The sequence below is a fragment of the Streptomyces sp. NPDC002851 genome, assembly GCF_053591935.1.
Window position 1 is genome coordinate 1 of record NZ_JBSFUT010000003.1, and the last position, 57,671, is coordinate 57,671.

Sequence of the window (57,671 nt, forward strand, 5' to 3'; positions counted from 1 at the left end):
TGCCCGCTCCCCTCTGCCCGCGCGCCGCTTCCCTCTGCCCGCTGCCCGCTGCCCGCTGCCCGCTGCCCGCTGCCCGCTGCCCGCTGCCCGCTGCCCGCTGCCCGCTGCCCGATTCTAGTGTGGTGGGCGCATCAGAGGGGGTGTTTGCGCAGATCGGTGAGGGTGTGGGGTGGACATCGGGCAGCATGGGCGCGATCGTACCCGCCGAGCTGAGCCGAGCCAGGTGGCTCTGGAAGAATGGGACCATGACGGAGTGGGGGGTCGCGTTGATCGCGGCAGGGGCAGCGCTCGCGGGCAGTGTGGTGACCGGCTGGTTCGCGATGGGCGCGGGCGGTCGGCAGGCGGAGGCGGCCCGGCACGCGGGGGACCGGCAGGCGGACGCGGTCCTGGAGACGGTACGGGCCACTCTCCACGAACAGCGCACCACACGCGTCCTCGACCTGCGCCGGCAGACCTACGTGCGGTTCCTTGAGGCGGCCGCGAGCGCCGCGTCGACGCTGCGTACCGGGGTCGCGGACGGGCCGGACCAGCCGAGCCTGGAACGCTCGCTGCAGGCGGTGCTCCTGGAGGGTCCGGCGCACGTGGCCGAGGCCGCCCGCGAACTCGCCGACCGCCTGGAGCGAAGCCGGCCCCTGGACGACATCGAGGAAGCCGAGTCCGCGTTCCTGACCGCCGCACGGCAAGCCCTGGGCCTCGGTGTCGCGCCGCCCGAAGGGTAGGCGCAGGGCGCCATGCTTTCCCGGCACAACATCCTCAACAACGGCCACCGCGTGGGCCAGTTGATCGGCCACACCGAACAGGACCGGGTCTGCCTGCCGGTTCCCTTCTATTACTGCTCCGAGTGGTACTGGGTGCAGGTAAAATCGGCGCCATGACGCAACGTCAGGGGGCGGCCTCGTTCGGGCGAGCATCTACGTCCGCATTTCCAAGGACCTCACCGGCGAAGAGCTCGGTGTGGCGAGGCAAGAGGAGGGGTGCCGGGAGCTCTGTGCGCGTATCGGATTCGAGGTAGGAGAGGTGTTCTCGGACAGTTCCATCAGCGCCACGAAAGGGAAGGTCCGGCCGGGCTTCGAGGCGCTGTAGGCCAGCCAGCCGGAAGCGATCGTGTGCTGGCACACGGACCGGCTCGTCAGGGTGACGAAGGACCTTGAACGAGTGATCGCACTCGGTGTGAACGTGCACGCGGTGCGTGCCGGACACCTTGACCTATCGACTCCCGCCGGTCGAGCCGTCGCCCGAACGGTCACGGCGTGGGCGACGTACGAAGGCGAGCAGAAGGCCGAGCGCCAGGCACTCGCCAACCGGCAAGCGGCGAAGGCTGGCAAGCCCTACACGGCGGGCATCCGCCCCTTCGGGTACGCCGAGGATCACATAACGGTCGTTTCGGCCGAGGCCGAGGCCATCCGCGAAGCCGCCTCGATGATCCTGGCAGGTGAGTCCATTTCGGCCGTAGCCCGGAAGTGGACGGAGGCCGGTCTGCTCTCGCCTCGCTCGATCGCGGCCGGAGCGAAGGCGTGGACCCTGCGAGGGGTGAAGAAGGTACTCACCTCTCCGAGGTACATCGGTCAGCGCACCTACCGAGGTGAAGTCATGGGCGAGGCCGAGTGGCCCGCCACCTCGACGACGACGCCCACTACGCGGTGGTGGCCATCCTGTCGAGTCCCGACAGGTTCAGCGGAGGACCGAGAACTGGCAGGACAGCGACGACGCTCCTCTCCGGCATCGCCCTCTGCGGCGTGTGCGGCGAGACCGTGAGCGGCAGGGGCTACCGAGGGACGAAGGTCTACGGATGAACCGTCAGACCCACACGCGTACACCTCGGGATATTGCCGACGGGAGCGCCGAGAAGGCGACGCTCGCCCGCATGGTGTGGCCCGACTTCCTGCCGACCGTCCTAGCCGTGCGCACAGGGGACGGAGATGACGACTCGGCGCACCTCCATGCCGAGGTGAAGAGGCTGCGGGAACGCCTCGACAGCCTCGCCCTGGCCTACGGCGGAGGGGGCTATCAGCCTGTCGCAGATGACGGCCGGAAGTGAAGCACTGCGGGCCAAGCTGGAGGAGGCCGAGTCCAAACTCACTGGAGTCACCGGTCTGCCTCCTCTCGACCCGGTCACTGGCATCGCCGGACTCATCGAAGGACGGGCGGACGCCCCTCTCCCGGTGAAGCGGGCGTGGGTGCAGTTCTGCACCATCGTGACCCTCAAGCCGGCCAAGGGGAAGCACGCCCAGAACATGACTACGGACGACCACGTGTCGGTCGACTGGCACGACCTGGACAGGTCCGTGGAGGGCGGCGAGGAGAAGTAGTCCAGAGCCAAGGCTGGGCCCCTGGTCGCTGTACCCCCGGACGCGCAAACGCCGCGAGGGCGGTCCATCCCCCTCCAGGTGGACCGCCCTCGCGGATGTGTGTGAACGTACGCGCGTGAACGTACGGCTCAGGACTTGAGCGTCTTGATGGCCGTCGGCGCGTGCCACGGCTCCGTGGCGATCTCCTCGAACTCCGTCACATCGCTGATGTCGGCGGTCTTGCTCATCGCGATGTTGGTGATGCGCTCCAGGATCGCCTCGACGACGACCGGCACGCGGTGCTCGGCCGCGAGCTTCTTGGCCTGCTCGAAGGCGGCGCCCAGCTCGCTCGGGTCGGTGACGCGGATCGCCTTGCAGCCCAGGCCCTCGGCGACCTTGACGTGGTCGACGCCGTAGACGCCGAGCTCCGGGCTGTTCTGGTTCTCGAACTCCAGGTTGACCTGGAAGTTGATGTCCAGACCGATCTGCGCCTGCCGGATCAGACCGAGGTACGCGTTGTTCACCAGGACGTGGACGTACGGGATGCGGTGCTGCGCGCCGACCGCCAGCTCCTCGATCATGAACTGGAAGTCGTAGTCACCGGAGAGCGCCACGACCGGGTTCTCCGGGTCGGCCTTGGCGACACCGAGCGCGGCCGGGATGGTCCAGCCGAGCGGGCCCGCCTGGCCGCAGTTGATCCAGTGCCGCGGCTTGTAGACGTGCAGCATCTGCGCGCCCGCGATCTGCGAGAGGCCGATGGTGGTGACGTAGCGCGTCTCCGGCCCGAACGCCTTGTTCATCTCCTCGTACACGCGCTGCGGCTTCATCGGGACGTTGTCGAAGTGCGTGCGGCGCTGGAGGGTCGACTTGCGCTCCAGGTGCGAGTCGACCCACGCGGAGCGGTCCGGCAGCTTGCCCGCGGCCTTCAGCTCCTTGGCGACCTCGACGAACAGCTCCAGGGCCGACTTGGCGTCGGAGGTGATGCCGTAGTCCGGCGGGAAGATCTTGCCGATCTGGGTCGGCTCGATGTCGACGTGCACGAACTTGCGGCCCTCGCGGTACACGTCCAGCTTGTAGCCGGTGTGGCGGTTGGCCCAGCGGTTGCCGATGCCGAGGACGAAGTCCGACTCCAGGAACGTGGCGTTGCCGTAGCGGTGGCCGGTCTGCTGGCCGACCATGCCGGCGTTCAGCTCGTGGTCGTCCGGGATGGTGCCCCAGCCCATCAGGGTCGGCACGACCGGGGTGTTGGTGATCTCGGCGAACTCGACGAGCAGGTCGGAGGCGTCGGCGTTGATGATGCCGCCGCCCGCGATGATCAGCGGCCGCTCGGACTCCAGAAGGAACTTGATCGCCTTCTCGACCTGGGCGCGGGTCGCCTGCGGCTTGTAGACCGGCAGCGGCTCGTACGTCTCCGGGTCGAAGTCGATTTCGGTCATCTGGACGTCGATCGGCAGGTCGATCAGAACCGGGCCCGGACGGCCGGAGCGCATCAGGTGGAAGGCCTGCTGGAAGACGCCGGGGACCTGCGCGGCCTCCAGGACCGTGACGGCCATCTTGGCGACCGGCTTGGCGATCGAGGCGATGTCGACGGCCTGGAAGTCCTCCTTGGCCAGGAGGTGGCTGGGCGCCTGCCCGGTGATGCACAGGATCGGAATCGAGTCACCGATCGCGGAGTAGAGACCCGTGATCATGTCGGTGCCCGCGGGCCCCGACGTACCGATGGCGACACCGATGTTCCCCGGGTGGGTACGGGTGTAGCCCTCGGCCATGTGCGTGGCGCCCTCGACGTGGCGGGCCAGCGTGTGGTCGATGCCGCCGACCGTCTTGAGGGCCTTGTAGAAGGGGTTGATCGCGGCGCCCGGCACACCGAACGCGTTGGTCACGCCCTCGCGCTTGAGGATCTCCACTGCCGCCGCGGCGGCTGTCATTCGAGGCATCGAGTACTCCTGCGTGGATCTGTCGGGCACATGCGCGGCGTCTGCTCGCGGCCCGGGCGGCTCTTCCGGGCGACTTCCGCAGTGGGTTCCGAGGGCCTCCGAGGCGGCGGCTGCGAACTTTCCACAATGCGAAAGTTATGTTCTGCTATACGGAAGCAATCTAAGCGGAGGACCGCGGGTCGTCAAGGGTTTGCCGCACCCTGAACCGGGCCAACTCCCTCCCCAGGACGTCGTCGTTGCGGGACGATGGGAGGCGTTCGTCTGCGGAAGAAGGGGGTGCCGTATGTCGGAAGGCGTGCCGGTGCGCTGTCCGGTCTGCCGGCGCGAGCACGTGTACGCCCCCACGGCGCTGCCCTGCGCCTGCGGCGTCCCGGTCGTGCCGCCCGTCCTGCGGGGCGCCACGGCGTTCCCGGTCGCCCATCGGACCTGGGCGGACGAGTGGGTCACGGTGCGCTGCCCGGGGTGCGGACGGCACGACCAGTGGCCGCAGCCGGAGTTGGGCTGCGAGTGCGGCACGGCGCTCCGTATCCCGGTGAAGTCCGTGGCCGCGGGGCCGCAGCCGGGTGCGTCCGCGCCGCCGCCGCACATACCGCTGCCGCCTACGGGGCCCGCGCCCCGGCCCGCGTTCCACCCCGTGACGATTCGTACGGCGCATGACGCCGTGACGGCGGCGGCGCTGTATCTGAAGTGGCTCGGGTACCGGGAGGTGCGCCGGGGCCGCGAGAAGCCCTCCTCGGGCGTGAGCCTGCGTGCTCCGGGGCTTGTGGCCCAGGTGGAGCCGTCGACGCGTCCTGGCTCGCTGCGGGACGTGGAGTGCCTGTGGCTGACGGCCCTTGCGGAGTCGTCCCAGGCGGCCCACTTCTCCCTGGCCGGGTACACCCCGTCGGCCCGCGCCCGCGCGGACGCGCTGGGCCTGCCGCTGTTCGTCCTGGACCTGACGGGCACGCCGCAGCCGGTCAACAGCCCGGCGGACGAGCTGATCTCGGCGGGGGCATGAATCAGCCCGTCCGGCGTTTGCGGACGAGCGCTCCCCCAAGCTCTCGGCTTCGCTCGAGCAGGGAGGTACCCCCCTGCGCGATACGGGGTCCGGGGCGGAGCCCCGAAGCGCCGTCAGCCACGCGGCGTTAGCCGCATATCAATACCGTCGGGAAGGGGCGGGGCTGGGGACATGAAGAGAACGCCGAGCCACGGGACCGTCCGTAGTGCTCGGCGTTCTGCTCACCCCCCGGAGGGAGTTGTTGCCGTCCGACGGCGCAAGGCTGGCGCGACAGGACGTTCGCGCCGCCGGACGGGGTCAAAGGGTGCTGGGATCGCGGCGGGAGCGATGGAACCCGGTGTCCCTTCCCTCAGGTCAAGAAGGGCTCCGTAGAACCTTCACCACCGCACTGGCTCGCACACCGCCGCGACCCCGTGCCGGTCCGCCGGAGCGGACCGCCCACAGCACGCACCACCCCTCATCCGGGTCCGTGCCGCGGGCTGGGCGCCCAGGGGTCTGACCTCCCGTCAAACCCCGGACGCAGCCTGGGTGTTGCCAGAACCGGACGCTCAGTCCTCGCGCAGGGCGCGGACCGCCTCCTCCACGCGCTTGCCGTAGTCGGCGTCGGCGGCGTGGAAGTGGGCCAGGTTCTTCTCGATGACGTCCTCGCGGGAGACCTGCGAGAGGCCACCGGCGATGTTGTCCACCAGACGCTTCTTCTCGTCCTCGGACATCAGCCGGTACAGCTCACCGGCCTGGAAGAAGTGGTCGTCCTTGGTGTGCTGCGGCGCCGCGTGGGTACCCGTGTGGCCGTTGATCGCCAGCGGGGCGGAGAGCGCCTGGCCGGTCTCGGTCGGGCCGTCGTACGAGTTGGGCTCGTAGTTCTTGGCGCCGCGGCCCTGAGCGTTGGACGCCATGAAGCCGTCCCGGCCGTAGTTGTTGGCCTCGGTCGCCTTGGGGGCGTTCACCGGCAGTTGGGTGTGGTTGACGCCCAGGCGGTAGCGGTGCGCGTCCGCGTAGGCGAACAGGCGGCCCTGGAGCATCTTGTCCGGCGACGGACCGATGCCCGGAACGAAGTTGTTCGGCGAGAACGCGGCCTGCTCGACCTCGGCGAAGACGTTGTCGGGGTTGCGGTCGAGGACCAGGCGGCCGACGCGCTGGAGCGGGTAGTCCTTGTGCGGCCACACCTTGGTGAGGTCGAAGGGGTTGAAGCGGTACTCCGCGGCCTCGGCGGCCGGCATCACCTGGACGTACAGGGTCCACGAGGGGTTCACGCCGCGCTCGATGGCCTGGAGCAGGTCCGTCTGGTGCGAGTTGGGGTCCTTGCCCGCGAGCTCGGCGGCCTGGTCCGAGGACAGGCAGCGGATGCCCTGGTTCGTCTTGAAGTGGTACTTGACGAAGAAGGCCTCGCCCTCGGCGTTCGTCCACTGGTACGTGTGCGAGCCGTAGCCGTTCATGTGGCGGTACGAGGCCGGGATGCCGCGGTCACCCATCAGCCAGGTGATCTGGTGCGTGGCCTCGGGGGCGTGCGCCCAGAAGTCCCAGACGTTGTCCGGCTCCTGCTTGCCCGTGAACGGGTCGCGCTTCTGGGAGTGGATGAAGTCGGGGAACTTCAGCGGGTCCTGGATGAAGAAGACCGGGGTGTTGTTGCCGACGAGGTCGTAGTTGCCCTCTTCGGTGTAGAACTTCAGGGCGAAGCCGCGCGGGTCACGGACGGCGTCCGCGCCACCGAGGTTGTCGGCGACGGTCGAGAAGCGCAGGAACGTCTCGGTGCGCTTGCCGACCTCGGAGAGGAACTTGGCCGAGGTGAAGCCGGTGACGTCGTCGGTCACCTCGAAGTAGCCGTAGGCGCCGGAGCCGCGGGCGTGCACGACGCGCTCCGGGATGCGCTCCCGGTTGAAGCGGGCGAGCTTCTCGAGCAGGTGCTGGTCCTGGAGGAGGAGCGGGCCACCGACGCCGGCGGTGGCGGAGTTCTGGTTGTCGGCGACCGGGGCGCCGGACTCGGTCGTAAGCACGCGCTGCGGCATGTGTCGGATTGACCTTCCGTGCGGGATTCGCTAGAGCGGAGAGTTCCGCGAGAACTGCGGAAAGAGTCTTCCGCTGTGCGATGGAGCGTAAGTTCGGCTTCAACCGAACGTCAACAGTTTGTTGAAGAAGAATCTCAACAGTTTGTTGAAGCAAGGCGAGGTGCTCCGGGCAGCGCCCGCGCCTGGGCGCGACAGGACAGGTGTCAGCGCGGGCGCCGCCCGGAAACTCAGGGAACCCCCTGGTGAGAGGGAGGGGGCTCAGGCCGTACCGGCCGTCAGGCGACCTGCTCGCCGGAGAGCCGCTCGACGGCGCGGAGCAGCGCGGAGTGGTCGAGGCCGCCGTCGCCCTGGGCGCGCAGGGAGGCGACGAGCTGGGCCACCACGGCGCCGACCGGCAGGGACGCACCGACATTGCGGGCGGCGTCGGTGACGATGCCCATGTCCTTGTGGTGCAGGTCGATCCGGAAGCCCGGCTTGAAGTCGCGGTTCTTGAAGTTCTCCTTCTTGCGGGTGAGAACCGTGGAACCGGCCAGGCCGCCGTTGAGTACGTCGAGCGCGGCGTTCAGGTCCACGCCGGACTTCTCCAGGAAGACCACGGCCTCGGCGCAGGCCTGGATGTTGACCGCCACGATCAGCTGGTTGGCGGCCTTCACCGTCTGGCCGGAGCCGTGCGGGCCGCAGAGCACGATGGTCTTGCCGAGGGCGTCGAGGATCGGCTTGGCGGCGTCGAAGTCCGCCTGCTCGCCGCCGACCATGATGGACAGCACGGCCTCGATGGCACCGGCCTCACCACCGGAGACGGGCGCGTCGATGACGCGGATGCCCTTCTCCTTGGCGTTCTTTGCCAGGTCGACCGAGGTCTGCGGGGTGATCGACGACATGTCGATGAGCAGGGCGCCGGACTTGGCGTTCTCCAGGATGCCGTCGGGGCCGTACGCGATGGCCTCGACCTGCGGGGACGCGGGCACCATCGTGATCACGACATCGGCGTCCTTGACCGCCTCGGCGATCGACTTCGCCGCGGTGCCACCGGCGGCGGCGAGGCGGTCGAGCTTCTCCTGCTCCAGGGTGAAGCCGGTGACGTCGTAACCCGCCTTGATCAGGTTCTCGGACATGGGGGAGCCCATGATGCCGAGACCGACCCATGCGACCTTGGGGAGATTGCTCATGATGAGGGTGCCTTTCTGGGAATTGCTGTGCGCGAAAGCTTTGCTACGTCGGTGAGTTGCCGTCAGCGCGCGGCGCGGGCCTCGGCGGGCAGCCAGGCGAAGGACGCGGCGCTCGGCTGGTCGCCGGCCTTGTACTCCAGGCCCACGTAGCCGTCGTAACCGGCCTTCTTCAGCTGGTCGAGGAGGGACTCCAGGGGCAGCTCGCCGGTGCCCGGAGCGCCACGGCCCGGGTTGTCGGCGATCTGGACGTGACCGGTCTTGGCGGTGTACTTCTCGATGACCTCGGTCAGGTCCTCGCCGTTCATGGACAGGTGGTACAGGTCCATGAGGAACTTGGCGTTGCCGAGGCCGGTGGCGGCGTTCACCGCGTCCACGATCTCGATCGCCTTGGGGGCGCTCACGATCGGGCACTTCGGCGACTCGGGCGCGTTGAGCGCCTCGATCAGGAGGATCGCGCCGATCCGGTCCGCCTCGCGGGCCGCGAGCGTCAGGTTCTCGAGCGCCAGCTTGTCCTGCTCGGCCGGGTCCACGCCGTCGACGCGGTTGCCGTACAGGGCGTTGAGCGCCTTGCAGCCGAGGGACTGCGCGAAGTCGGCGGCCACCTTCAGGTTGGCGCGGAACTTCTCGGACTCCTCGCCCGGGATGGACAGGGCGCCGCGGTCCGGGCCCGGCAGCTGTCCGGCGTAGAAGTTGAGACCGGTGAGCTGGACGCCCGCGTCCTCAATGGCCTCCTTCAGGGCATCGAGCTCGGCCTGCTCGGGCGTGGGGGAGTCGACCCAGGGCCACCACAGCTCGACCGCGGTGAAGCCCGCCGCGGCGGCGGCCGCGGGGCGCTCCAGGAGCGGGAGTTCCGTGAAGAGGATCGACAGATTGACGTTGAAGCGCTGGTCCGTGAATCCCATGAGGGGTGGCGCTCCCTTCCGTAACTGGCATTCCGTATTGCGGAAAGTACTTTCTACTTGATGGAAGATTGCCTGCGGGGCGCACTGGCTGTCAAGTGGGGGCTCCCGGAAATCGTGGGCGGGCCAGTAGGTTGACCGCGTGCGATTGAAAGTGGAGTTCACGACCGAGCCCTTCGACCTGGAGGAGCCGCCCGCGCACGCGGTGGCGGCGCGCCGGATCGTCGAGAGCGTCGACCTCGACGCCGTCGACGTCGGCCCCTTCGGAAACACCGCCGAGGGCAGTGCCGACGTGGTGCTCGCCACGGTGGACCGGCTGCTGCGCCAGTCCCTCGAGGCCGGGGCCACCCGGGTGTCGCTCCAGGTGAGCGTGATCGAGGGGGACGGCTCATGACCGAGTCCCGCGACCAGCCCTTCGTCGCCGCGATCAAGCCGCTGGTCGACGCCATCGGCGCCGAGCTGCTCCCGCCGGACAAGGCGGGCGAGGACGACGTGGTGCTCGCCTGGGCGGGCGAGGACGTCGTCGCCGTACGCCTGCCGCAGCTCGGCGAGTCCCTGGAGCACATCCTCGCCGCCCTGGAGCGTAAGCACGGCCGACCCCTCGCCGAGCTCGACCGCAAGGCCAAGCAAGAGGTGGTCCGCCTCCTGGAGGCGCGCGGCGCGTTTGCCGTACGGCACGGCGTGGAGACGGTGGCCGGTGCGATAGGAGTCAGCCGGTTCACCGTGTACAACTACCTGAACAGGCAGAACGCCGCGAAGAACGAGTAGCCGAGGCTCCGTTCGTAGGAACGGTGGTCACGCAGAGTAGAGGAGCCGTCGCCCAGGACATCGGGCGGCGGTTTCTTTGTTCAAGAGATTTCAACAAAGTGTTGACGCGGTGTTGTAGAGGGTCTTAGCTAATCCCCAGCCCGTCCAGCACAAGGCCGATTCAGGCCACGGAGGCTTTTCCCGTGACTTCGAGTACGCAACCGGGCCTCACCCGGTTCAACACCCTGACGGAGACCGCGGCCGCCGCGGAGCTCCACGAGGTGTGTTCCAGCGAGGCATGGGGGAGCGCCCTGCTCGCCCAGCGCCCCTTCGCCACCCTCGACGCCCTCCTCGCCGCGAGCGACGCCGCCATGGCCCAACTCGCCACCGAGGACCTGGAGGCGGCGATGAAGGGGCACCCGCCGATCGGCCGTCCGAAGCCCGGTGACCCGACGTCCGCCCGCGAACAGCGGGGGATGGCGGGCGCCTCCGAGGAGCTCAAGGCCGAACTGCTCGAACTGAACCTGGCCTACCAGGAGAAGTTCGGTCACGTCTTCCTGATCTGCGCCACGGGCGCGACGGCCGAGTTCATGCTCGGTCAGCTCAAGACCCGTATCGACCACGACGCGGAGACGGAGCGCGAGATCGTCCGCACCGAACTGGGGAAGATCAACCGCATCCGGCTCACCCGCCTCGTAGAAGAAGAGCCCGCAGAGGAAGGCAGCAAGGCATGAGCACCGCCACCACCGCCTCCGTGTCCACGCACATCCTGGACACCAGCGTCGGCCGCCCCGCCGAGGGCGTCGCGATCCAGCTCTCCGCCCGCAGCGGCGGCGACGCCGAGTTCGTTCCCCTCGGTGGCTCCAAGACCGACGCGGACGGGCGCTGCAAGGACCTGCCGGCGCTGCCGGAGGGCACCACCCACGTACGTCTCGACTTCGAGACCGAGGCGTACTTCCTGAGCAAGAGCAACCAGCAAGCCGAGGCGCAGCAGGACGCCCCCGCGAATCGGGACAGCGGCGCGTTCTTCCCGGAGGTGGCGATCACGTTCGCCGTCAAGCCGGGCGAGCACTACCACGTGCCGCTGCTGCTCAACCCGTTCGGCTACTCCGTTTACCGAGGGAGCTAGCAGACATGCCCACGATTCTCGGCCAGAACCAGTACGGCAAAGCAGAGAACCGCGTCGTCAAGATCACGCGGGACGGCGACACCCACTACATCAAGGACCTGAACGTCTCGGTCGCGCTCTCCGGAGACCTGGACGACGTACACCTCTCCGGCTCGAACGCGCACTGCCTGCCGACCGACACCACCAAGAACACGGTGTACGCGTTCGCCAAGGAGTACGGCATCGAGTCCGCCGAGCAGTTCGGCATCCACCTCGCCCGTCACTTCGTGACGTCGCAGGAGCCGATCCACCGGGCGCGCATCCGGATCGAGGAGTACGCCTGGGAGCGGATCGAGACCTCGGACGCCAACTCGAAGTTCATAGGCGCCGACGAGGTCAAGCACTCCTTCGTCCGTAAGGGCCAGGAGACCCGCGTCTCCGAGATCACCTACGACGGCGAGAACTGGCAGGTCATCTCCGGCCTCAAGGACCTCATCGTCATGAACTCCACCAACTCGGAGTTCTGGGGCTACATCAAGGACAAGTACACGACGCTCAAGGAGGCGTACGACCGCATCCTTGCCACCCAGGTATCCGGCCGCTGGCGGTTCAACTGGACCGACGACGAGCAGCGGATGCCCAACTGGGAGCGCTCGTACGAGCAGGTCAAGAAGCACATGCTGCAGGCCTTCGCGGAGACCTACTCGCTGTCCCTGCAGCAGACCCTGTACCAAATGGGTTCGCGCATCATCAACAGCCGTTCGGAGATCGACGAGGTCCGCTTCTCGCTCCCGAACAAGCACCACTTCCTGGTGGACCTGGAGCCGTTCGGCCTCAAGAACGACAACGAGGTCTACTACGCGGCCGACCGCCCCTACGGCCTCATCGAGGCCACCATCCTGCGGGACGGCGTCGAGCCACAGATCCCGGTCGACATGACCAACCTCTGACGCGGGATGTCGCACGCCCCCGCCCGTCCGTAGCGGGCGGGGGCGCGCCACACCGGAGGGAACGACAGCCATGGCACAGCCTGCAAAAGGGCTAGCAGAAGGGCCAGTGGAAGGCCCAGCGGAAGGCCCGTGTTCCACCTCATCCGAGGCGAGCAGCCCGGCAACTTCCGGCTGCCACCCGGTGGATGAGAAGCTCCAACCGTCGCGGCTCGTCCCCGCCGCGCTCCAGCACATCGCCGCCATGTACGCCGGTGTCGTCACCCCTCCGCTCATCATCGGCCAGGCCGTCGGCCTGGACACGGCGTCGCAGACCCGGCTCATCGCCGCGAGCCTGCTGATCGCCGGGCTCGCCACGGTCCTCCAGACCCTCGGCGTCAAAGGCTTCGTCGGTAACCGGCTGCCGTTCGTGAACGCCGCCTCGTCCGCGGGCATCGCCCCGATCCTCGCGATCGCCGAGTCCAACGCCCGGGGCGAGCAACTCCCCGCCATCTACGGCGCGGTGATGGTCGCCGGTGTCTTCTGCCTCGCCGTCGGCCCGTTCTTCGGCCGCCTGCTCCGCTTCTTCCCGCCGCTGGTCACGGGTGTCGTCATCACCCTCATCGGCGTGACCCTGATGCCCGTGCCGGTCGCCTGGGCGCAGGGCGGCGACAAGACCGCCGCCGACTTCGGCGCCATGAAGTACCTGGCGCTCGCCGCCTTCACGCTCGTCGTGATCCTGCTCTTCCAGCGCTTCGGACGCGGCTTCGTCAAGCAAGTCGCCCTGCTCATGGGCCTGTTCATCGGCACGCTCGCCGCGATCCCGTTCGGCATGGCCGACTTCTCGGCGCTCAAGTCCGCGCCGGTCGCCGCGCTGCCCGCGCCCTTCGAGTTCGGCGCCCCGACCTTCCAGCCCGCCGCGATCCTCTCGCTGTGCATCGTGATGCTGGTCCTCATGACCGAGTCCTCGGCCGGGATGCTCGCCCTCGGCGAGATCTGCGAGCGCGACACGGACGGCCGCACCATCACCCGGGGCCTGCGCACCGACGGCATCGCCACGCTCCTCGGGCCGGTCTTCGGTTCCTTCCCGACCTCGGCGTTCGCGCAGAACGTCGGCGTCGTGTCGCTCACCAAGGTGCGCAGCCGGTACGTCGTCGCCGTGGCCGGTGGCGCGCTGATCGTGCTCGGCGCCTTCCCGGTGCTCGGCGCGGTCGTCTCCCTGGTGCCGATGCCGGTCCTCGGCGGCGCGGGCATCGTCCTGTTCGGCTCGATCGCGGTCAGCGGCATCCGTACGCTCTCGGAGGCCGGGCTCGACGACAGCTCGAACATCGTCCTGGTGGCCGTGTCGCTCGGGGCGGGCATCATCCCGCTCGCCGCGCCCACCTTCTACGCCGGTTTCCCGGCCTGGGCGCAGACCGTGCTCGGCTCCGGCATCAGCGCGGGCGCACTCGTCGCCGTATCGCTGAATCTGTTCTTCCACCATCTCGGCACCCGTGGTCGCGGCAGCGCGGCCGCGGCACTCAAATCCACCTAGGGTCCTGCCGTGCCCTCCCCGAAAGCCCGCAAAGCGTACGGGGATCCCCTCCACCGCCACTCATCCCAGAAGGAAGCAAGCACCATGGCACCTTCGGCAGCCCCTCAGCGCATCGTCATCGAGAACGCGGCCATCGCCACCGTCGACGCCAAGGACACCGAGTTCGCCTCGGGCCACCTGATCGTCGCCGACAACAAGATCGAGTCCATCGGCGCGGGACCGGCCCCCGAGGGCTTGGAAAACGTGGTCCGCCGGATCGACGCCACCGGCCATCTGATCACCCCCGGCCTGATCAACACGCACCACCACTTCTACCAGTGGATCACCCGGGGCCTGGCGACCGACCACAACCTGTTCAACTGGCTCGTCGCGCTGTACCCGACCTGGGCGCGCATCGACGAGTCGATGGCCCGTGCGGCCGCGCAGGGCTCGCTCGCGATGATGGCGCGCGGCGGTGTGACCACCGCGATGGACCACCACTACGTCTACCCGCAGGGCTCCGGCGACCTGTCCGGGGCCATCATCGGCGCCGCCCGCGACATGGGCGTCCGCTTCACCCTGGCCCGCGGCTCCATGGACCGCTCCGAGAAGGACGGCGGCCTGCCCCCGGACTTCGCCGTCGAGACCCTGGAGGGCGCGCTCGCCGCCACCGAGGAGACCGTCAAGCAGCACCATGACGCGTCCTTCGACGCCATGACGCAGGTCGCCGTCGCGCCCTGCTCGCCGTTCTCGGTCTCCACCGAACTCCTCAAGGAGGGCGCCGCGTTGGCCCGCCGCCTCGGCGTGCGGCTGCACACCCACGGCTCGGAGACCGTGGAGGAGGAGAAGTTCTGCCACGAGCTGTTCGGCATGGGCCCGACCGAGTACTTCGAGTCCACCGGCTGGCTGGGTGAGGACGTGTGGATGGCGCACTGCGTCCACATGAACGACTCCGACATCGAGGCCTTCGCCCGTACGAGGACCGGTGTCGCCCACTGCCCGTCGTCCAACGCCCGCCTGGCCGCCGGTATCGCGCGCGTCCCGGACATGCTCAAGGCCGGTGTCCCGGTCGGCCTGGGCGTCGACGGCACCGCCTCCAACGAGTCCGGCGAGCTGCACACCGAGCTGCGCAACGCGCTGCTCATCAACCGGCTCGGCGCCCACCGCGAGGCCGCGCTCAACGCCCGCCAGGCGCTGCGGCTCGGCACCTTCGGCGGCGCCAAGGTGCTCGGTCGCGCCGACCAGATCGGCTCCCTGGAGGAAGGCAAGCTCGCCGACTTCGTGCTGTGGAAGATCGACGGCCTCGGCCACGCGTCGATCGCCGACCCGGTCACCGCGATCGTCTTCGGTGCTGCCGCCCCGGTCACCGCGTCGTTCGTCAACGGCAAGCAGATCGTCGAGAACAACCGCCTCCTGACCGCCGACGAAGAGGCCATCGCCCGGGACACCCGGGCCGAGGCCCAGCGCCTGGCGCGGATCGTCGCGCAGGCCTGATGAAGCAGCCGGCCGAGGGGGACGGCCCTCGGCCGGTGGCCGTGGATCCGAGCGGGATCCACGGCGGCCGGACCGGTGGGCGGGGAGCATCGAGTTCCCCGCCCACCGGCCCCGGTGGAACACCCGGAGTACCGGGACATGACTGCATGTCGGCATGCCGGCATGTTCCCGAAGTCGCGCAACCCGCACAGCGCCACTCTTCGGCCCCTCGCACAACCGCATACCGATGAGCTTCTCCCAGCACGATCCAGCGCGACCCCAGTACGACCCGCAGCGCCGTGCAGCTCATCCAGCCGTTTGCACCATCTGTACGACCTCCTTGACACATCCGCGTCGCGTCGCTCGCGACGCGATAACCGACCGGAGGAACCGCCGTGGCAGCAACGCCCAGGGTTCGAAAAGCAGCCGCCGTGCCAGAGGACGAGAACGTCCACGACCAGATGCCTGAAAAGCATCCGGTCGACGAGACGTTGCCCCCTCTCAAAATGATGACCAGCGGCCTCCAGCACGTGGCCGCGATGTACGCGGGAGTGGTCGCCCCGCCGCTCATCGTCGGAGCAGCCGTGGGGCTCTCCGCGAAGGAGCTCACCTTTCTCACCGGTGCCAGCCTGTTCACCGCGGGCCTGGCCACCTTCCTGCAGACCCTCGGCATCTGGAAGATCGGTGCCCGCCTGCCGTTCGTCAACGGCGTGACCTTCGCGGGCGTCGCGCCGATGGTGGCGGTGGTGAAGCAGACCGAGGACAAGGCGGATGCGCTACCGATCATCTTCGGCGCGGTCATCGTCGCGGGCCTGCTCGGCTTCATAGCGGCCCCGTTCTTCTCCAAACTGGTCCGCTTCTTCCCGCCGGTCGTCACCGGCACGGTGATCACCCTGATCGGCGTCTCCCTGATGCCGGTGGCCTTCGGCTGGGCACAGGGCCCCGATCCGACAGCCAAGGACTACGGCTCGCTCAAGTACCTTGGCCTGGCGGCGATATCCCTGGTGATCGTGCTCCTGATCCGCCGTTTCACGCGCGGTTTCATCAAGCAGATCGCCGTCCTGCTCGGCCTCGCCGTCGGTACCGTCATCGCGATCCCGTTCGGCGTCGCCGACTTCAGCCCGCTCGGCGAGGCGGACCTCGTAGGCTTCCCGACCCCGTTCCACTTCGGGCCCCCGCAGTTCGCTCTCGCGGCCATCGTGTCGATGACCGTCGTCATGGTCGTCTCCATGACCGAGTCCACCGCCGACATGCTGGCGCTCGGTGAGATCGTGGACCGCCCGGCGGACGAGAAGACCATCGCGGCGGGCCTGCGCGCCGACACCCTGGGCTCGGCGCTCTCGCCGCTCTTCAACGGCTTCATGGCCAGCGCCTTCGCGCAGAACATCGGCCTGGTCGCGATGACCAAGATCCGCAGCCGCTTCGTGGTCGCGGTCGGCGGCGGCTTCCTCGTCCTGATGGGCCTGTGCCCCCTGGCGGCCTCGCTGATCGCGGTCGTGCCCCGCCCGGTCCTGGGCGGCGCGGGCGTGGTGCTGTTCGGCTCGGTGGCGGCGAGCGGCATCCAGACGCTGGCCAAGGCGGGCCTGGAAAAGGACAACAACGTCCTGATCGTGGCCGTCTCCATCGCCGTCGGCCTGATCCCGATCGCGGCCCCGGAGTTCTACCACGCGTTCCCCGACACCGCGATGATCATCCTGGACTCCGGCATCTCGACCGGCTGCGTCACCGCGGTCATCCTGAACCTGGTCTTCAACCACATCGGCAAGAGCAAGGACGCGTCCGACGTGACCCACCCGATGGAGGGCGGCCAGGACCTCTCCGACGCGGCACCGGCGGTCCCGACCCAGCGCGAGACCCCCACCTCGCACTGACCCCCCACACTCAGGGAGCTCATCCCCCCGACTCCCTGGGAACACCCGTGGCGCGTACGGCAGGCAGTCGATGCCGCCGTACGCGCCACGCGGCGTTTTCCGGACTCGGCGGTACGGCGGGCCGGGCTTGAGGTGGCCGTCAGACCTCCCCTGCGAGCGAGAGGCTGAGCCAGAGCAGCGCGCCCCCGACCCCGGCCCCGACGACGCCCACCAGCATGACCCCGGCCAGGACCTTGAATAGCGTCAACAGGCCGGAGTCGAGGTGCACTTCCTCCGGCAGCCCCAGACGCTTCGCGGCCCCGCGGGACACGCGGATGCGGCCGGACGGCGCCACCCGGACGGCCTGGGCGATGACCGTCTCGATGTACTCGCTGGCCCCCACGCGGGGCGCCGGCACGGCGAGCCGGACGCCGTGCTCATCGGTGAGCAGCAGCCAGTCCACCGAAGTGGGGTGGCTGGGTATCTCGAGGCGTCCGACCTTGGTCAGCCGGTCCAGGGCCACGGTGCGGCGGCCGAACAGGGTGCGGGCGGTCAGCAGTTGGCCCCGCATTTCGAGCTGCCGAGGGCTGGTGGCCAGCAGGTACATCGTGGCGGCGGCGATGTGCGCGAAGACGGCCGCAATGTACCCAGCGCCATCGTTGACCCCCGCCTGCGCCAGGAGCGGCGGCAGGACGACCAACGTCAGGAGGAGCAGAAACGTCGCAACCAGGGTGGACCGCCCGGCAGTTCGTCCCTGCCCGGGCTCGCATATGAAATCAGTCGTGGACACGGGCCAACACCGTACCTTTGACCGATGGGCGCCCGCCCCTCAGCCCACCTCGACCTCCGGCGCGTACAAGTCCAGCCACAGCGCCAGGTTAAGGGTCCGCTCAAGGCCATGCCGTGCCGCCTGGGTGCCGCCCAGGGACGCACTCGTGGCCAGGGCGCGCACCCGCTCGCGGTCGACCAGGTCGAAGACCGGGTGGTCGGGGCGGGCGAGCAGCTCCCTCGCGTGGTCCTGCAACGCGGCTGCGTACTTGGGGTCCTGGGTGGACGGATACGGGCTCTTGACCCGGTCGTACACGGAGCGGGGCAGCAGGTCGGCCGTTGCCTCGCGGAGGAGGCTCTTCTCGCGGCCGTCGAAGCTCTTCAGGGCCCACGGGGTGTTGTAGACGTACTCCACGAGCCGGTGGTCGCAGAACGGCACCCGGACCTCCAGGCCCACGGCCATGCTGGCGCGGTCCTTGCGGTCCAGGAGTATCCGTACGAACCGGGTCAGGTGCAGATGGCAGATCTGCCGCATCCGATACTCGAAGTCGCTCTCGCCGTCGAGCCGTTGGACCCCGGCAACGGCTTCGGCGTACCCGTCCTTGACGTAGGCGGGCAGGTCGAGGGCCGCGGCGACGTCGGGCCGCAGCACGGACGCGTCGTCGCCGAAGTGTTCGGCGAAGCGTACGAGCCAGGGGAAGGTGTCGGCCTGGCGCGCCCGCTCGTCGAAGAACTGGAGGTAGCCGCCGAAGACCTCGTCCGCGGATTCGCCGGAGAGCGCCACGGTGGAGTGCTCGCGGATCGCCTTGAACAGCAGATAGAGCGAGCTGTCCATGTCGCCGAAGCCGAGCGGCAGGTCGCGGGCGCGGATCATGCGGGTGCGCACTTCGGGGTCGGCCAGGGCGTGCGAGTCGAGGACGATGTCCTGGTGCACGGTGCCCGCCGCGCGCGCCACGTCGTGCACGTACGGGGTGTCCGGGGTGGAGCGCAGCTCGTCGGCGACGAAGTGGTCGGTCTGGCCGACGAAGTCGACGGCGAAGCTGCGCACCGACTCGCCGGTCGCGGCCAGGCGGCGGGCGGCGAGCGCGGTCATCGCCGAGGAGTCGAGGCCACCGGAGAGCAGGGTGCAGCGGGGCACGTCGGAGACCAGCTGGCGGCGCACGATGTCCTCGAGCAGCTCCCGCACGTGCGCGATCGAGGCGTCCCGGCCGTCGGTGTGCTCCCGGGTCTCGAGGCTCCAGTAGACGCGCCGCCGCAGGCCGCCGCGGTCCACGGTCACGACGGTGCCGGGCTCGACCTCGTGGAGCCCGTCCCAAATGGCGTGCCCGGGCGTCTTCACCATGGCGAACAGCTCGCGCAGCCCATCGGCGCGGACCCGGCGCGGTGCGAGCGGGTTGGCGAGGATCGCCTTGGGCTCGGAGCCGAAGAGGACTCCGTCCGGGGTCGGGCAGTAATAGAACGGCTTGATGCCCATCCGGTCGCGGATCATCACGAGCTTGCCGTCTCGGCCGTCGCCGTCCCGGCCGTCCCACACGGCGAAGGCGTACATCCCGTTGAGCCGCTCGGCGATGCCCTCGCCCCACTCCAGATAGCCCCGGAGCACCACCTCGGTGTCGGACGCGGTCTTGAACCGGTGCCCGCGTACGGCCAGTTCACGGCGGAGTTCCGGGTAGTTGTACGCCTCCCCGGAGTACACCAGGGCGACGGTGCCTCGCTCGGTGGCGGCCGTCATCGGCTGGCGCCCGCCGGGCAGGTCGATGATGGCGAGCCGCCGGTGCCCGAGCGCCGCGGGCCCCTCGGCCCAGGTGCCGCGGTCGTCCGGGCCCCGGCAGGCCATGGTCTCCGTCATCGCGTCCAGGGTCCCGGTCTCGCGGCTCAGATCACGGTCGTACGAGACCCAGCCGGTGATGCCGCACATGTGGTACCTCCTCGGTGCAACAGCAAACTACATGTACGTAGCAGCTATATGTGAGCCTGCGCCCGGGGATGGTGTGCGGTCAAGGCGCGGCGACATCGGAACGAAACATTCCGGCCACGGGTGGAGCGACGCCTGGACTCTGGACTACGGGTCCGGACAGGTCAGTTGTCGACGTCGCCGTACGTGGTGCCGACCTTGAGCCCGTCGATCCAGTTGATCGCGCGCTTGTCCTTCACCTCGGCGCCGTACGTCCCGAACCGGGTGTCGTTGCCGAGGTCGTCCCACGTACGCCCGGAGAACTCGGCGACCTTGGTGCCGTTGTAGAAGGCCGCGACCCAGCCGGACGAGGCGTCGGTGGAGGTGTGGATGCCGAGCACGATCCGCTTGTACGTGCTGGTGGCGATGGGTGTCGACCACTTCAGGGTCCACTCCTCGCCGACCTTGATGTGGAAGAGCTTGAGCTGCCCGCCCTCGACCTTCATGAGGACGGGGTAGTTCTGCTGGTGCTGGTCGCCGGTGCCGTACGACTTCCACTGGAAGATGGTGCCGGCGTCCGGGGTGTTGGTGGAGGTGTCCCAGCCGATCCAGTACGTCGAGTTGTTCCGGAACGCGTGACGCGCTGCATAGCGTGTTCTCGCACGGTAGGCAAACATGCAGGTGAACGGGGTCGGGCTCTTTCGGCGCTGACCCCGTTCACGCGCCCGTGCTGGATGGGCGCTGGATTTCCTGACGTGACGTCATCTGAGGTCATCCCTAGTCATACGCACCGTGCTGGGTTGGTGCTGGCATGCGGCTTCCCCGCGCTCAACAGCCGCTTGGTCGAGTCGATGGCGAAGGAGCGGGCCCATTCGCGTGCTGTCGCCTCGAAGTGAGGGTCGAGGATCTTCGAGTGGTTTGTCGGTCGGGACGGCTGCCCCTGCGCTCCGCGCCGCCGTTCCACCATGTCCACCATGGGCAGGGTGATCAGCTGGTTGAAGCGGATCACCGGATCCGCCACGCTGATGACCGGGTGCCTTGAGCAGGTCTTGTTCCTTGCGGACATAGCCGGTGGACTCGTGCACCTCTAGCTGGTCCGCCCCGACGGAGCGAGGAGCGGCTCACCCGCGCCCAGCACAGCCGCCTCTCCGGCGGCGAGTAGTCCGTCTCGCTGTACCTGCCGCTGTTCGCCGCCGTGTACGCCGTGCTCAACTCCCGCCACCCGCACGCCCCGCGGCTGCTCGCCCTGGACGAGGCGTTCGCCAGCGTCGACGACACTGGCCGCGGCGAACTGATGTCGCTGGCTGCCCAGTTCGACCTCGACCTGTTCATGACCGGCTACGACCTGTGGGCCGCACACGCCTGTGTCCCCGCCGCTGCCCACTACGACCTCGCGCACTCGGCGATCGACCACACCGTCTCCGCGCTGCCGCTCCTCTGGGACGGCGAGAAGCTGCTCTCCGACGACATCGGCGACCTCACCGCCGCCCTCGGCTCACCCGGCACCCGCCGCGGCCCCGGGACGAAGGAGGCCGCCGTTGCCGACTGAGCAGCACGGCTACGAGGAACTGCGCGGTGAGGGCTGGACACGGCTGCTGGCCGACGCCCGCAGCAAGCTGGAACGCACCTCGGGCGTGCTCAACGGCGAGATCGGCCTCACCGCCCCGAGCGAGGCTGTGCGCCGCACCGTCCTCGGCGTCACCGGCCGCTACCGTCCCGAGACAGCCAAACGCCTCGCCCTCCCTCTCACCGGCCTGGACGCTTACCTGTAAGACCGCTACGGCACCGGCCCGCTCCGGACCCTCGGCCGCCTGAACGGCCCCCTGCGCGACGACCCGCCGAACGCGCCGACGAGGACGCTCACCGCGAACAGGTCCTGGCCTCCGACCACTCCAGCCGCCTCACTGGCCAGGGCTGGTTCGCGGCCCGGCTGGACCGCCTCGCCGCCGACGGCACCCTCACCCGCCTTCTGCGCCGCGGCGACGCACCCTGATCGACGCGGCGGTACGCGTCCTGGAAAGACTCGAAAAACTCCCCAAGGGCCCCTCCGGCATCGTGCCGCTGCCGGTCCTCGCCGAATGGGCCACCGGCTACACCAATGCCCTCGTCCCCGGCGCCCCGCTCGAACAGCTCGTCCTGCGCGTTCTCGCCCAGCGAACGGGCGGCGACGTCCCGCGCGAGAGAGCCGGACGCCGCGCCCTTTGGGGCAGCGCGGGCGCCATCGCCGAGGACCTCGCCAGCCAGGTCCTCGTCCTGGGCATCCGCCTCAAGGGCGACAAGGTGGTCTGCGACTGGCTGCGCGACGCCGCCGACTTCGGTATCCCGTTCCGGCTCACCCTCCACCAGCTCGCATACGACCCCGTCGTCCCCGCCGCCGGTGACATCTTCGTGTGCGAGAACCCGGCCGTCCTGCGCGCGGCCGCCGCCGAACTTGAAGCCGACAGCGCGGCCCTGGTGGCACCGAGGACCTATCGTCCGCCGCCTGCCACAAGCTGCTCGCCGACGCGGTACGCGCAGGAGCGGCTGCACTGGCGGGCCGACTTCGACCGGGCCGGGCCTGCGCATCATCGCCGCCGCCGTGAAACGCCACGGGGCAATACCATGGCGCATGACTGCCGCCGACTACCGGAAGCCCTCGACCAGGGCCAGGACACACCACTCGGCGGCCCGCCCGCACCCAGCCCCTGGGGCCCCAAACTGGCACGGGCCATGGGGGAGTCGGGCCACGCCGTCATGGAGGAGCGCCTGCTGCCCGCGCTCCTGGCCGACCTCACCCGCACCTGACGCTGATGAACTGCCCGACCCGCTCGGATGATGCACCGGCACCTGAGAGGCGCCCCTCGGCCAGAGTTCTGACGTCCTCGAACGCCCGTGTCGCACGGCGCGTCACGAGGGCAAGCGGCTGAGAGGCCCGGCGCCAGCGACCTTCTGGATTCCGGGCCCGCCCGCCGGTTCCAGGCCAGCTCGGCGGTGACGTCAGCAGCTTCGGCGATCTGGCTGGACGAACTGCTTTCCACTGTCGGCGACATCGAATCCGAAGGGCACGCAATGGTCCGTTGGATCGACCCCTCCTCGTTGCACTGCGCTTTCGACAAGGGTGGAGTGCAGAGGACATCCTCAGCACTCGTCTCGCTGAGGTCCGCGAGCCGGGCACGGAGCTGTAACAGTGCACGTCAAGGACATCGCTCGCCGTCACATACGGCTGCGCACGGTGCGCCCGGCATGCTGCTCCGCTCAGAGGACACAGCACTCATGGCCGGGGTCGCCACAGTGCACGTCCTCGCGAAGTTGGGGCTGCAGTGCGTCGCACCCACGCTGCTGGTCTCCACCGCGCCGCCGAGGAGCCCCCGACGCCGCTGTGCACCGCCCGATACGCTCCGGCCCTGGACACCGAGAAGGGCGCCACCGTCGTACAAGGTTTCCCTCGGGACGGGCCCGGAGCATAGTCCCGAGCATGCGCGTTTGGAATGCCTGCCACTAACATGCCTTTCTTGTGACGCAGAAGGGCGTCCTAGTTACTCGGGGGTGTGGGAGTGGCGCTCGACGGGCCCAGCCTTGGCAAGATGCTGGACGATGTCGCGGCGGGGAGGATCCAGCTCCCCGATTTCCAGCGGCAGTGGAAGTGGGACGACGATCGGATCCGCGCTCTGTTGGCGACGGTGACGCTCGACTACCCGCTGGGTGTCGCCATGACGCTTGAGACCGGCGGCGAGGCTCAGTTCAAGGCCCGGCCGCTGCATGGCACCGAGGTGGGCCCGCGCGTCGTCCCGGAACAGCTGCTGCTCGACGGTCAGCAGCGGCTGACATCTCTGTTCCAGGCGCTCAAGTCGGACCGTCCGGTGGAGACGACCGGTGCCCGGAACAGGCCGCTCAGGTGCTGGTACTACATCGACATCGCCAAGGCGGTGGACGACAGGGCGGACCGGGACGAGGCAATCCTGTCTGTTCCGGAGGACCGAGTCGTGCGGGGTACGTTCGGCCGTGGCACGGCCTGGGACCTCACGACGCGGGAGAAGGAGTGTGCGAGCGGCCTATTCCCGTTGAATCTGCTCTTCGAGCCGGAGCAGACCGGGAAGTGGCAACGGGCCTACGTCAGCGGTGCTGACGATCGCTGGGACCTGTGGTCAGCGTTTCAGGCCTGGGTCATCGACACCGTCAAAGGGTTCAAGGTGCCGTTGATCCGGCTGCCGAAGGAAACCCGTAAGGAAGCGGTGTGCTCGGTCTTCGAGCGGGTGAACACCGGCGGCGTCGTCCTCAATGTCTTCGAACTGCTCACGGCGACCTACGCGGGTGACACGCAGTTCGCGAAGCGCAACGGGGGCGAGGACTTCAGCCTCATCGAGGACTGGCGGGCCACCAAGGGCAAACTGTGCTCCGATTACCCGGTGTTCGGGACCTTGGACAAGGACAGCGGTCAGGAAACCGGGCTCACGAGTCTTGACTTTCTCCAGACCATCGCGCTGGTGCGAACCTACCGACGTAAGCAGGAGTTCCTGACGGAGCACCCCCGGGCGACGAACGCGCCGGCTGTGAGCTGCAAGCGTCGCGATCTGCTGCACCTTCCGCTCGCCGACTACACGCAGATCGCCCCGAAGACGGCTGAAGCGCTGTCCTGGGTCGGCCGGTTCCTCGCTACACAGCACGTGTTCCGCGAACGCGACTTGCCGTACGGGTCCCAGGTAGTGCCCCTTGCAGCGATTGGCGTGATTCTCGGGGATGCGGTGGAAGAACCGGGCGCTCATGAAAGGCTTGCACGCTGGTACTGGTGCGGCGTGCTTGGTGAGCTCTACGGAGGGGTCACGGACACCCGGTTCGTTCGGGACGTGGAGCAGGTGGTCGGCTGGATCCGGGACGGTGGTCCGGAGCCCGACACCATCACGGAAGCGACCTTCCAAGAACAGCGCCTGCACCGGCTCACGTCTCGCAACAGCGCCGCGTACAAGGGAATCTACGCTCTGCTTCTCAAGGAGGGGGCAATCGACTGGTTCTTCCATGGAGAGCCGATCAGCGAGCAGTCCCTGATCGGGCAGTACGTGGACATCCGTCAGGTCTTCCCGAAGACCTGGTTCGAGCGCAACGGCGTGGACGGCTCCTGGATGAGCAGCATTGTGAATAAGACCCCGCTGTCCTACCGCGCGCAGCAGACCCTGGGGTCCAGCCTGCCTTCGGTCTACCTGCCCTCCTTCGAACGGCATACCGGAAGTCCGGGCGACTGGTTCGATGACATCGTCGGCACCCACCTCATCGACGCCAAGACATTGCGCGCTGACGACTTCGAGGCTTTCTACCGGGACAGGACAGCCAGGCTTCTGGGGCTTGTGGAGCGAGAGATGGGCAAAGCCGCGGTCCGCGAGGGGGCGAGCGATGGCTACGCCGGATGACGCGACCGTCAAGGGGCTGGGGGGCACTACCCTGCCGATCCGGGGCCTTCTGTCAGTGTGGGGCTTCCGGATCCGTGACCACGCGTCCGTCCCGCAGATTGGACTCGACCTGAAGAACGTCGGCCTGACCACGGTGCCCGACTTCGCGGTCGGTTCACTGGACGACGAGGTTGCCATCGTCCCGGTCGTCCGTGAGCGGGATACGGGTGCTGGCGCCGGGAATTTGAGCAGCGGTACCGAGCAGAAGTCGGCCGACGACCCCGGGGTCCTCGAGGACCTCGAGGAATCCGTCGGCATGTTCCCGCAGGCGGCGATGCGGATCCACGACCTGCCGTGCGCCCACAGGGTCACGTCGGTAGGGCCTGATGATCCTCTGCCCCCGGCGATGGGCAGGATGGTGGAGCACGGATACTCACAACTTCCTGTGATCGACGTGTCAGGGACTCTTCACGGGGTCATCACCTGGGCGTCGATCGCCCACATGCACGCGACCGGGCGCAAGCCGTGCCTGACCAGTGCGATCAGCAGCGAGTACGAGATCGTGAACGCCTCCGCTCACCTGCTGCCGGTGCTGCCGCTCATCCGCGCCCACGAGTTCGTCCTCGTCCGAGCCGCGGATGGGCGGGTGAGCGGCATCGTCACCTCCGCTGATCTTGCCGGCGAGTTTGGCACGGTCGCCCGGCCCTTCTTCACCCTGGGAGAGATCGAGCGGCGACTGCGGCGTTGTCTGGGTCGGGTATACGGCGAGGCCGACGTCCAGAAGGTGCACAAGAAGAGGAGATCTGTCGACGAGATGATGTTCGGCGAGTACATCCGGCTCCTGGACAACGAGGAGCGCTGGCGCAAGCTCGGCTGGCCCGGTGTTGACAGAGACCATTTCATCGGGCTGCTCAGCCGCGTGAAAGACGTCCGCAACACGGTCATGCACTTCAACGCACCGTCACTCAGGCCTGAACAACTCGACTTGCTCGACCGCTTCGTAGGCATGCTGCGGCTCTACGACCCGGACTATGGAGCGACCACCGCAGCCTGAGGACAACTCACTGTCGATGTCGAGCAGCGGTGCTCGCCGCCCTCGGCAAGGATGCGCGGCCGAGTGGATCTGCCTGGCGGCTCGTGACGTGCCCGCGCCTGAATTACCCGCAGCAGACGTTCGGGAGCACGTGCCCTGGGCGACGTGACCATACGCGGCGCACGCTGTGTGCCTAATCATCGCTATCGGGCTGGTGTCGGCCGGACAGTCGAGGCGACTGTCGCTATTGGAGGGTGGTGGTCGGCCCGCTCCGCGGCACTCCGGCTGGTGCGGCGCTGCTGATGCGTTTCCCTGCTAATTCCTGAGGTGCTGAGTGTGGACGACTTCGCGCTTCAGCGACGTCGCCAGGAGGAAGCGCAGCTCGTCTCGCCCAGGGCATCGAACTGCGCAGCGCCCTGCCTTCGGCAGCAAGGACGGGCTGCCCATCGCCCATGTAGGTGCGCTCAGGTCCCACTCCCGCCCAAGCATGGGAACCCGTGGCGTTGATCACTCCGTACGCGGTACCGCTGCGTCAAGGCGTCCGGCGGGCCGCGGCCAGCACGTGGCCCATGGGCCACGTGCTGGCCGCGGCGGGCGGGCCCGCGCAGAGCACCTGGCGCACGCCGTGGTCAGTTAGGAGGCCGACATCCTACTGGTGGGCGAGGAAGACCTCGAGGGGTGCCTCGCTGCCACCCTGGTCGAGGCCCAACTCCTAGGCCTGGTGGCGCTCGGCCGATCACCGAGAGCGACTGGGGCGCAGCGCCCGGATGGTGGCGGGCACGGTCTGGCAATGCGCAGCTCCGCCACCGCGCGTCGGGGCAGGGCGGGTCCGAAGGCCTTGGCCCAGCCGCTCCACGCCCTCGCCTGCCAGGTCGGCACCGGCTCCTGGGATCGCCAGGCATGGCTCTGCACGCGATGCTGCCCCCGAGCAGCACGGCCCGCGTCCAGGCCGACGCGAAACCGCTACGTCACCGGGGCGTCAGCCGCCGACCTGACCGAACTCCTCTACGCCGACGGCGACGTCGAATCCGAGGGGCGGGGGACCCCGAACATGGGAACAGGGGAAACGGCTGGTCGGCGGCGCGGGCAAGCTGGTGATCGAGGAAGTGGTGCGGCTACGGCGGTAGGACGTTGACCGCAGGTTCGAGTTCTGGGCAGGAGCCACAAAACATGGCTGGTCATGTGCACGGCGCTGAGCTGCGGATTTGTGCCACTGATGCGGAGTCGGCTGGTGCCGCTGCCACGGGGTGGGGATTCGTCGGCGGGCTGAGCCGCAAGCGTGGCGGGCAAGGGTACCGCTGGACGTCGTCGTGTTCGGAGGGTTCGGCCGATATGACTGGCGGGCTGGGGTGTTGCGGGATGTTGAGATGTATGCCGAGCAGCGAAGAGGTGGATTCGCAGTCTCCTGCCCCATCGGGTGGCGGCCGCTGAGGGCCACCGCCAACGGTGACCTACTGCTTCATCGAGGTCGATGGGCCGGCCGGCGAGGTGCTGGGAAGCGCCAGCTGGAGGCGATTCGTCATGCCCTGAAATTCCTTGCGGACCGGGAACGGGAGGCTGAGCTTGGCGATCACGTTGATGAGTAACTGTGCTGTGCGAGAGGCCGCTCATCTGCGTGGAGCAGGCATCGGTCTGCCAATGCGGTCATGAGAGGTCTACGTGAAGGAGTTGCGATGGAGGCGGGGGAGTTCTGGGCTCTCCGCGCTCGGGCGACAGGGCCTGTCTCCCGGGTGGAGGTGCTCCGTGTCGGGAGTAAGCGCCCTCCTCGTATCAAGGTTCGGTTCACTGCGGACGAGGAAGAGGGCCGGGAGGCGTGGGTGCCGCGCTCTCAGCTACGAGTGCTGTGGGAGCAGGTCGACGAGTGGCTTGCGAGGGAACGCTTTTGGAACGAGCTGGTTGAGGCTTCGCCTTCGCGCGATGCTCCTGAGCGGCGCGCCGCTGATGCCGTGTTCGATGCGTGTCCCTGGGTAGAGCTGGCAGACATCGGATACTCGAGGCGGGACGATGGGGTCTTGTATGTGCACGATGTGACGGCGTTTGCCGAGGCGCTGGAAGAGAGCACGGATTTCTTCACCCGCGATGAGCTGACGGTGGTGTACGACGACGGGAGTGCGGTGGCACCTTGGCCGGTGACGCTGGCCTGTGCCCGCAAGGGAGCCGTCCTGCACGCGGAACGCGTCATGCAGGACGTCGAACGTGAGGAGCAAAAAGCCCGACGGGAGGCGGTCTACGGCTCGTACACCCCGGGTCGGGGCAAGCGGGAGGGGCACCACTTCAGCCCCGAGGTCTGTGCCGCAGTCGACCGGGAATTCAAGCCCGCCCGTGATCTCGTCCGTGAGTGGTGCGGTGCGGAAGCCGCTGAGAAGTTTGCCGAACTACGCATCCTGCGCGCGGAAGTGGTCCGGCTCGGCGGGATCGTTGAGCAGGCCGTCGGTATGCTCCGCCAGGCTGGCCGAGACCGGGACGCGAGCAAGATCGAGGCTCAGTTCGAGATCCCCGTTGAGGTCTTCCGGAAGATGACACCGCCTGGCTGAAAGTCTCGCGCGCGACGTCAACGGGTCTCGTCCGCCAGGCCTTTAGCAGTGCGTACAAGGGGTGATGATGGCCAAAGCGCTCAACGAGAGGCAGATGCAAGTCCTTCGCTGGATCTCCCAGGGCTGCCCGGAAGGTGTTTGGGGCGACTTCACCTACAAGACGAGTGCCCAGGCCCTGCGGAATCGAGGCCTGGTGTCCATCGTCCGGCGCCGCGGTCACTGGACCGCCGAGGTCACGCAGGCGGGCCGGCACTATCTGGAGAGCGGGAGATACCCGCCGTCGTCGACAACGCAGTCAAGCACCGCCAAGAAGACCAGTTCCGGTAGCTCTTCCGTAAGCGGCGCCGACTCTGCACCCTCGACTGCCAATGCCTCGAATAAGGGTCCTGCCCAGGCGACCTCTGCCCCCGCAGTGCACAAGACGTCCAAGCCACGGAGAGCGACTCTGGGGGAGCAGCTGGTCGAGGACCTTCTTGCCGCGGGTGGATCCCTTGTGGTCACACAAGAGTATGGTGTCGGCGCCCCGAACTGGACGGCCCGGATCCGCTCGGCACAGCGTTGCGGGAAACTGCCCGAGGGAAAGGAGCTGGTCCACGGCTGGAAGGCGGGTGGCTATGAGATTTCGATCCAGGACATTCCCGCATGGAAGCTCGCGGTCCTCGCCCCGATCCCCGTCCCGGATGTGATCCGAAAGCCGCATGCTGTCGTCAGCGCGCTGAGGGACGGCAGCCCTGCGCTCAGATTGAGCAAGTCTGTCCAGCAGCGAGCGCTGCGCCTCGTGCAGGCCATCGTGACCGAAGCCGAGCGGCGGGGACACAAGGTCCAACTCCCCCGCGCGGAACATCGTCGATCCCGATCACGGGCCCTGGGTGGTGGCGACTTGTTCACGATCACGGCACGGGGGCAGCTGTGCGGGTTCTCTTTCGGGCAGGCTCAGGACCGGACCGAGCACGTTCCCACAGCCAAGGAACTCGCCGACGCCGAGCGGTACTCCTGGGTCAAGATTCCCGCGTACGACTACTCGCCCTCCAGCCGCCTGGCCATCGCACTCAATGGCGGTATCCAACACCGCCGATCGACTTGGACGGATGCGGCCGATCGGCCCCTGGAAGACCAACTCCCCGAGATCGTGCAGGAAGTAGATCTGCGCGGGCTGGCCGCGGAACGGAAGCGGGCAGAGGAAGAGGAGAAGGCCCGCAACAAGCTCAGCCGGTGGGAGGCCGCGATGCGGCAGGCCCGCCTCGAGTACGCCGAAGCGTTCCGCATCCGAGTGCTGCAGCAGCAGGAGCACGCATGGCGGCAGGCTGCACGCCTCGACGACTACCTCGCGGCAGCCCGCGACAGAATCACCGCCTTGCCCGACGGGGCCGAACGCAGCGCGGCCGAACAGTGGCTGACGTGGGCTTCGAAGTACGTACGTTCACTCGATCCTCTCAGCCGGCCGCTTCACCTGCCCGAGATCCCGGCGCCGCGGCACAGCGACCTGGAACCGTTCCTGCATGGCTGGAGTCCGTACGGCCCCTACAGCAGATGACCAGGAGAGCCGGAAGACCGCGTACGTCCACTCGATCGCATGTCTCTGCTGGTGCTCTGGAGGCGCTGCATGCGGCCGACCCGCGTGGAGCGGAGTCAAATAGCACTCGACTCAGTGTGCGTGTGGAGGCGGAGGCGGTCCCGGGCGATCTGCCGGCGTCCTGGCGTGCGGACACAGCAGCGGCCTACAGATCGTCGGCCAACAGCCGGAACGCCTCGTGGCGGGTGAGCGGCCGCATGGCGCGGAACACTGGCGGGGGACAAACCGGGTGGGCATGAGGCGGCCGTAGAGGCTTGAGAACCGCGGTCAGCTGTGGTCAGAGTGCTGGGTGGTACCTCCCCGCATTTCGCTTGCTGCCAGAGCTGATTGCCCTTCTCGGGTGAGCTGGTATGACCAGGGGCGGGCGTCTTGGATGTAGCGGAGTCCGCGGGGACCGAGTCGGCGTGCGGCGCTGCGGCTGATCTCGTATTTGGCCAGGCCGTCGGGTCCGGCCTGGGACACCTTGGTCAGGGCCTCTTGAAGCCATTCGGCCAGTGGGGGGCTGGTCGTGGGGGGTTGGGACGCGCGTACGGCGGCTCTGCCGGCGGTGGTGAGGCGGACTTGTAGCTGGACTGGGCGTTCGGGTAGTTCGTCGAGATAGGTTTCGCGGGTGAGGATGAGGCCTCGTCGGACCAGGGCGGCGAGAGTGGCACCCGCGCCGGAGTCGCGTAGGCCGTGATCGTCGAGGTGTTGTTGGCAGGGCGTGGCGGGAGCTTGCGGGTGCCGGGTGGCGTACGGGATCCAGCGCCACGTCCCAGCAGGTTCGCGTGTGTGCTGTTGGTGCCAGCGCTGCCGCTGTTCTTGTTCCGCTGCTTGGTCGAGTGCGAAGAAGACGGTGAGGTAGTGCTGTTGGCGTGGGTTGAGTGCCGCCCACTGGCGGTGGGCGGCACTGGGGGCCGTAGCACGTCGTGCTGGGCGTGTCATGGTTCTAGTCGTCGGGCTCGGTGATGGGCTCAAGGAGGTAGTCGGGGAGGATGTGCTTGCCGACGCTGTGGGCGAGATGAAGGACGGTGGGCAGGGCCAGAGGGTCCGAGAAGTGCGACGCCTCATAGCGTTGCTGATGGATGAGTGCGGCCCACGCTGCGGGGTCGTCACCGGGAGCGTGGCAGGCCACCAGGAGCTCCAGGAGCTGTGGATTCCAGACGTCCTGCAGCGTGTCGTGCTTCATGCCGTACTGCTTGTTCTTGTTCTCGTCCTTCCCGGTGCAGCCCCAGTGGGCCTCGATGCGTGAGCCCTTGGGGGACCCGTTGCCTGCGGCTGCTGGCTTCTTGGCGGTGCTGAAGAAGTGCCGTGGACGGGTGGGATGCACCCAGAAATGGGAGCCGACTCCGACGTCCCCTGAGCCCGAGTCGCCGGCGTAGCTGAAGTGCTGACTGGTCTCGTCCCGGACATTGGTGCGCAGGCGGATGTGCCGCAGGCCCTTGCGGTCCTCCAGGGCGATGGGTCGTTTGGGGTCGAGGGCCAGGGTGTCCGGCTTGAGAGGCCCGTTGGCGATACCGGGGCAGGTGGTGCGCAGGTTCTGCGCGAGGGTGAGGAGAGCGACGTCGGAGCCGTCGCAGATCTCGTCGACCACTCGGCTGAAGAAGCCTCTGACGTCTTCATCCTGAAGTCGGCGCTCAATGTCGAAGTCGGCGAGGGTGAGGAGCCCTTGGTGGAAAGGCAGCCAGGCTCCGGTGTGCGGCATGCGGATACGGGCGAAGGGCTCATCGGGCGCGTGGGACACCGCGAGGGGCAACAGGGCACCGTGTTCCTTGTTGCGGCGCACGACCCACAGGCCCACCGTGGTCACTTCGTTGAGGGGGCTGTCTTTGAGACCGGGTTTGGCGGGGTGGGCGAGGAGACCGGTCTGGCGTGCGAGCAGGTCCATGACCGCCTTGGACGCACGCTGGGTCCGGGTGGCGGCGGTCTCGGCGCCGGGGAGTTCACCGGCCGACTTGGGCGGGGTGATGTTCTGGACCAGAACGCCGAGGGATGCTGCTGCCGCCTTCACCGACTCCTTAGGGTCATGCTCGCTGCTCTCGTAGGCATTGGCGTTCGCCATTTCGATCAAGGCGAAGCGCGGTACGTCAGACAGTTTGGGAGCGTGAAGGCGTGCGGTGGCGAGTGCGCGGCGGGGTGCGGCCGCCTTGCGGGCCCGGTCCTTGCGGTTCTTGATCGCGCTGTCGACGCTGAGGGTGTCGGCGAGCTCGGCCACGGGCTGGGTGCGGATCACGACGTCCAGGCCGTCGCAGCGCAGGACGCGCTCGTGCGGGCCCGCCTCGCGGTGGACGGGATGCGGGCCAGGGGCAGGAAGGCCGAACGCCTTGTACAGGATTTCAAGGAGCAGATCGCGCATGACGGTGGTGTCGCACAGGACGTCGATCGCAATGCGAGGGCCGGTGACCTGGACGAGTGCCTCTTGGTCGAGGCGGAGCAGATCAGTGGCCGACGGCCTGTCGCGTACCGGGACCGGGAGGCGACGCAGTGGTTGTTCGGGGACGGCGATGTCCTTGAGGGCCGGGTGCAGTTGCCGGAAGACCTGCCATCGGTCGCGAGCCGATGCTCCGGTGCCGACGGAGTGGTGACAGTAGTCGCCGAGCCCGTCCCGGAAGAGGACCCCGGCCAAGGGAGGGCCGTCATCCGGTTGGAGGAACTGTTGTGGGTTCGCGGCCAGTTCGGGGGCGCTGGGGAGGAACTTTTTTGAGGTGAAGCGGGCCAGGGTGAGGGCGAGGACGTCGTCCCACACCATTTTGCCTTCCTTCTTGCCCTTGGGGCCGGGTTGCCAGCTCATGCTGGCTCGGGCGAACGGGCTGGTGGTGTTGGCCCAGGGGGAGGGGGTGAACAGGATGGTGCTGATGGCGCGTTTGCCATCCCAGACGCTGTTGCGGGCCCATCGTCGGGTGCCGAGGCGGACGTGGACGAGGGTGTCCTCCGCGGGGTCGAGGGCGTGGTTCTGGGTGGTGAATTTGAGGGTGTACGACCAGAGGTATTCGGTGTTGTTGCTGCTGGAGTACACGTGTGGTGGCCAGGAGACCATTTCGGAGCCCTCGGCGGTGGCGACGCGTCGCCAGTGCGAGACCCCGTAGATATGCGGTTCGCGTGGTCCGCCGTCGCGTGCTTGCTTCCACCCGGCGTGTTCCACGTGCCAGTTGTCGCTGACCAGGCGGGTGGTGATGAGGTTCGGGAGGATCTGGTAGTGCTCGCGTTGCAGCGGCTCGTCTGGCCGGATGCGCAGTTCGCGTAGTTCGCTGCGCAGGTCCGTGGCCTTGAGATCTTGGAGAACCGCCGCGAGCCCGGCCAGGTCGATCGGTTCGGGGCGGCCGCGGCGACGGGCCCTGTCATTGCGCTGGGTTGCCGCGACCATCAGGCCGCTGCGGACAAGCTCGACGAGCAGCTTCTTGTCGGGCTCGGGGGTGCCGTCCTGATGGTTCCACGCGAGCCAGACCCGGCCCGGCAGGCCCGTACCGTCGGTGACGAGCGCCTGAGGCAGGAGTGCAGCGGTGCCGTGGTTGAGGGCCCACAGGGGCAGCCTGTTCCAGCCTTCGGCCTCCTCTCCTCCCTCGCTGGTGTTGCGGTCCTTGCTGCGGTTGAAGATCGGGCGCAGGTCGCGGGCGAGAGACTGCGGGAACTCGAAGGTGTGGTAGGCGCCCAGCGGCTCCTCGCGGTCAGTACGCAGGACCAGGGTCGTTGGCTGAAGGCGGTTATAGGTCGCCACGGTGCTTCTCCAGAAGGTTGCGCAGGCCGTGCATCAGAGGGGTGTAGAGGGGCCGGGCGATCTCGGCGTCCGGGCCCGTCATCGCCTCCCTCAGGGCGCGGTACATGCCGAGAAGGATGCTGTCGTCGCTGTGCGGGGCGAAGGCGCCGTCGCAGAAGTAGATCCGGGCCCGCGCCGCACCGCGGAGCATGCGTCCGGCGATTTGGTTGAGCGGCGGGATGTTCGTCCAGTCCATGGCGCGCCGCTCTTGCGAGTCCGGCTCGGTGTGGGCGTAGCGCAGAGACTCCGCGAGGCGGTCGGTCCAGCGACGGTGGGCGATGCGCTGGAACATCATGGCCCGCTCGCCGAGGGGAGCGTCAGGAAGCCCGGCGGAAGGGAAGCCGGTGCGGATCTCCTCGACTCCCCACCGGTTCATGGACTCGATGTGATAGCTGAGGTCTTCGGGGTGCAGGTGCGGGCGGACGAGGTAGAGGGCGGCGCCCAGAGCAGCCACATGGTCGTCATTGAGGATGTTGTGCCCGCGCTCGATGGCGAGCATGGGGGTAATCATGATCCAGACGTCGCGGTGACGGGCGAGCGTGGAAATCCTGCTGCGGGCCAGCGCTCCGGCCTCCCAGTGATGGGTGCCCCGGCTGTCGTCGGGCACCATGTGCACGATCTGGCCGGCCCATTCGGGACGCAGCTCGATGAGTTTGTGGTGTACGAGTTTGGCCTCTTGATAGTTGCCGACGAGCAGCATCAGACGCCTGCGGCCCGGTTCGAGGTCGTCGCGGATGCTTTCGAGGGTGCTGGGCCGCGCACCCCGAGGGCTCGACTTGGCGCTGCACAGATCGGCGACAATGTCACACAGGGCTTCGGTCCGTTCGTCTCCCTGCTTGCCGGAGACGGTCCGGTCATAGGGTTTGCCGGACGGTGTGGTTGTGCGCGACGGCAGGTAGAAGCAACTGATGCGCTCCTCGACCGGTACCTCTTCGGCCCTCCGCGAGGTGAGGATGCCGGTCACCGGCGCCTGTACGTCGTAACGCGGCGATTCCCCCGCCCAGCTGGTCGCTGACAGGAGCAGGACGCCCGGCCCCGGTTGTGGGACGTCGCCGCGGTTGGGAAAGAGACGAGGCAGGTTGAGCAGCAGCGACCGCCCGATTCCGGAGCAGCGGAAGAAGCTGAGCGTGCCGATCCGGTCAGTGGGTGCGGTCTCGTCCTCCCGGTACTGGAAGCCGAGGAGGTTGCCCATGGGGCTTTCTGGAACAAGCGGCAAATACTCCGGCGGCGGCCGGTGCACCAGACTGGAAGACATCCCCTCCGCGCCGGTCTCGCTCTCTACCTCCCAGCAGTACCGCGTTAGATGCTCCAGGTGTTTGGCGAGCAGCGCGACCGTCATGGCGACCTGGAAGCGGATCGCGAGGCGCCGACGAGGCTCGCCACTGCTGACGATCACGTCGGGCATGCCCTGGAGCCAGTCGATCAACTGCTGCGTCACCCGCGTGGTGTCGTCGTAGCCGCGGGCGGAGATCGCGCGCAGGGACGCCACCCGCGCGTCGTCTCCGTCGTAGCGGCCGCCCGGGTCGGTGAGCCATTCACGCAGCACTGCCCACCAGCGGTCATACAGGTCTCTATCGATCCGCCAGCGCCGCTTCGTCGCCTCTCCACGGTCGTCGGCGGACTCTTGCTCTTTGCTCTTGTCCTTCTCACTGGGGCTCGGGCGCCTGGAGATCTCCGCGGCGAGCTGGGCGCCGAGCCGCCACTCGTTGAAGTACTCCTCGCGCAGCCAATCCCGTACGTGGTGATGCTCAGCGAGAAGCGCGCGAAGACGTGCCACCAGCATGCTCGCGGCACTGATGGCGATGGACCAGTCCCGGACGGTGGAGCTGGAGGCCAGATGGCGGCCATGCGTAGAGCGGTTGTGCTGCTCGAACAGCGGCCTCACCTCATCCAGGTAGGCGTCCTTGCCCGGCCCCGCCAGCGTCTGAGTCGGGCTGAACGCCTGGTCCAATTGGATCTGCACCCGATCCGCCTCGTCGAACGCGATGGCGTCGCTCCGTTCCCACGCAAGCTCCAGGTACCGCTTGGATTCCTCGGTCAGCTGGCCTGGAACCCGGCAGTGCAGCAGGCTCGGAGCGGTGGCCACCCAGATGGGAGCATCTACCAGGGCCCGTGCCGCCGCGTGCCGTCCGCACTTGTAGAACAGCGGGCAGGCGCGCACCTGACGTTCGGCTCGCTTCTCGTCCGCCGAGGCCGAGTCTTCCGCCACCTCTTCCAATCTGCCGTCGCACGGAGCGTCACTAAGGGCGAACGGCTTGCCCAGGTCGGGCAGAGAGCCTTGCAGAGTGCAAGCCGTGGATACCCAGGCCAGGCGGTCGTCCCGCAGTAGTTCCGCGCCCACCGTGGTGGGATCCGGCGGACGATGCAGCTGCCGCAGATGCTGACCGCGCGTCGAGGCACCCAGGATCGGTGCGGCCGCACCGGGCTGGTACCTGTTCAGATCGGCGACCATGTTCAGCACCGCGAGTACGTCGCCGAGCACGAGCGTCAACGTGTACTTGTGCTGGGCCGCCCACACGGCGAGCACCGTCAGCAAGGACGTCTTGCCGACGGCCGGCATCCCCACCAGCTGCACCAAGTCCTCGATGGTCAGCCGACGTGCCTTGCACAGGCCCCGCGCACCACGCAGGTGCAGCTCCAGATCGTGGATACGCCCGTACCAGTCGCAGTACCGGCCCTCCCTGGAATCCGCAGCATCCATCCGTTTCGCGGTCGCCAGCAGGGAGGACCAATTGACCCGCACACGTCGACGGCAGCGGCCGGACGCATGCCCGGCGATGGGTGACGGGATGAGCCAGTGAGGCAGCCGCACCCGATGGCGGACACCTCCCACCGTGAAGACGTACGGCTTGCCCGCCTCCGCCAGCCGTGTCGGTTCCCGCCGGTGCGGCGGTGGACCGGAGAGCGCTTCGGCATAGACCTCCACCCGCTCCCGCGCCGTGGACAGCTCACGCCGTACCGGTGGCACCTCCGGGGCCTTGATCGCGAACAGACGGAGGTGCTCAGGGAACTCCTCGTACGCAGCGAGCGCTTCGAACCAGTCCTGATCCTTCTTGAGCTCACCAATCAGCCACCGGACAGAGTCGTTGACCTCCGGCTTACGGCTCCCGTGTGGCCGGAAATCAAAGCCCTTCAGGATTGCCCACCCATCGATGGCGGCAGCTTCCGGCTCCCAGGCCGACAATGCGTACAGCCCGAACTCCACCATGACTGCACGGCGCAAAGCCGACTCTCCCACGCCTGCTTCTTGCGCGGGCTTCCGCAAGAGCTTCAGCACCCGGCGTCGCCAGGCCGAACGATCACGGGCCACAGGTCACCTCCCCTGGAACCCCGAGATCAGGGCACTGCTCGATCAACTCGTCGATGGTGAGAGCCCGGACATGCGGTTGCTCCTGCAAGGCCGCGCTGTGCTTGTACAGAATCTGCAGGTAGCTGCGCTTGCCGCCTGTCCGGTCCGAAGGCACGGCGATAAAGCCCTTGCTGTACGCGTAAGGGTGATCACCAGTCCAGCAGGGGAACTTCTTGATCCGACGGGCGAGGAGGTAGGGGACGCGCCAGTCCTTGACGTCCACGCCGATCGAGAACCCGGACGGCCACGTGGCCACGGCGTCCAGCGCGTCGAGCATCGGATACACGACGACGCGCGCTCCCCGGGCAGCCAATGCCTCCGCCAGCTGCACCTCAGGCCGCCCAGGCAGGGCGACGAAGGTCACCAACTCGCTGCGGAGCCGCCACGCCCCCTCCGCGAGCCTCAACTCCGGCGCGCTCACGAAGCGGCGGCGCGCACACCGCCAGCTCAGACACGTCCACGCTCGATCGTGCTGCGGAGCCATCCACTGCCCGCAGCCGCGACAAACGGCGATCCGTCCTTCAATCGTCCCCTCGGATGGAATCGGCTCGTACGACTCGTCCAGCCACGTCGCCCACGGAGGAGCGTCCAGGAACCGGTTCTTCTGCGCCAGCATCTCCGCGGCAGAGAGCACCGATCGCTCCGTGACGACCATGCGCCAATGCGCATACAACTCAGGACGCCCCAATGCCTTGGCGACGTCCTTGACTTGACCGACCAACGCGCTCTCGTGCACGTCGGCCACCACGTCCTGGGTGGCCCGCACCCATTCGCGGCAGAACTCGCTCGGTTCACCATCGATCAGCAGCAGTTCACCGTCGGCCTGTGCATCCGGATCGAACACCAGTGGCCAGTCACGCAGAGGGCGCTGGGCGCACCACTCCCACACCAGATCCGCGATGCCGACCGGTGCAGGCAGCCCGTCGCGGGCACAGGCCACCGTCAGCCGGTCCAAGCCAAGTTGCAGTTGGTCGTTATAGGGACGTCGTCGGTCCACCTCCCCTCTCCAGCTGCCGAGGCGCACCAGCCCGGAGGCAACCAGACTCAGCAGCACCTCGGATTCGCGCTCGGGGCTCCCACGCCCCGAATATCCAGGAAGCGTCTCCAAAATTGACACGGCGGCACGCTAAGAGCGATGACACAAGTCATGCGAATGCAGGAGCGATTCTGCTTCGCATATTCACTCAGCAGGGGCACGAGGTTTCGGCAACTTTACGCTGCGCAAGGGGCGGTGCGTGGGCCATCGCCCGGGGTGATCTGGGCACCCGTGGTGCTGGCAATGAGCCATTCGGACGGGCAGCTGTCCCACTTCGAATTCGCCAGGGCCAACGGAATCGGCGAGACGGAAGCAGCTCGCCAAGTACGCCTTGTCGCCTGGATGCTGCGGCCGGGCAGAGCGTGACCGCGAGCCGAATTTTCAGTTCTCGCCGCTGGCGATCGACTTGGCTAACGCATCGCCGCAATCGAGTCGCGGTCGATGACTTTGAGAAGTTTGAGGAGACGCTTCGTAGATGCCAAGGACTCGGAATCCACATCCGGTCCGTCTAGGTCCCAATGGGCAAGTGCGTTTCGGTAGTTCGCCACGGCTTCCAGGCGCCCGACCATGTCCTCTTTCTCGTAGGGCCAGCTGAGTTTCTCCCAGCAGGTCTCGTCTTCAACGATGAACTTGTAATTACCCAGCGTGAAGTTCTCTCCCCGTTGTCGCTTCCTCTGAGCTTGCCCGGGAAGGTCCTCCGATCTGAGGTGGCTGGTCGTGCGGCGCAGCCGACGCTCCACTTCCTCAAGAAGCGTGAAGGGCTCCACCCGCTGCTGGAGCTGACCAGCCAAGTCTGCCGCTGTGAGAATACCGAAGACGATGTTCTCTTCATCCACGATGATCAAGAAGTCATGGTCCTGGATGTCACCGATACGCGCGAAGAGTTCCTCGTGCCGTCGCGCGGTACGGGGATGAGCATCCAATGCATCGGAGACTTTCCCCTCGTGCCCACGTAGTTGAGCCTGAGCAATGCTCTCCCAGGTGATGACGCCATGCAACACCTTGTTGTGATTGACCACCGGAAGTTGAGAGAACCCGCCTTCCACCATACGGGCGATTGCCCGGCCGAGTGGTGCGTCGACTTCCACGGTCACCACTTCACGCACGCTCAGGAGGCTGCCGATACGCCAGCTCAAGTCGGTGTTGGCACCACGCTCAGCGGTCCGAGAGCCCGAGCCGCTCGGCTCGTGCACCGCGCCGTCAGCGCCAGCGGGTTGCTCGTCGTACTGTGTGGTGTCCACCGGAGACACGGTGACCAGACCGTCCAGAGGGACCTCGTCGAAGTGCGGCTCCACGCGCAGCCCGAGGTGCGCCAGCTCCTGATCAACTTGCTCTGACGCCGAACCTCGGCGTCGGTATCCCCATAGACCGATAAGATCGCGGGCAGTCAGTTGGCGTATGCCTTCTGCTTCGACATCGCTTTCCAGAGCTGTCACATTGGCCGGCGGTTCTATGGCGCCGTCATAACCGGGGTCGGTCCCGGTATCCGCCAGGACTTGGACACGGTGGGCTGCGTCGCGGCGGCTGAGTTCGCTGACGGTGGAGTATGCCCCCATACTGTCGCGGAGGTCACCCTTGATCGCGGCTCGTTCCACGTTGGTGCGCAGCCATGTGACAGCGCGCACATGGCGGAAGGCCGGGACGCTGTTGCTTCGGGCCTCGTAGTCGCCGGTCAGGCGGCCGATGGCTACTACGGGACGGTCTTTGCGCGGCATGACAACGAGATCTCCGGTCGCCATGGTGAGGAATCGCCGCAGCTGGTGCTTCCACCGGGCAATGGTGCCTGCCGACTCATCGGGATAGGACTTGGTGAGCAAATCACCGAGCTCATCGGGTGACTCATTGCCTTGGAGGTCCCCGATGCGATCCCACCCGACGATCGACAGTCCGTCGGTCAGGGCGTGGTCTTCGAATTCGCCGTCCCGGCCGCCTCGTACTATCCAGGCCCTGACCATGCTCGCTCCCGCCCCGTTCCTCGCCGCCAGCCGCCTTGTCGGCCGACGTTGCTCACCGCTACAGCGTACGGCGCTGTATGCGGAAATATGTTTGCTGTTCGGTCTCGAAAACGAGGCTCCGGCCGTATGCGTGACCACTCGGGTTGAGGATCACAGTGTCCTTACTCCTGCGGGCGGGGTGGCCGAGCTCAGCCAACGACGGTGGCGATCGCGAGGGCGATGCGTTCGATCCAGTCGATGGTGTCGTTGACGTCCGCATCGCTGATCGGGTTGCGTTGCTTCGAGCCGACCTCGACGAGGTCCGAGGAATGAGCGATCTTGTTGCGACGCTCGGTGATGGAGACGTACTGCTTCTTGAGGGTCTGAGCGGTGAACGAGGTCCGGCCGTGGTTCCAGGTGTTGAGCTGGACCGCGGCCTTGGCCCAGATGTCCTCTTCGGTTACCAGCTTCAACGCTTCGCTGATCTTGCGGGGGTTCTGCAGCGAGGCGTTGCCCCATTTCGCCGTCACGTGCTCGGTGACGGCGTCGGCGAGCGTGAGGGAGCCACGCTGTACCTCTTCGACCTTGGACAGTGGCAACTCGAATCGGGTCAGCTGGTGCGGCATGCCGGGGCTGTCTTCGGCGGTGAGTTCGGCGACGCGGCGGAAGAGTACCTCGTGGAACCAGTGGTCGATCGCGGCGACGGCCTGGACCCAGGCGGCGCGATAGAAGTCGTCGACGTCGACGCCCTGGGGGCGGAAGGTGGACAGTCCTTGGCCGGCCACGACCATCTTCCGTGCGTACTTCAGGTTGGTCTGGAACTGCTGGAACTCGCGTGTCTGCGGCTGCGGAATCGCCACCGGTACCCCCGTCTTGCCGAACTAGTGATGCTGGACACCAAGATTCGTGACAAGACGGGGGTACGGCAACTCCCTGCCGGATTACTCGGTTCCGGCTGGCTGGATTTCGTCGGCGTCAGCAGGGACCTCGCCGCCGAGGGCTTCGGCGATCGCCGCGAACTCGCTCAGCGCCGTCTGCAGGTCGTCGACGATCTCCTGGGCGATCACCTCGGGCGGCAGCAGGCTGTCCGCGTCGTCGAGGGCCGGGTCCTTCATCCACGTGATGTCGAGGTTCACCTTGTCGCGGGCGATGAGTTCCTCGTACGTGAATGACTTGAAACGACCGTCCTCGGTCTCCGTGCGCTTGGCGCGGTCCTCGCCCGGCATATACGCCGTGGCGAAGTCGTCCAAGTCCGCGCGGCGCAGCGGGCGCTGCTTCAGCGTGAAGTGCTTGCCGGTACGGAAGTCGTAGACCCAGGTCTTCGAGGTGTTCGGCTCGCCGCCGGAGCGTGGGGGCTTCTTCTCGAAGAACAGCACGTTGGCCTTGACCCCGCCGGCATAGAAGATGCCGGTGGGCAGACGCAGGATGGTGTGCAGGTCGAAATCGTCGAGGAGACGGCGGCGGATCTTCTCCCCCGCTCCTCCCTCGAACAGTACGTTGTCCGGCAGGACCACGGCCGCACGGCCGTTCATCTCCATCAGCGACATGATGTGCTGCAGGAAGTTGAGCTGCTTGTTGGTGGTCGTGGCGCGGAAGTCGGAGCGGTCGTAGGAGATGTCCTGCTTCTCGGCCTTGTTGTCGGAACCGATCACCGTGATCGCGGACTTCTTGCCGAACGGCGGGTTGGCCAAGACAAGTGAGGCGCGACGGGAGGGCGGGTCGGCGAGCGCGTCCCCCTCAGTGATCAGGGTGGGCCCGTCGGCGTCGCCGATGCCGTGCAGCAGCATGTTCATCGCGGCCATGCGCGCAGTCCCGGTGACCAGCTCGTTGCCCCAGATCTTCCCGGAGCTGAGCGCGAGCCGCTGCTCGCGTGGGATGCGCTGGTTGTGCTCGCGGATGTAGCTGTGCGCGGCGATGAGGAAGCCGCCGGTGCCGCAGGCCGGGTCGGTGATGGTATCGGACGGCGTCGGCTGCATCACGTCGACCATCGCGTCGATGAGCGGGCGCGGCGTGAAGTACTGGCCGGCACCGGTCTTGGTGTCCTCGGCGCCCTTGGCCAACAGGCCCTCGTACGCGTCGCCCTTAAGGTCGGCCCCGTCCACCGTCCAGTCCTGCTGACCGATCAGGTTGACGACCAGCTTCTCCAGCAGCGCTGGCTCGGTGATGCGGTTCTGCGCCTTCGCGAAGACCGTGCCGAGGGTGGTGCCCGGCTTTTTCGCCAGCTCGGTCAGGATCTCGCGGTAGTGGGCCTCGAGCTCAGCACCCTTCTTGGTGACCAGGGACTGCCAGTCGTAATCAGCGGGGACGGCCGGGCGAGCCTCTTCCTCGGAGAAGGGATCGCTCGCAATCTCGTCGGCCATCTTCAAGAAGAGCAGGTACGAGAGCTGCTCGACGTAGTCGATGGTCGACAGGCCGTTGTCACGCAGGACATTGCAGTAGTTCCACAGCTTGGCGACGAGAGTGTTGGTCTGCGCGGCCTGGGCGGACGTCGCCTTCTTGGAGTCGGGCTCGGGGGTGGCTTCGGTGGCGGTACTGCTGCTCACAGCTCGAACTCCTGCTGAACGGCCTGGCGGGGGATGAGGGTTGAGGTCGCGGGGGGTGGCGGAGGGACTTCGGAGGTATTGGGGGTGGTTGCTTTGCGAGGGCGGCGTGCGCGCTTGGGTTTGGGCTGGGCCGCGCGTTCGGCGCGGATGTGGTCGAGGAGCGTGGAGGCGGGTTCATCGACTTGGTCCTGGGAGACGAGACGGCCAGCGAAAGCTCTACTCAGCATGGAAGCCCTCAAATGCTCGGCGCGAGAAAGACTCTGCGCCAGCGAACGATCCATCGCCTCTGCATTCCCCAAGAGCTCGTCGCATCGTTGGACCAAGCGTTTCTGCTCCTCAAGAGGAGGGATCGGAAACTCCACAGCCTTCAGTCGCTTGGATGACAGATGCGCGATGTTCGTGGTAATCCGCACTTCGCGCATGAACCGGCGAGCGTGCAAATGACGCCGGAACACCATGAGCGCCCACTCCGGCATCACATCCCGGCCTGCCCGGAACCGGAGGAGGCTGTTCGTGTATGCGACGTTGGGGGGAGTTCCGCGGTACAGCGCAGGGCGTCCGACAAGATGGGGGCTTTGGCCCTCGTTGAGCAAGACGTCTCCGGGCTGCAGCCTGTACTTCTCGTACACGCCGGAGAAGTCCATCTCCATCACGTCCGACGTGTCGATTCTGTCCTCGAAGACATTGGCTACGCGCAGGTACGGGTGCATCTCGGGACCGTGATGCCAGTCCGGGTGACGTTGCCTGCCCAACTCGACGATGCCGGCGTCGCCGACCGTTGTCACTTCCCACTGGGCTGGAGCCTGCTCAGGAACAAGTGTCAACAAGACCGACTTGCGCAGGGCTCCGATCTTCTTGCGCGCCGTTTTCAGTGTGCGCACAGCCGTATTAAGGCGAGAGAGGTGACCCTCGATGGCCTCGACGATGCGTCGCTGTTCCTCTAGTGGAGGGATCGGAACTTCCTGTTCCAGAATGCTCTTCGCCTTCGCCCTCGTGTGACTTCCTGTAGCGCCGGAAACGGCACCCGTGATCCATGTTCGGAAACATGGAGAGGAAAGGTACAGGCGAAGGTAGGGAGCCAAACAGTCTCGAACCGACTCCGCTACGCGAAACACCATCCATTCCGGTGAGGCGATTTTCTGGTGTGCCCCTGAAGTTACTGCAGTCATCCAGACGCGGTTAATGCGGGGATTGATCTTGCAGATGAGGACATCTCCGGGCTGTGTAGCAAGCTTGGAGCTTCCAATTTCCGATCCATCCAATTGCTCGGGAGTTCCTGAGCGGAAGGATGGGACACTCCACAGCTCATACTCCTTCCCTGGCTGTGGATGCACCGGTTCACGGCACTCCGTTCCCAGGGAACCTAGGGGCGCCCAGGCCCACCCGGACGGAAGTTCCTTATTGCTCAAGCCAGTTCTCGATTCAGTTCATTGAGCAGGGCTCGTACGTCGCGTTCGGGGAAGGCTGCCCGGAAGCCGCGGCCGCCGCCCTTGGCTTTGAAGGGGTCGGCGTTGAACTCGGCGGGGCTGATGCCGACGTCGGTGGCGACGACGTCGCGGATGCGTTCCAGCCACCACGTCTGGGCCTCGGTGAACTCGGCGCCGGCCTGCTGCTGGCGCAGCAGCCAGCCCTGGAACCGTTCCTCGACCGTTTCCCGGTACGGCTTCAACTCGTCGTCGGCGCCCAGTTCGTACCGGATCAACGAGACCAGGTCGGGGACTCCTATCTCTACACCGGGCTGGACGGCTGCCTTGTCCAGGTTCTCGTAGAACGTCCACAGGGACTGCTCGGTCCACGCGTAATGGGGGCGGCGGATTTCTGCGGAGAGTTCCTTCAGTGCGGCGAATGCCTCGCGCGGGGGAACCGAGCGGGGGCTTTGGAGGGCGATCTGGATGGCGGCGATGGTGTCGCGCTTGTCCTTGAGGAACTGCTTCCAGTGGTCGAGCTCCTCCTGCGCCCGCTTCTCCGGTGGCACTTCCTCGATGTTCGTGACCGTGACCTGGGTGACTTCGTCAATGACGTAGTCCTTGTCGCGGCGGATCTCGATGATCTTCTGCCGCAAGTCCTGGTTGCCGGTCAAGGGAGCGACGGCGTCCTCGATCAGCTGGCGGGCCGCCGCGGCGCCCTGCTGGTCCAGGACCTCCTCCTGCCGGTCGGGGTCGGCGGCCTTCATGATGCCGCCCGCGATCTGCGAGAGCGTCTTGCCGCCGGCGGCCTCGGTGAGCTGGTCGCGCTCCGCGTTGTTCAGCTGTTGGTTCAGGCGTGCCAGTCGGCCAGCGAGGATTTCCGCCTCGCTGGCGGTGATGGACTTGGTGCCGGTCTTGTCGAGCAGCTTCGCGAGCGAGACCTGCCGCTCTCCTGCCGGGACGAGCGGCCGGGCGTCGACGAGCGGAGAGTCGGTCACGCCCACCGGGTCGATGAGGACGAAGCGGGACTTGCGGACGTTGTCGTCGGAGTCCGGGGTGACTTCGCGCAGTTCGGTGACGTCAATGGTGCGGGCTCCGCGGCCCTTCATCTGCTCGAAGAGCACGGCGCTGCGCACGCTGCGCAGAAAGATCACGCACTCCAGCGCCCTGATGTCGGTGCCTGTGGCGATCATGTCGACGGTGACCGCGACCCGCAGGCGCGAAGAGGTCCGCATGGCGCGGATGAGTTCGTTGGGGTCTTCGCCAGCCTGACGGCTCTTGTAGGTGATCTTCTTGGCGAAGTCGTCGCCGCGCCCGAACACCTCCTTCACCTGGGCAAGGACGTCCTCGGCGTGGTCCTCGCCGACCGCGAAGATCAGTGTCTTGGGCAGCTCGGTACGGCCGGGGAACCAGCGCTGCCAGTTGGCCTGATAGGCCAGGAGGACGGCACGGATCTCATCGACGGTGACGACCGAGCGCCCGATCTGCCGCGTGGTGTAGGTGAAGTCGTCGTCCAGCTGCCGCAGCCGCTGCTCCCGCGTCATGCGGTCCTTGACCTTGATAGTGGTGCCGGACTCGATGGTCGCGGCGCCTTTCTCCCGCAGGTCGGTGTTGAGCCTGGCCAGGTGGAAGTCCACGTTGACGCCGTCCGCGACGGCCTGGCGGTAGGTGTAGCGGGAGACCACGTTCTGCCCGAAGAAGCCTAGGGTCTGGAGGGTAGGCGTGGCGGTCAGGCCCAGCAGGTGGGCGTCGAAGTACTCCAGAACGCCGCGCCACAGGCCGTAGATCGACCGGTGGCACTCGTCCACGATGATCAGGTCGAACGACTCGATCGGCACGTCCGGGTTGTAGCCGACCTCGATGGGCTGGTCCGCCTCGTAGGTGTCCTCGTAGGCAGCGGAGTCGCTGGCCTCGTCCCTGGGGTCGTCGTCGACGAGGGTTTCGCCGCGCAGCAGCGAGTACATCTTCTGGATCGTGCAGATCACCACCGAAGAGGTGTCCTGCAGGCCAGCTGCCCCGAGCTTGTCGACGTTGTAGATGTCGGAGAAGCGTCGGCCGTCGTCCGGTGTCTGGTACTTGCGGAACTCGTCGTACGCCTGGGTGCCCAGGTTGTTGCGGTCCACCAGGAACAGCACCCGGCGGGCCTTGGCGTGCTTGAGGAGCCGGTAGGTCTGGGCGACCGCTGTGTACGTTTTGCCCGCACCGGTTGCCATCTCGATCAGTGCCCGCGGACGGTCCTGGCCCAGGGACTTCTCCAGGCCGCTGATTGCGTCGATCTGGGCCAGCCGCAGACCATCGGTGTCCAACGTCGGCAGCTGCCTCAGCCCGCTGCGCAACGTGGGCGCCTGGGGCTCCTCATCGGCTCGCCGCATCCAGCGGGAGATCGTCTCGGGGCGGTGGAAGGAAAACACCTCGCGGGAGCGGGGCTCCGGATCGAGGCGGTTCACGAAGTATGTCTCCGCACCGGTGCTGGCGTACCGGAACGCGAACGGCTGGTCCTCCCGCCACACTGCCAGGCGGTGCTCCTTGGTGACCCCGGCCGCGTACCGGTCGTTCTGCTCCGCCGCGCTGGAGAGGTGGTCGCCCTCCCGCTTCGCCTCGATCACACCGACGATCTTCCCGTCGACATACAGCACGTAGTCCGCCCGGCCCGTGGCCAGGGTGAACTCGCGCACTGCGACGCCCTGCTTCGCCAGAGGGTTGATCTTGCTGCGGTCCTGGACCGCCCAGCCCGCCGCGCGCAGCATCGCGTCGATCGTGTCGCGTGCCTGCACCTCGTTGAGCGGGGCGGGCCGCTGAGCCCGGTGAATGATCGCGTCGCGAGCGGCTGCGTCCACGGCACGTGGCTGCTGCCGGGCCGTCTCGTAGGCGCTTTGCTGGGCTTGGCGCAGCTCCGTAATCTGAGCCGTCAACTGCTCTATCTGCGCCCGAAGTTGCAGCTTGTTGTCGTTGGCGCTGGTGATGAGGCGCTCGGCCTCGACGCGGGCGCGGCGCTCGGCCTCGAGTTCGTTCACGGACTCGGTCAGGCGGGTGCGCGCCTGAGTGAGGGCCTTGCGGTGGCCCTCCAGGGCCTCACGGAGCTCGGTGAGCTCGGCGGGATCTGTGATCTGCGTCTCGTCGTCGGGCTCGGTCGGCGGGACGAACTCCGCGACGGTCCGGCGCCCGGTCAGGGCGTCGTGGAACCACAGGCCCAGCTTGTAGCACGTACGCACCGCTGCGAGAGCACGTGTTGTATCGAAGAGGTGACGGTGTGCAGCCCTGTTACGGTCGACACGCAGCTGGTCGAAATCCGCCCGGATCTCCGCGACCAGGGCCCCCGCGCGGGTCAGCGCGTTCAGCCGGTCGACCTGACGGTCCCCGTCGACGCGCATGCCAGTCTTGCTGATCAGCTCCTCGGCCAGGACCTCACCGAACTGCCCAGCCTGAACCAAGGATGCATTCGGGTTTGTGAAGACCGTGGCTTCTGCGAGCGCGCCGTACAGCGACAACAGCGACTGGTGCTGAAAGAGCACACCGAAGTTCGGCGAAGCCTTCGCAAGATCACGAAGCCGGTCGTCCACGCTGCTCGCTCCCCTTGTAGTCCTCAATGGTCAGAAGCCAAGCTTACGTAAGCGGGGCCCTGCCGAAGAACAGTTACGTCATGTCCATGAGGCGCTGGAGCGGATTCCCTTCGGGTGTCCTCGTGAGGTCGCCGTTCCGAGGAGGAGGCCAGAGCAGCCGCCGGGGCACTCGGCGGCGTGAGAGCTTCCTGGCGCGGCGCAGAACCTGCCTGGTGGATTCCCGCGGCGTATCCGATGTGCGGCTGGGGGCCGCGAGCTCTTGTTACGGCGCGTGAGAGGGCGCGGAGCCGTCAGGGGAGGTACGCATCGGGGGTACTGGGCCGCCGACGGGAGGCGCTGGCGGGCGGGGAGACTCCAGGACGACGGCGCCGAGCTCGCGGGCCAGGAGGCGGTGGGTGCCTTCCCAGTTTCGGGTCTGGTTTCTCTCGCGGCGTTGCTCCCAGCGTTCCTGAAGGCGCATGCCGCCGAATATGACGATGGCGCAGGCGAGGATGGTAGCTATGAGGAGGTAGATCGGCGCGTAGTGGTCGTCGAACATGGAGCGCTGCTCATCGACTTGTCGGGCGTTGATCCCGAAGAAGCCGAAGAGGAGGCCGAGCGTTCCGGAGACTGTGGTGACGAAGGTGACAGCGACGACGGTGCGAACGCGGCGGCGGTCGGCGGCGCGTTGTTCGATGCTTTCCACGGAGGTGAGCTCGGCGGAGATGGCGTTGCCGAGGCGCTGGAGCATCTGGCCGATGGTGGCTGAGCGTTCCGTGAGGCCCATCGCTGCGAAGATCGCCTGGTGGAAGCTTTCGACGCGTAGGGCGGGGACGAGCATGCCGATGTCGCCGCCGGCTTCGACGCTGAAGCTGAGTTCGAGTTCGAGCTGGCTCAGGCCGTCGGAGATCTCTTCCAGGGCGGAGCGGCGGGTGCGGATGCCGCCCTGGGCGGCGGTGCGGTGGCGGAAGCGGTTGACGTAGCCGTAGACCACTTCGCGGATCTCGCGCAGGCGGGCGGCGGAGCCGACGGCCTGGACGCCGGAGAGCAGGATGCAGTTCTCGATGTAGTCCTGGTGGCCGCAGATGAGGCTGACGTACGGGCCGAGGGCGCCGATGGTGGTGGGGCGGCGGTTGAGTTCCAGGGGGTAGCGGATGGCGCTGTGCTGGGGCCGGTAGGGCAGGTCGGTCCGGTAGATGACCCGTTGGACGGTGTCTTCGTTGGGGACCTGGTCGGGGATGTCCACGGTACGGAAGGCCAGCTGGTGGCGTTCGGGGAGGAAGCCCGGGATCTCGCCGTCCCCGTTCGGGGTGCAGCCGATGCGTTCCGCGGCGAGCCGTTCCAGGGGCTGGCCGGCGCATTCGATGTGGGCGTAGTAGTAGAGGTCCTCGAGGAGCGGAATGGCCTCGACGAGGGTGCTTGGCACGTCCAGGGTCAAGGCGACCAGTACCTGCCCGGAGGGCAGGAGGAAGTGCCACAAGCGGGCCTTGACGGGAGTTGCGCCGCGCCAGCGGCGACCGGCGACCTCGGTGCAGTCGAGGGCCTCGTGCCGGAGCACCCTGGGTAATTGCCGGTGGGACTTGGCGTAGTAGGTCGCTAAACGGCCCAGGTTGAGGTCGTGATCACCGACCGCAACGACCTCGACGATCAGCTGCACAAGACCTTCCAGGAATCCGAGATCCTTCCGGAGAAGCCCCGTCAGGTCGTCTCCCGTGCCGAACTGCGCGAGGAACTGGCCGCCAAGCGCACTGGCGGCATCCTCTTCACCACACTTCAGAAGTTCGGACGCACCAAGCAGGAAAGGGAGCCCGGGGCCGAGCACCGACTACTCTCCGAGCGCCGCAACATCATTGTCATCGTGGACGAGGCGCACCGCAGCCACTACGACCACCTCAAGGGCTACGCCCGCCACCTGCGCGACGCCCTCCCGCACGCCACATTTCTCGCCTTCACCGGCACCCCGATCTCCGAGGCCGACCGCGACACCCGTGAGGTCTTCGGTGACGACATCGCCGTCTACGACCTCAAGCGGGCCGCTGACGATGGCGCCACCGTGAAGGTCTACCACGAGCCGCGTCGTCCAGCTCGTCCTCGACAACGACCCCACCGCCATCGACGCCGAGGCCGACCGCATTACCGAGGGCCTGGACGACGCCGAACGCAGCCGCGTTGAAGCGGCCGTCGCCACCATGAACGAGATGTACGGGGCACCGGCCCGCATACGCGATCTGACCAAGGACCTGGTCGAGCACTGGGAGTCGCGGCGTCAGGCGATGCTGCCGTTCGTCTCGGACATCGACGACGCACCCGGCGGAGTGCCCGGAAAGGCCATGGTCGTTTGCGCCACCCGTGATATCTGCGTCCGTGTCTACGACGCCCTGCGCGAACTGCGCCCCGACTGGCACACGGACGACCACGCCACCGGTGCGATGAAGATCGTCTTCTCCTCGGACTCCCGCAAGGACCCCAAGCACTTGCGCGCCCATGCCCTGCGCGACTCTCAGCGCAAGGCCGTCATCAACCGCGCCACGGAACCTGATGACGAGCTGCAGTTGCTCATCGTCAACAACATGCTTCTGACCGGCTTCGACGCGCCGCCCGTCCACACCATGTACCTGGACCGGCCGCTGCGCGGCGCCGGCCTGATGCAGGCACTCGCCCGCGTCAACCGCCGCTTCCGCGAGAAGGAGGACGGACTCCTCGTCGGCTACGCGCCGCTCACAGAGAACCTCCAGAAGGCCATCGCCGAATACTCCGAGGCCGACCAGGAAGACCGCACCCTCGGCCAGGACATCAACCGAGCCCTGGATGAACTCCGCAACGAGTACGACATCCTCGACCAGATGCTTCTCGGCTGGAACTGGCGCGAACGCCTCGACTGCCCGCACCCAAAGGCGTTTATCGAGGCGGCGTACACCACGGCCAACTACCTCCGAAACCCCGCCACTCCAGGTAACAACCCCGACAAGCTCGACGACCCGAACCAGACTCTCAGTCGCCGCTTCCGCGAACACGGCTACCGCCTAGAGCGCTTCTTCGCTCTTGCCGGATCCTCCGCCGACATCGGCTCCCGCTTCACCGACCAGCCGTACTGGCAGCGCGACATCCAATTCCTCGTCGAGGTCCGCACATACATGGCCAAGCCCGACGCCAGGGACCGCGAGGCCCAAGGGCTGCCAGTCGCCCGCGACGTCGCCCTGTACCTGTCGCAGCTCACCTCCGCTGTCGTGGAGACCGGGGGCCTCACCGACTTGTTCTCCGAGGCCGGCCTGGACAAAGCCGACCTGACCCACCTCAACGACGCCTTCGTCGGACGCCTGCAGAACAGCGAGACGCCGCACCTGGCCGCCGAGGCCCTGCGCCGCTTGGTCGAGAAGAAGATGCGCGAGCTGACCCGACACAACATCGTCCGGCAGACCGCGTTCTCGGAACGCCTCCAGGACCTCATGGCTCGCTATATGCGCCAGCAACTGACCAGCGCGGAGATCATCGCTCAACTGGTCGAGATGGCCAAGGAGATCGCGAGCGATGCTCAGAGTGGTGAGCGGTTCAGCCCGCCGCTCAGCAACGACGAACTCGCTTTCTACGACGCCGTCGCCGACCTGGGAAGCGCGCGTGAGCTGATGGGCGACGAGATTCTGTCCGGCATCGCCCGCGACCTCGTCGTCCAGGTCCGCAAGAACCTCAAGCCCGACTGGATCTCCCGTGAACCCGTGCGTGCCAAGCTCCGCGCCACCATCAAGCGTCTCCTCGCCCGCCACGGCTACCCGCCGGAGCAATCGGAAGATGCGATCAAGCTGGTGCTGCGACAGATGGAGCACTTCGCCGACAAGTGGACCCAGGACGGCTCGGCCGCGGGCTCCTGAAGCTCAGCCTCCGGTACGGGGAAGGGACGCTGTGGCTGGGCTATGGCCTACTACTTCCGCTCACAATCGGGCTGCTCTTGCTCAGCTGCGCAACAGCCGCCGGATATCCCGTCCGGAAACGCTGGCCCGTACTGATGGAGCTGCGGCCACTGCTTGCGCTGCGCTGTCCTCCGGCCCCGCGATTGGCTGGCATGCCCTGGCATCTGCGTCCTGAGTCACCCTCAGTGCCTGCATTACGCTCTGCGCCCTGGGGTGCCTCGTCGGGACTGTCTTGATCTTTGTGTAAGCCCCGGGGCGGCCGAGGATCGCAACTTCGCCAGGTCCTCGGCCAGCCGCACGGCGGTCGTCCTCCAGGGCGACCGAGGATCGTAACGCGGCCTGGGCCTTCGACCGGCTGTTGGGACCTGGCGGGGCCGTAGCCCTGGACGGCCGAGAACGTCATATTCGGTCTCGTTCAGGTGCAGCGCTCGCGTATCTCGGGCATGGTGGCTCGGATTCGTGGCGGCAGAGTCGGGAGTCTGTCCTATTCGTCCACGTAGATTCTGAGGTGGCGGCTGCCTGCACTATGACCCATGGGCTCAGAGCTTGGGTTCGACGGGGAAGGGAAGCTTTTCCGCCCAGTTGGCGAGGGCCGCTGCCGCGACTTGGCGGGATTCGCCGCTTGCGGCTGTTTCATCCAGTAGTACGCGCTCCGCGTTGGGGAGGGTGAGTTGGCGGTAGAACTGGAGGTCTTCGAAGCCGTTGAGGGCGACGTCGTGGTTGGTGGCGGCGTAGACGAGGCGGGGGATGCGGGCCCAGTAGCAGGCGACCAGGCACATGGGGCAGGGCTCGCTGCTGGAGTACATGACCGCGTCTTCCATGAGGTGGCGGTCCAGGGTCTTGCCGGCGTCGCGCAGTGCCATGACCTCGGCGTGGGCGGTGGGGTCGCGCAGTTCGACCACTGAGCTGGTGCCGGTGCCGACGACCTTGCCGTCGATGACGACGAGGGCGCCGAAGGGGGTCTTGCCCTCGTCCTCCAAGGCGTGGCGGGAGATCTCGATGGCTTGCTCGAGGAAGGCGTGGTCTTCGGGGGTTTCGGGGACGTAGGGCACCTGATCTCCTCTTCCGTTGCGCGGGCGCTCGGGGCGGACCGCTGTCGCCGGTTACATGTGGACCGAGGGGTCGGTGTCGCTGAACGGGCCGTTCAGGTCTACGTTGTAGCCGGTCAGGGGTGTCGTGGTGCCTGTGGTGTGGATGATCTGCAGGCCTGTGTCTGCCTGTTGGGGGTTGGTCCAGTGTTGTTTTCCCGTAGTTCGACCATATCCGGGATCGGGGGTTCGGTCTGGTCGCCGCGGATGATCAGACGGCGGACGCGCGGAGCGGGCCGGGTGGGTGGGAAGAGCAGGGCGGTGGTGGCGGCCAAGCGGTGCTGCCATTCGTCGAAGGCGGCGTCGACGGTGCGGGGGCGTGGGGTGGGGCCCGTGGGCGCGGGGAGGTTGTACAGGACGATGCGGGTGATGGTCAGCGCGGTACCGCGGTGGAGTTGTGCGTTCGTCAGGGTGTGGTCGACCTCGTTGCGGAAGGTGTGGAGGTCGGGGTGGAGCCAGTCGAGGCCGCACTGGACGACTACCGCTGCCGATATCTCGGGGGAGGTGAGGCGGGTGAGTCGGGTGCGCCAGGCGGTCTGGTCGATGGGGTGGGTCGGTTGGCCAGCCACTGTGGCGTCACCTGTCCTCTCGGGTGTGGGCGCCGACCAGTTGCAGGACCTTCAGTCCGGTGGTGATGGCCTCGGCCGGGTCCGTCCGGTCCGCTGCGCCCGGCAAGACGCGGGCGGCGAGGGCGGCCGCGGCGGTCAGGGCAGCGGCGGGCAACGCGGCCAGGAAGGCGCGTAGTTCGTCGTTCGGATCGGCGGCGGGGGTGAGCGGGGCCAGGCGACAGGCGACGGCCAGGACTAGGGCGGCCGGGCGGTGTTGGGGTTCGACACCGGGCACGGGGGTGGTGAAGGTGCTGGCGCGACGTGCTTCACGTATGTGGGTCAGGGGTGAAGTGGGTATTTCCGTACGGCTGATGAGGGTGAGCAGGGCTTCGCGGGCCTCATCCGCGGTGGTGAACCAGCGGTGGGTGGCGAAGGTGCGCAGGTAGGCGCCGAGGGCGGTCGCGGACGTGAGCGCCCGGAAGCGGTCGTACTCCTCGACAGGGCCGAAGACCCGCCGGGCGGCCGACGCCTTGAGCGTGGTGAGTGCCCCGTCCGGGTTGGCGTAGTTGGCCGAGGACGGAGGCGCCGTCCCAGTAGTTGCCCATGAACTTGGTGCCGGTGAGGTTCTCGTACGCGCCGTAGAAGGCGGCGGCCTGGTGGGAGCCGTGGAACTCGCAGTAGTCGGCGATCCACAGCAGGAGACCGAGCGGGTGGGGCAGCAGGGTGCCGATCTCGTCCGGGGTGCCGGCCGATTTGGGGTCGGGGTCGACACTGCGCAGGATCTTGAGGCGGTTGTCGGTGGACATGGCGACGAGTTCGCGGGCGGCACGGTTGGAGGCGACCTGGCGTACGGACATCAGGTGCGCGGTGCTCGCGAGCCAGGCGAGGTAGCGGCTGAGGGCGCCGAGCGCGGGGGCCGGGTCGGTGAGCGAGCGGGCGCGGGCCAGGACGGAGTCGATGAGGGTGTCCGCGCAGCTGGTGACCACGATCGGGTCGGCGCCGCTGACGAGCGCGGCACGGGAAAGCCGGTGCAGCACGGCTAAGTGGACCTCGATGGCCCTGCCCACGGTGTGTGCAGGCAACTCGGCGGTGGCGGTGGTGAGTTGGTCGACGAGATGCCTGATCCGGGCGGGGTCGTTGCTGCCCGCCGATTGGGCCAGGGTGCCGAGGTAGGCGGTGATGACGGGATCGGCCGTTACACCGGCGACGTCGGTGCCGTCGTCGGGGGCGGGGGCAGGGTGGGCCAGGGCGGTGGCGAGGGTGCGGTGCAGCAGCCGGTTGCGCCCGCCCACACTGGCCAGGCCGAAGAGCCGGATGAAGGAGAAGATCCCGAAGATATTGGCGAGCAGGAACAGCAGTGCGCCGTACATCGCGCTGGCCGGGCTGTCCCCGAGCAGGCCGCAAGCCGTGAACAGGGCCGCGAACCAGCCGATCAACACCCACTCGCGGAAGGCGATATGGCCGTCGATGGCGCGCAGCGACGGCCAGGAGCTCGCGGCCGAGAACGTGAGCGCGAAGATCACGGCCTCGCCGGTCAGCAGCGTGGCGAAGAACGCGATGCTGAACTGGGTGGCGTCGACGATGTCTTCCCGCTCACCGGGAAACCGCAACGCCATGACCCCGAGTCCGAGCGCGCACACGCACAGCGCGAGCTGTCTCCACTTCTGCACTGCGCTGCCTCGCCCGTCCCCCGCACCTCACCTGGCTCGCACAACTGTCGCAGGAAGCAAGGGAGTTTCCAATACGGTGATTGAGTCATCGGGTGCGAAGGCCGACCGGAAGACTCGGGTCGGGTGCGTACCCGTAGCGGAGCACGGCACAGTCGGGGCCACTTCCGAAAGTCAGTGACGCGGGCGCCTGGCGAGGCGATCGAAGGCGCGCATCAGTGCCTGGTAGCCGCTTGACAGCTGAGGCCGGTCCAGTGCTTCCCACAGCCTGCCGTTAGAGGTCTGTCAGGCCTCGCCAGGGGGATGCCTCGTCGATCGGGCGTAGCGTGATCACGCTCGCATCGCTGTTCGCGGCCTGGGCCCTGCCCTGGAAGGAGCGGTACGTCGTCCATCTACGCTGGGCCGGGCTGGCGGCGACCGCACCCCAGGTGTTGCTCATCCTCATGGTCCTTGGGCTGCCGCAGGTGAGAGGGGTGGCGGGCACACTGCATCCCGGACCGGGGTCCCCGCCCTGCTCCTTGCCCTGCCGACAGGGGCTGTGTTGCTCGCGGTCGTCAACTCATTCGGGGCCTGGGCCCAGACGGGAACGGCCGCGGTGTGCATCGCCCTTGTCTCGTACGTCTTCCAGGCCCTGCTGTTGGGGCTGCTCCTGCAGGCAATCCGCTACCGGGGAAGCGACGACGCTGCTGGCGTATCCCGTATGGAGAAGACAGGGCGCTCACAGACGCCCGGACAGGGCACTTGAGTAGCCCTGGAGCGATGGAGCCGTGCTGTTGTGGGGCTGGGGCCGAGGCTGTGAAAGTTCCGCCGGTTCGCTGATCACCTCCGCCCCAGCGCGCGGCTTGACCCGTTCCGGCTGCGCTGTGAAGATCACTTTCTCATGAGTGCTGTAGAGATGGCAGGGGTCCTTCTGAAGGCGGCGTTCGGGCCCTCGGCGGCCAAGCGCTATCCCCATCCGCTGACGGCCCACCAGCGTTGGATGGTCGCCCTGCCCGCGATCCTCACGGAGCGCTATGTCGGTGGCTCGCACACCACGCTGTATCCCTTGAAGCGCATCGACGCCGCGATCCTTCGGGGCCGCCTCGAGGAGAGCTGGGACGTCACCTCCTCGCAGACACTCCACTCGACGCTGGACTGGCTCGCGACCGAGGGTCATCGCACCGGCATGGTCAGGGTCCTCGGCCACCCGCCCGTAGCCTGGGACTTCGTCCGGTACGCCGATGTCGTCCGGGCGGGGTTCGGCGCAGGATACGTGGACGAGGGGCAGGCATGGCACCTCCTCGGCCAGGCGATCGCGCCGGTCACTCAGGCGTACGCGTCCTGGCGTGACTTCGCCGCCGATTACCTGGCGGGCCGCCGGATATGGATGCAGAACGTGGACCCGGACTTCGGCAGTGGCCTCCAGGAGCACACGGAGCAGTCGTCCACCCGGCTCCTCGACCCGGCGAACCGGACCAGCCCCTGGTGCCAAGTGCCGTGGCAGGCCATCCGATACCCCGATCACTGGCTCACGCCGGGAGACTGAGCCGCTTTCAGGTCCCGCCGACAGACGGTCCACACACCAACCTGCCGCCCGCGGCCAGCAGCTGAACTTGGCCCCACCCTGCCCGCGCACCGGATCCGACATGCCGGGTCCGGTGCGCGGGCAGGGCAACGAGGTGGGGAGGATCGCGTTGAGCTGACTCCGCGGGAGTTGGCCGACCAGGTACGGGCCCGGGCGCGGGCAGGTGGGACATCCGCTGCGTGATCGCAGTGGTGGCGTCTGTGGTCAGCCGCCGTTCTGCTGGGCCCTGTGGTGTGCCAGGCGGTAGGAGCTCCCCGAAAGCCCCCGGCAGTCCCCAACACCCCGAACAAGCCCCCCAGTTGAACGGCTACGCCACGACAAGGGGCACGATCCGGTGTTCGGCACCGCCGTCGACGGAGTCCGCCTGAGCGACAGCAGCTGAGGGGCTGCTGTCTGTGCGGACGGTCGGTCCGCCGGAGGACTCGGCGCACCGTGCAGACGCCGCCCTGTGTCGGTCGTGTAACAGCCGTCGATGATCAGCTGCAACACGGCCGACGAACCACCGAGAAGCCCACCTCATAGCTTCTGTGACGCCAGCCGATGACCATCGACATCAACGGAGTCAGAAAGCCATGAACCGCACCTTCACCCCCTCGACCAGCAGGATCTCCCGCAAGAAGGCGGTCCTCGCGACCGGCCTCGCCGGAGCCGCCGTGCTCGGGCTTTTCGCCACCGCCCAGGCGGCGAACGGCGCGACGGCCCCGGAGAAGACGACCCGCGCTGCTGCCACCACCCCGTACGTCATCAACCACTACGGCGAGGAGAACGCCGACACCGGCCACGCCGAGCGCCGCCCTACGGGTCTGGTGCTCTCCGAGTTCACGACCATCAACCACGTCAGCTGGAAGCAGTGGGGTGTCAAGAAGGCCGTCGGCACCGGCAAGGTCACCGGCACCTGGTGCCTGGACACCTGCCTCGACAAGCCGCTGAAGGCGACGATCAAGCTCTCCGACCCCAAGACGGTCAAGGGCAAGAAGGTGTACTCCGCCTTCACGCTGAAGCTGGCCGGAAAGCCTGGAACGTATGATTCCGAGGACCTGCAGGGTCAGCGTCCACTCGCCACCCGCTGACCCCCCGGCGCTCTCGCGCCCCCGCACACGAAGGATCCCTGATGTTCAAGCCCACGGCCGTGTTCAAGCCCACGGCCGTGGCCACGGCCTCGCTCCTGGCGCTGGTAGTGGCCGTGGGTGCCACTGGGTGCGGCAACCAGGACCGACCGCAGGTCCAGGGCGCCGCCCCCACTCGGAGCCCGGCCGCCGGTCCGGTCTACGTCTCGGACATCAT

General features: G+C 67.5%; 48 protein-coding genes and 1 pseudogene (1 of these 49 running past the window's edge). 27 read left to right on the forward strand and 22 right to left on the reverse strand.

Features of this window, described 5'->3' with window-relative positions; genetic code table 11:
• Nucleotides 1-245: 245 nt before the first annotated feature.
• From ACWD10_RS03540 to ACWD10_RS03560, 5 genes and pseudogenes are all read left to right on the forward strand, one after another.
• On the forward strand, nt 246-719 hold the full coding sequence (locus ACWD10_RS03540; RefSeq protein ID WP_451086549.1) for a hypothetical protein: 474 nt from the start codon (nt 246-248) through the stop codon (nt 717-719).
• A 235-nt stretch (nt 720-954) separates the two neighbouring features.
• A pseudogene (locus ACWD10_RS03545) lies at nt 955-1,266 on the forward strand (recombinase family protein); the annotation flags it as partial.
• A gap of 153 nt (nt 1,267-1,419) precedes the next feature.
• On the forward strand, nt 1,420-1,755 hold the full coding sequence (locus ACWD10_RS03550; RefSeq protein WP_451087181.1) for a recombinase family protein: 336 nt from the start codon (nt 1,420-1,422) through the stop codon (nt 1,753-1,755).
• A gap of 34 nt (nt 1,756-1,789) precedes the next feature.
• The gene (locus ACWD10_RS03555; RefSeq protein WP_451086551.1) at nt 1,790-2,038 is read left to right on the forward strand and encodes a hypothetical protein; all 249 of its coding nucleotides are present in this window, start codon (nt 1,790-1,792) and stop codon (nt 2,036-2,038) included.
• Nucleotides 2,022-2,309, forward strand: a complete 288-nt coding sequence (locus tag ACWD10_RS03560; protein WP_451086553.1) for a hypothetical protein — start codon at nt 2,022-2,024, stop codon at nt 2,307-2,309. Before ACWD10_RS03555 ends, ACWD10_RS03560 begins: the two co-directional genes overlap by 17 nt.
• Nucleotides 2,310-2,437: 128 nt before the next feature.
• On the opposite strand, the gene gcl is transcribed toward ACWD10_RS03560, so the two are convergent.
• A complete protein-coding gene (gene gcl / locus ACWD10_RS03565) occupies nt 2,438-4,216 on the reverse strand; it encodes a glyoxylate carboligase (protein WP_451087183.1) in 1,779 nt (592 codons plus the stop codon).
• 292 nt (nt 4,217-4,508) lie between these two features.
• Between gcl and ACWD10_RS03570 the strand changes: the two genes are divergently transcribed.
• Nucleotides 4,509-5,222 carry a hypothetical protein gene (locus tag ACWD10_RS03570; protein ID WP_451086555.1) on the forward strand — a complete coding sequence of 238 codons (714 nt, stop codon included), beginning with the start codon at nt 4,509-4,511 and terminating at the stop codon, nt 5,220-5,222.
• A gap of 548 nt (nt 5,223-5,770) precedes the next feature.
• Here ACWD10_RS03570 and ACWD10_RS03575 read toward each other — a convergent pair.
• The 3 genes from ACWD10_RS03575 to ACWD10_RS03585 form a co-directional block, all read right to left on the reverse strand.
• The gene (locus ACWD10_RS03575) at nt 5,771-7,228 is read right to left on the reverse strand and encodes a catalase (RefSeq protein WP_451086557.1); all 1,458 of its coding nucleotides are present in this window, start codon (nt 7,226-7,228) and stop codon (nt 5,771-5,773) included.
• A 275-nt stretch (nt 7,229-7,503) separates the two neighbouring features.
• On the reverse strand, nt 7,504-8,397 hold the full coding sequence (locus tag ACWD10_RS03580) for a 2-hydroxy-3-oxopropionate reductase (RefSeq protein ID WP_451086559.1): 894 nt from the start codon (nt 8,395-8,397) through the stop codon (nt 7,504-7,506).
• A 62-nt stretch (nt 8,398-8,459) separates the two neighbouring features.
• A complete protein-coding gene (locus tag ACWD10_RS03585) occupies nt 8,460-9,299 on the reverse strand; it encodes a TIM barrel protein (RefSeq protein WP_451086561.1) in 840 nt (279 codons plus the stop codon).
• A 139-nt stretch (nt 9,300-9,438) separates the two neighbouring features.
• Here ACWD10_RS03585 and ACWD10_RS03590 point away from each other — a divergent pair, with 139 nt between their 5' ends.
• The 8 genes from ACWD10_RS03590 (at nt 9,439) to ACWD10_RS03625 (ending at nt 16,934) form a co-directional block, all read left to right on the forward strand.
• Complete coding sequence (locus tag ACWD10_RS03590) at nt 9,439-9,690, forward strand: hypothetical protein (RefSeq protein WP_451086563.1); 252 nt, start codon at nt 9,439-9,441, stop codon at nt 9,688-9,690.
• The gene (locus ACWD10_RS03595) at nt 9,687-10,064 is read left to right on the forward strand and encodes a helix-turn-helix domain-containing protein (RefSeq protein WP_451086565.1); all 378 of its coding nucleotides are present in this window, start codon (nt 9,687-9,689) and stop codon (nt 10,062-10,064) included. Before ACWD10_RS03590 ends, ACWD10_RS03595 begins: the two co-directional genes overlap by 4 nt.
• A 182-nt stretch (nt 10,065-10,246) precedes the next feature.
• Complete coding sequence (gene uraD / locus ACWD10_RS03600; protein ID WP_451086567.1) at nt 10,247-10,777, forward strand: 2-oxo-4-hydroxy-4-carboxy-5-ureidoimidazoline decarboxylase; 531 nt, start codon at nt 10,247-10,249, stop codon at nt 10,775-10,777.
• Nucleotides 10,774-11,172: a hydroxyisourate hydrolase gene (uraH, locus tag ACWD10_RS03605; protein ID WP_451086569.1), complete on the forward strand. Its 399-nt coding sequence runs from the start codon at nt 10,774-10,776 to the stop codon at nt 11,170-11,172. The genes uraD and uraH overlap by 4 nt, the downstream gene beginning before the upstream one ends.
• Before the next feature lie 5 nt (nt 11,173-11,177).
• Nucleotides 11,178-12,101, forward strand: coding sequence for a factor-independent urate hydroxylase (gene pucL / locus ACWD10_RS03610; protein WP_451086571.1), 924 nt, complete (start codon nt 11,178-11,180; stop codon nt 12,099-12,101).
• 70 nt (nt 12,102-12,171) lie between these two features.
• A complete protein-coding gene (locus ACWD10_RS03615) occupies nt 12,172-13,611 on the forward strand; it encodes a nucleobase:cation symporter-2 family protein (RefSeq protein WP_451086573.1) in 1,440 nt (479 codons plus the stop codon).
• Nucleotides 13,612-13,695: 84 nt separating this feature from the next.
• Nucleotides 13,696-15,084, forward strand: a complete 1,389-nt coding sequence (locus ACWD10_RS03620) for an 8-oxoguanine deaminase (RefSeq protein WP_451086575.1) — start codon at nt 13,696-13,698, stop codon at nt 15,082-15,084.
• 440 nt (nt 15,085-15,524) lie between these two features.
• Nucleotides 15,525-16,934, forward strand: a complete 1,410-nt coding sequence (locus ACWD10_RS03625) for a nucleobase:cation symporter-2 family protein (RefSeq protein WP_451087185.1) — start codon at nt 15,525-15,527, stop codon at nt 16,932-16,934.
• 139 nt (nt 16,935-17,073) lie between these two features.
• On the opposite strand, the gene ACWD10_RS03630 is transcribed toward ACWD10_RS03625, so the two are convergent.
• The 4 genes from ACWD10_RS03630 to ACWD10_RS03645 form a co-directional block, all read right to left on the reverse strand.
• Entirely contained in the window at nt 17,074-17,703 is a 630-nt protein-coding gene (locus ACWD10_RS03630) for a hypothetical protein (protein ID WP_451086577.1), read from the reverse strand.
• A 39-nt stretch (nt 17,704-17,742) separates the two neighbouring features.
• Nucleotides 17,743-19,599: an asparagine synthase (glutamine-hydrolyzing) gene (gene asnB / locus ACWD10_RS03635; protein WP_451086579.1), complete on the reverse strand. Its 1,857-nt coding sequence runs from the start codon at nt 19,597-19,599 to the stop codon at nt 17,743-17,745.
• A 161-nt stretch (nt 19,600-19,760) separates the two neighbouring features.
• Nucleotides 19,761-20,252, reverse strand: a complete 492-nt coding sequence (locus ACWD10_RS03640) for a hypothetical protein (protein WP_451086581.1) — start codon at nt 20,250-20,252, stop codon at nt 19,761-19,763.
• Nucleotides 20,253-20,356: 104 nt separating this feature from the next.
• Entirely contained in the window at nt 20,357-20,596 is a 240-nt protein-coding gene (locus ACWD10_RS03645; RefSeq protein WP_451086583.1) for a hypothetical protein, read from the reverse strand.
• A 156-nt stretch (nt 20,597-20,752) separates the two neighbouring features.
• On the opposite strand from ACWD10_RS03645, the gene ACWD10_RS03650 reads away from it, so the two are divergent.
• From ACWD10_RS03650 to ACWD10_RS03680, 7 genes are all read left to right on the forward strand, one after another.
• Nucleotides 20,753-21,124 carry an SbcC/MukB-like Walker B domain-containing protein gene (locus ACWD10_RS03650; RefSeq protein ID WP_451087187.1) on the forward strand — a complete coding sequence of 124 codons (372 nt, stop codon included), beginning with the start codon at nt 20,753-20,755 and terminating at the stop codon, nt 21,122-21,124.
• On the forward strand, nt 21,114-21,347 hold the full coding sequence (locus ACWD10_RS03655; RefSeq protein WP_451086585.1) for a hypothetical protein: 234 nt from the start codon (nt 21,114-21,116) through the stop codon (nt 21,345-21,347). The genes ACWD10_RS03650 and ACWD10_RS03655 overlap by 11 nt, the downstream gene beginning before the upstream one ends.
• A 241-nt stretch (nt 21,348-21,588) precedes the next feature.
• The gene (locus tag ACWD10_RS03660) at nt 21,589-22,359 is read left to right on the forward strand and encodes a TIGR02679 domain-containing protein (protein WP_451087189.1); all 771 of its coding nucleotides are present in this window, start codon (nt 21,589-21,591) and stop codon (nt 22,357-22,359) included.
• A gap of 779 nt (nt 22,360-23,138) precedes the next feature.
• Entirely contained in the window at nt 23,139-24,956 is a 1,818-nt protein-coding gene (locus tag ACWD10_RS03665; protein ID WP_451086587.1) for a GmrSD restriction endonuclease domain-containing protein, read from the forward strand.
• Nucleotides 24,940-25,989: a CBS domain-containing protein gene (locus ACWD10_RS03670; RefSeq protein ID WP_451086589.1), complete on the forward strand. Its 1,050-nt coding sequence runs from the start codon at nt 24,940-24,942 to the stop codon at nt 25,987-25,989. Before ACWD10_RS03665 ends, ACWD10_RS03670 begins: the two co-directional genes overlap by 17 nt.
• Before the next feature lie 1,652 nt (nt 25,990-27,641).
• Nucleotides 27,642-28,502 carry a hypothetical protein gene (locus ACWD10_RS03675; RefSeq protein ID WP_451086591.1) on the forward strand — a complete coding sequence of 287 codons (861 nt, stop codon included), beginning with the start codon at nt 27,642-27,644 and terminating at the stop codon, nt 28,500-28,502.
• A 64-nt stretch (nt 28,503-28,566) separates the two neighbouring features.
• On the forward strand, nt 28,567-30,036 hold the full coding sequence (locus tag ACWD10_RS03680; protein ID WP_451086593.1) for a hypothetical protein: 1,470 nt from the start codon (nt 28,567-28,569) through the stop codon (nt 30,034-30,036).
• A 967-nt stretch (nt 30,037-31,003) separates the two neighbouring features.
• Here ACWD10_RS03680 and ACWD10_RS03685 read toward each other — a convergent pair.
• The 9 genes from ACWD10_RS03685 to ACWD10_RS03725 form a co-directional block, all read right to left on the reverse strand.
• Entirely contained in the window at nt 31,004-33,769 is a 2,766-nt protein-coding gene (locus ACWD10_RS03685) for an RNaseH domain-containing protein (RefSeq protein ID WP_451086595.1), read from the reverse strand.
• A complete protein-coding gene (locus tag ACWD10_RS03690) occupies nt 33,756-37,118 on the reverse strand; it encodes a pPIWI_RE_Z domain-containing protein (protein ID WP_451086597.1) in 3,363 nt (1,120 codons plus the stop codon). The genes ACWD10_RS03685 and ACWD10_RS03690 overlap by 14 nt, the downstream gene beginning before the upstream one ends.
• Nucleotides 37,108-38,274 (reverse strand): pPIWI_RE_Y domain-containing protein, encoded by a 1,167-nt coding sequence (locus tag ACWD10_RS03695; protein WP_451086598.1) that lies wholly within the window; start codon nt 38,272-38,274, stop codon nt 37,108-37,110. Before ACWD10_RS03695 ends, ACWD10_RS03690 begins: the two co-directional genes overlap by 11 nt.
• Before the next feature lie 329 nt (nt 38,275-38,603).
• Nucleotides 38,604-40,148: a CBS domain-containing protein gene (locus ACWD10_RS03700; RefSeq protein WP_451086600.1), complete on the reverse strand. Its 1,545-nt coding sequence runs from the start codon at nt 40,146-40,148 to the stop codon at nt 38,604-38,606.
• Nucleotides 40,149-40,336: 188 nt separating this feature from the next.
• Nucleotides 40,337-40,987, reverse strand: a complete 651-nt coding sequence (locus tag ACWD10_RS03705) for a hypothetical protein (protein ID WP_451086602.1) — start codon at nt 40,985-40,987, stop codon at nt 40,337-40,339.
• A gap of 81 nt (nt 40,988-41,068) precedes the next feature.
• Nucleotides 41,069-42,574, reverse strand: a complete 1,506-nt coding sequence (locus ACWD10_RS03710) for an N-6 DNA methylase (protein WP_451087191.1) — start codon at nt 42,572-42,574, stop codon at nt 41,069-41,071.
• A gap of 92 nt (nt 42,575-42,666) precedes the next feature.
• Complete coding sequence (locus tag ACWD10_RS03715) at nt 42,667-43,551, reverse strand: restriction endonuclease subunit S (protein ID WP_451086604.1); 885 nt, start codon at nt 43,549-43,551, stop codon at nt 42,667-42,669.
• Between the two features lie 524 nt (nt 43,552-44,075).
• Nucleotides 44,076-47,636: a DEAD/DEAH box helicase family protein gene (locus ACWD10_RS03720; RefSeq protein WP_451086606.1), complete on the reverse strand. Its 3,561-nt coding sequence runs from the start codon at nt 47,634-47,636 to the stop codon at nt 44,076-44,078.
• A 262-nt stretch (nt 47,637-47,898) separates the two neighbouring features.
• A complete protein-coding gene (locus ACWD10_RS03725) occupies nt 47,899-49,272 on the reverse strand; it encodes a hypothetical protein (protein ID WP_451086608.1) in 1,374 nt (457 codons plus the stop codon).
• Between ACWD10_RS03725 and ACWD10_RS03730 the strand changes: the two genes are divergently transcribed.
• Nucleotides 49,234-49,788 carry a DEAD/DEAH box helicase family protein gene (locus ACWD10_RS03730; RefSeq protein ID WP_451086610.1) on the forward strand — a complete coding sequence of 185 codons (555 nt, stop codon included), beginning with the start codon at nt 49,234-49,236 and terminating at the stop codon, nt 49,786-49,788. The genes ACWD10_RS03725 and ACWD10_RS03730 overlap by 39 nt on opposite strands.
• A 16-nt stretch (nt 49,789-49,804) precedes the next feature.
• Entirely contained in the window at nt 49,805-51,481 is a 1,677-nt protein-coding gene (locus tag ACWD10_RS03735) for a type I restriction enzyme endonuclease domain-containing protein (RefSeq protein WP_451086612.1), read from the forward strand.
• Between the two features lie 578 nt (nt 51,482-52,059).
• On the opposite strand, the gene ACWD10_RS03740 is transcribed toward ACWD10_RS03735, so the two are convergent.
• The 5 genes from ACWD10_RS03740 to ACWD10_RS03760 all read right to left on the reverse strand — a co-directional run bounded on the left by ACWD10_RS03740 (nt 52,060) and on the right by ACWD10_RS03760 (nt 55,262).
• Nucleotides 52,060-52,572, reverse strand: coding sequence for a nucleoside deaminase (locus ACWD10_RS03740; protein ID WP_451086613.1), 513 nt, complete (start codon nt 52,570-52,572; stop codon nt 52,060-52,062).
• A 113-nt stretch (nt 52,573-52,685) separates the two neighbouring features.
• On the reverse strand, nt 52,686-53,177 hold the full coding sequence (locus ACWD10_RS03745) for a hypothetical protein (RefSeq protein WP_451086615.1): 492 nt from the start codon (nt 53,175-53,177) through the stop codon (nt 52,686-52,688).
• A 7-nt stretch (nt 53,178-53,184) separates the two neighbouring features.
• Nucleotides 53,185-53,451: a hypothetical protein gene (locus ACWD10_RS03750; protein ID WP_451086617.1), complete on the reverse strand. Its 267-nt coding sequence runs from the start codon at nt 53,449-53,451 to the stop codon at nt 53,185-53,187.
• Nucleotides 53,452-53,554: 103 nt separating this feature from the next.
• Nucleotides 53,555-54,826, reverse strand: a complete 1,272-nt coding sequence (locus ACWD10_RS03755; protein WP_451086619.1) for a hypothetical protein — start codon at nt 54,824-54,826, stop codon at nt 53,555-53,557.
• 271 nt (nt 54,827-55,097) lie between these two features.
• Nucleotides 55,098-55,262 carry a hypothetical protein gene (locus ACWD10_RS03760; RefSeq protein WP_451086621.1) on the reverse strand — a complete coding sequence of 55 codons (165 nt, stop codon included), beginning with the start codon at nt 55,260-55,262 and terminating at the stop codon, nt 55,098-55,100.
• Here ACWD10_RS03760 and ACWD10_RS03765 point away from each other — a divergent pair.
• The 4 genes from ACWD10_RS03765 to ACWD10_RS03780 all read left to right on the forward strand — a co-directional run.
• Entirely contained in the window at nt 55,221-55,568 is a 348-nt protein-coding gene (locus ACWD10_RS03765; RefSeq protein ID WP_451087193.1) for an SCO4225 family membrane protein, read from the forward strand. The two genes, ACWD10_RS03760 and ACWD10_RS03765, sit on opposite strands and share 42 nt — an antisense overlap.
• Nucleotides 55,569-55,703: 135 nt before the next feature.
• Nucleotides 55,704-56,348, forward strand: a complete 645-nt coding sequence (locus ACWD10_RS03770; RefSeq protein ID WP_451086623.1) for a DUF1266 domain-containing protein — start codon at nt 55,704-55,706, stop codon at nt 56,346-56,348.
• A gap of 611 nt (nt 56,349-56,959) precedes the next feature.
• A complete protein-coding gene (locus ACWD10_RS03775; protein ID WP_451086625.1) occupies nt 56,960-57,457 on the forward strand; it encodes a hypothetical protein in 498 nt (165 codons plus the stop codon).
• A 41-nt stretch (nt 57,458-57,498) separates the two neighbouring features.
• A protein-coding gene (locus ACWD10_RS03780; RefSeq protein ID WP_451086627.1) for a hypothetical protein crosses the window boundary here: on the forward strand, nt 57,499-57,671 show its 5' end (the start). Its footprint extends 295 nt past the window's final position; 173 of the gene's 468 nt are visible here — the first part of the coding sequence; the start codon lies at nt 57,499-57,501; its stop codon lies off the right edge, out of view.

What these genes read in the sequence shown, in the direction of transcription:
- ACWD10_RS03675 (WP_451086591.1), top strand. Translation starts at nt 27,642, where the DNA reads ATGGAGGCGGGGGAGTTCTGGGCTCTCCGCGCTCGGGCGACAGGGCCT.
- ACWD10_RS03620 (WP_451086575.1), top strand. Translation starts at nt 13,696, where the DNA reads ATGGCACCTTCGGCAGCCCCTCAGCGCATCGTCATCGAGAACGCGGCC.
- asnB (WP_451086579.1), bottom strand. Translation starts at nt 19,599, where the DNA reads ATGTGCGGCATCACCGGCTGGGTCTCGTACGACCGTGATCTGAGCCGC.
- ACWD10_RS03640 (WP_451086581.1), bottom strand. Translation starts at nt 20,252, where the DNA reads ATGTTTGCCTACCGTGCGAGAACACGCTATGCAGCGCGTCACGCGTTC.
- ACWD10_RS03670 (WP_451086589.1), top strand. Translation starts at nt 24,940, where the DNA reads ATGGCTACGCCGGATGACGCGACCGTCAAGGGGCTGGGGGGCACTACC.
- ACWD10_RS03560 (WP_451086553.1), top strand. Translation starts at nt 2,022, where the DNA reads ATGACGGCCGGAAGTGAAGCACTGCGGGCCAAGCTGGAGGAGGCCGAG.
- gcl (WP_451087183.1), bottom strand. Translation starts at nt 4,216, where the DNA reads ATGACAGCCGCCGCGGCGGCAGTGGAGATCCTCAAGCGCGAGGGCGTG.
- ACWD10_RS03680 (WP_451086593.1), top strand. Translation starts at nt 28,567, where the DNA reads ATGATGGCCAAAGCGCTCAACGAGAGGCAGATGCAAGTCCTTCGCTGG.
- ACWD10_RS03665 (WP_451086587.1), top strand. Translation starts at nt 23,139, where the DNA reads ATGCTGGACGATGTCGCGGCGGGGAGGATCCAGCTCCCCGATTTCCAG.
- ACWD10_RS03595 (WP_451086565.1), top strand. Translation starts at nt 9,687, where the DNA reads ATGACCGAGTCCCGCGACCAGCCCTTCGTCGCCGCGATCAAGCCGCTG.
- ACWD10_RS03570 (WP_451086555.1), top strand. Translation starts at nt 4,509, where the DNA reads ATGTCGGAAGGCGTGCCGGTGCGCTGTCCGGTCTGCCGGCGCGAGCAC.
- uraH (WP_451086569.1), top strand. Translation starts at nt 10,774, where the DNA reads ATGAGCACCGCCACCACCGCCTCCGTGTCCACGCACATCCTGGACACC.
- ACWD10_RS03770 (WP_451086623.1), top strand. Translation starts at nt 55,704, where the DNA reads ATGAGTGCTGTAGAGATGGCAGGGGTCCTTCTGAAGGCGGCGTTCGGG.
- ACWD10_RS03540 (WP_451086549.1), top strand. Translation starts at nt 246, where the DNA reads ATGACGGAGTGGGGGGTCGCGTTGATCGCGGCAGGGGCAGCGCTCGCG.
- ACWD10_RS03735 (WP_451086612.1), top strand. Translation starts at nt 49,805, where the DNA reads ATGAACGAGATGTACGGGGCACCGGCCCGCATACGCGATCTGACCAAG.
- ACWD10_RS03625 (WP_451087185.1), top strand. Translation starts at nt 15,525, where the DNA reads ATGCCTGAAAAGCATCCGGTCGACGAGACGTTGCCCCCTCTCAAAATG.
- ACWD10_RS03555 (WP_451086551.1), top strand. Translation starts at nt 1,790, where the DNA reads ATGAACCGTCAGACCCACACGCGTACACCTCGGGATATTGCCGACGGG.
- ACWD10_RS03550 (WP_451087181.1), top strand. Translation starts at nt 1,420, where the DNA reads ATGATCCTGGCAGGTGAGTCCATTTCGGCCGTAGCCCGGAAGTGGACG.
- ACWD10_RS03615 (WP_451086573.1), top strand. Translation starts at nt 12,172, where the DNA reads ATGGCACAGCCTGCAAAAGGGCTAGCAGAAGGGCCAGTGGAAGGCCCA.
- pucL (WP_451086571.1), top strand. Translation starts at nt 11,178, where the DNA reads ATGCCCACGATTCTCGGCCAGAACCAGTACGGCAAAGCAGAGAACCGC.
- ACWD10_RS03760 (WP_451086621.1), bottom strand. Translation starts at nt 55,262, where the DNA reads ATGAGCAACACCTGGGGTGCGGTCGCCGCCAGCCCGGCCCAGCGTAGA.
- ACWD10_RS03580 (WP_451086559.1), bottom strand. Translation starts at nt 8,397, where the DNA reads ATGAGCAATCTCCCCAAGGTCGCATGGGTCGGTCTCGGCATCATGGGC.
- ACWD10_RS03575 (WP_451086557.1), bottom strand. Translation starts at nt 7,228, where the DNA reads ATGCCGCAGCGCGTGCTTACGACCGAGTCCGGCGCCCCGGTCGCCGAC.
- ACWD10_RS03700 (WP_451086600.1), bottom strand. Translation starts at nt 40,148, where the DNA reads ATGGTCAGGGCCTGGATAGTACGAGGCGGCCGGGACGGCGAATTCGAA.
- ACWD10_RS03585 (WP_451086561.1), bottom strand. Translation starts at nt 9,299, where the DNA reads ATGGGATTCACGGACCAGCGCTTCAACGTCAATCTGTCGATCCTCTTC.
- ACWD10_RS03775 (WP_451086625.1), top strand. Translation starts at nt 56,960, where the DNA reads ATGAACCGCACCTTCACCCCCTCGACCAGCAGGATCTCCCGCAAGAAG.